This is a genomic window from Burkholderia sp. BCC1998, from assembly GCF_905339875.1.
GTDB lineage: Bacteria > Pseudomonadota > Gammaproteobacteria > Burkholderiales > Burkholderiaceae > Burkholderia.
Genome location: NZ_CAJPHE010000027.1, coordinates 1 through 56537, shown reverse-complemented (window position 1 = coordinate 56537; position 56537 = coordinate 1). Strand labels below are relative to the sequence as shown.

Annotated in this window: 52 protein-coding genes and 1 pseudogene (1 of these 53 running past the window's edge); 33 read left to right on the top strand and 20 right to left on the bottom strand. The window is 68.0% G+C overall.

What is annotated here, in order from left to right; genetic code table 11:
* The 5 genes from U5A56_RS32240 to U5A56_RS32220 form a co-directional block, all read right to left on the bottom strand.
* A protein-coding gene (locus U5A56_RS32240; RefSeq protein WP_044847506.1) for a YncE family protein crosses the window boundary here: on the bottom strand, positions 1-296 show its beginning. The gene continues 652 nt to the left of window position 1, outside the view; 296 of the gene's 948 nt are visible here — the first part of the coding sequence; it begins with the start codon at positions 294-296; its stop codon lies off the left edge, out of view.
* 57 nt (positions 297-353) lie between these two features.
* Complete coding sequence (locus U5A56_RS32235; protein WP_321926570.1) at positions 354-1646, bottom strand: MFS transporter; 1293 nt, start codon at positions 1644-1646, stop codon at positions 354-356.
* Between the two features lie 101 nt (positions 1647-1747).
* The gene (locus tag U5A56_RS32230) at positions 1748-2665 is read right to left on the bottom strand and encodes a dihydrodipicolinate synthase family protein (protein WP_321926568.1); all 918 of its coding nucleotides are present in this window, start codon (positions 2663-2665) and stop codon (positions 1748-1750) included.
* Positions 2666-2673: 8 nt separating this feature from the next.
* Positions 2674-3846: an L-rhamnonate dehydratase gene (locus U5A56_RS32225; RefSeq protein ID WP_124487123.1), complete on the bottom strand. Its 1173-nt coding sequence runs from the start codon at positions 3844-3846 to the stop codon at positions 2674-2676.
* A 61-nt stretch (positions 3847-3907) separates the two neighbouring features.
* Positions 3908-4984, bottom strand: a complete 1077-nt coding sequence (locus U5A56_RS32220) for a 4-hydroxythreonine-4-phosphate dehydrogenase PdxA (protein ID WP_321926566.1) — start codon at positions 4982-4984, stop codon at positions 3908-3910.
* Between the two features lie 155 nt (positions 4985-5139).
* On the opposite strand from U5A56_RS32220, the gene U5A56_RS32215 reads away from it, so the two are divergent.
* The gene (locus U5A56_RS32215) at positions 5140-6084 is read left to right on the top strand and encodes a LysR family transcriptional regulator (protein ID WP_321926564.1); all 945 of its coding nucleotides are present in this window, start codon (positions 5140-5142) and stop codon (positions 6082-6084) included.
* Between the two features lie 146 nt (positions 6085-6230).
* On the opposite strand, the gene U5A56_RS32210 is transcribed toward U5A56_RS32215, so the two are convergent.
* Positions 6231-7535: an MFS transporter gene (locus U5A56_RS32210; protein ID WP_321926562.1), complete on the bottom strand. Its 1305-nt coding sequence runs from the start codon at positions 7533-7535 to the stop codon at positions 6231-6233.
* A 306-nt stretch (positions 7536-7841) separates the two neighbouring features.
* Here U5A56_RS32210 and U5A56_RS32205 point away from each other — a divergent pair, with 306 nt between their 5' ends.
* Positions 7842-8522 carry a hypothetical protein gene (locus U5A56_RS32205; protein WP_321926560.1) on the top strand — a complete coding sequence of 227 codons (681 nt, stop codon included), beginning with the start codon at positions 7842-7844 and terminating at the stop codon, positions 8520-8522.
* A gap of 63 nt (positions 8523-8585) precedes the next feature.
* On the opposite strand, the gene U5A56_RS32200 is transcribed toward U5A56_RS32205, so the two are convergent.
* Together U5A56_RS32200 and U5A56_RS32195 are read right to left on the bottom strand one after the other, a co-directional pair.
* Positions 8586-9713, bottom strand: a complete 1128-nt coding sequence (locus U5A56_RS32200; protein ID WP_321926557.1) for an ATP-binding protein — start codon at positions 9711-9713, stop codon at positions 8586-8588.
* Positions 9710-10438, bottom strand: coding sequence for a response regulator (locus U5A56_RS32195; RefSeq protein ID WP_321926556.1), 729 nt, complete (start codon positions 10436-10438; stop codon positions 9710-9712). The genes U5A56_RS32200 and U5A56_RS32195 overlap by 4 nt, the downstream gene beginning before the upstream one ends.
* Positions 10439-10829: 391 nt before the next feature.
* Here U5A56_RS32195 and U5A56_RS32190 point away from each other — a divergent pair, with 391 nt between their 5' ends.
* The 19 genes from U5A56_RS32190 (at position 10830) to U5A56_RS32100 (ending at position 33355) form a co-directional block, all read left to right on the top strand.
* Complete coding sequence (locus U5A56_RS32190; RefSeq protein ID WP_321926554.1) at positions 10830-12314, top strand: flavin monoamine oxidase family protein; 1485 nt, start codon at positions 10830-10832, stop codon at positions 12312-12314.
* Positions 12315-12324: 10 nt separating this feature from the next.
* Positions 12325-12984 (top strand): c-type cytochrome, encoded by a 660-nt coding sequence (locus tag U5A56_RS32185; RefSeq protein ID WP_321926552.1) that lies wholly within the window; start codon positions 12325-12327, stop codon positions 12982-12984.
* Positions 12985-13025: 41 nt separating this feature from the next.
* The gene (locus U5A56_RS32180; protein WP_321926550.1) at positions 13026-13700 is read left to right on the top strand and encodes a hypothetical protein; all 675 of its coding nucleotides are present in this window, start codon (positions 13026-13028) and stop codon (positions 13698-13700) included.
* Positions 13701-13773: 73 nt separating this feature from the next.
* Entirely contained in the window at positions 13774-14397 is a 624-nt protein-coding gene (locus U5A56_RS32175; RefSeq protein ID WP_321926548.1) for a TetR/AcrR family transcriptional regulator, read from the top strand.
* A gap of 246 nt (positions 14398-14643) precedes the next feature.
* Positions 14644-15477 (top strand): phytanoyl-CoA dioxygenase family protein, encoded by an 834-nt coding sequence (locus U5A56_RS32170; RefSeq protein WP_044847492.1) that lies wholly within the window; start codon positions 14644-14646, stop codon positions 15475-15477.
* A gap of 17 nt (positions 15478-15494) precedes the next feature.
* Complete coding sequence (locus U5A56_RS32165) at positions 15495-15908, top strand: RidA family protein (RefSeq protein WP_321926546.1); 414 nt, start codon at positions 15495-15497, stop codon at positions 15906-15908.
* A gap of 214 nt (positions 15909-16122) precedes the next feature.
* Positions 16123-17490 (top strand): DUF1329 domain-containing protein, encoded by a 1368-nt coding sequence (locus tag U5A56_RS32160; RefSeq protein WP_321926544.1) that lies wholly within the window; start codon positions 16123-16125, stop codon positions 17488-17490.
* Between the two features lie 80 nt (positions 17491-17570).
* Positions 17571-19415, top strand: coding sequence for a DUF1302 domain-containing protein (locus tag U5A56_RS32155; protein ID WP_321926542.1), 1845 nt, complete (start codon positions 17571-17573; stop codon positions 19413-19415).
* 55 nt (positions 19416-19470) lie between these two features.
* On the top strand, positions 19471-21831 hold the full coding sequence (locus U5A56_RS32150; protein ID WP_321926539.1) for an efflux RND transporter permease subunit: 2361 nt from the start codon (positions 19471-19473) through the stop codon (positions 21829-21831).
* A gap of 31 nt (positions 21832-21862) precedes the next feature.
* Entirely contained in the window at positions 21863-22147 is a 285-nt protein-coding gene (locus tag U5A56_RS32145) for a hypothetical protein (RefSeq protein ID WP_321926537.1), read from the top strand.
* A 30-nt stretch (positions 22148-22177) separates the two neighbouring features.
* Positions 22178-23149 carry a WD40/YVTN/BNR-like repeat-containing protein gene (locus U5A56_RS32140; RefSeq protein ID WP_321926535.1) on the top strand — a complete coding sequence of 324 codons (972 nt, stop codon included), beginning with the start codon at positions 22178-22180 and terminating at the stop codon, positions 23147-23149.
* A gap of 45 nt (positions 23150-23194) precedes the next feature.
* Positions 23195-24691, top strand: coding sequence for a flavin monoamine oxidase family protein (locus U5A56_RS32135; protein ID WP_321926533.1), 1497 nt, complete (start codon positions 23195-23197; stop codon positions 24689-24691).
* Complete coding sequence (locus tag U5A56_RS32130) at positions 24692-25381, top strand: c-type cytochrome (protein ID WP_321926532.1); 690 nt, start codon at positions 24692-24694, stop codon at positions 25379-25381. It begins immediately after the preceding gene.
* Between the two features lie 171 nt (positions 25382-25552).
* A complete protein-coding gene (locus U5A56_RS32125) occupies positions 25553-26683 on the top strand; it encodes a saccharopine dehydrogenase family protein (protein ID WP_321926530.1) in 1131 nt (376 codons plus the stop codon).
* Positions 26684-26722: 39 nt separating this feature from the next.
* Positions 26723-28276: an AMP-binding protein gene (locus U5A56_RS32120; protein WP_321926528.1), complete on the top strand. Its 1554-nt coding sequence runs from the start codon at positions 26723-26725 to the stop codon at positions 28274-28276.
* 25 nt (positions 28277-28301) lie between these two features.
* The gene (locus tag U5A56_RS32115; protein WP_044848807.1) at positions 28302-29543 is read left to right on the top strand and encodes a thiolase family protein; all 1242 of its coding nucleotides are present in this window, start codon (positions 28302-28304) and stop codon (positions 29541-29543) included.
* An 11-nt stretch (positions 29544-29554) separates the two neighbouring features.
* Positions 29555-31051, top strand: a complete 1497-nt coding sequence (locus U5A56_RS32110) for an FAD-dependent oxidoreductase (RefSeq protein WP_321926526.1) — start codon at positions 29555-29557, stop codon at positions 31049-31051.
* Between the two features lie 167 nt (positions 31052-31218).
* Complete coding sequence (locus tag U5A56_RS32105; RefSeq protein WP_235879188.1) at positions 31219-31893, top strand: TetR/AcrR family transcriptional regulator; 675 nt, start codon at positions 31219-31221, stop codon at positions 31891-31893.
* A gap of 172 nt (positions 31894-32065) precedes the next feature.
* Entirely contained in the window at positions 32066-33355 is a 1290-nt protein-coding gene (locus U5A56_RS32100; RefSeq protein WP_321926523.1) for an acyl-CoA dehydrogenase family protein, read from the top strand.
* A 132-nt stretch (positions 33356-33487) separates the two neighbouring features.
* On the opposite strand, the gene U5A56_RS32095 is transcribed toward U5A56_RS32100, so the two are convergent.
* Positions 33488-33643, bottom strand: coding sequence for a DUF3309 family protein (locus U5A56_RS32095; protein WP_044848819.1), 156 nt, complete (start codon positions 33641-33643; stop codon positions 33488-33490).
* A gap of 211 nt (positions 33644-33854) precedes the next feature.
* Here U5A56_RS32095 and U5A56_RS32090 point away from each other — a divergent pair, with 211 nt between their 5' ends.
* The 6 genes from U5A56_RS32090 (at position 33855) to U5A56_RS32065 (ending at position 39438) form a co-directional block, all read left to right on the top strand.
* Positions 33855-34529, top strand: coding sequence for a histidine phosphatase family protein (locus U5A56_RS32090; protein WP_321926520.1), 675 nt, complete (start codon positions 33855-33857; stop codon positions 34527-34529).
* A 20-nt stretch (positions 34530-34549) separates the two neighbouring features.
* The gene (locus tag U5A56_RS32085; protein ID WP_321926518.1) at positions 34550-35581 is read left to right on the top strand and encodes a phosphotransferase; all 1032 of its coding nucleotides are present in this window, start codon (positions 34550-34552) and stop codon (positions 35579-35581) included.
* 58 nt (positions 35582-35639) lie between these two features.
* Positions 35640-36404, top strand: a complete 765-nt coding sequence (locus U5A56_RS32080; RefSeq protein ID WP_044848813.1) for an SDR family oxidoreductase — start codon at positions 35640-35642, stop codon at positions 36402-36404.
* A 7-nt stretch (positions 36405-36411) separates the two neighbouring features.
* Entirely contained in the window at positions 36412-37170 is a 759-nt protein-coding gene (locus U5A56_RS32075; protein ID WP_321926516.1) for a glucose 1-dehydrogenase, read from the top strand.
* Between the two features lie 38 nt (positions 37171-37208).
* Positions 37209-38453, top strand: coding sequence for an acyl-CoA dehydrogenase family protein (locus U5A56_RS32070; protein ID WP_044848815.1), 1245 nt, complete (start codon positions 37209-37211; stop codon positions 38451-38453).
* A 79-nt stretch (positions 38454-38532) separates the two neighbouring features.
* The gene (locus U5A56_RS32065; protein ID WP_321810580.1) at positions 38533-39438 is read left to right on the top strand and encodes a LysR family transcriptional regulator; all 906 of its coding nucleotides are present in this window, start codon (positions 38533-38535) and stop codon (positions 39436-39438) included.
* A gap of 45 nt (positions 39439-39483) precedes the next feature.
* On the opposite strand, the gene U5A56_RS32060 is transcribed toward U5A56_RS32065, so the two are convergent.
* The 5 genes from U5A56_RS32060 to U5A56_RS32040 form a co-directional block, all read right to left on the bottom strand.
* Positions 39484-40611: a molecular chaperone DnaJ gene (locus U5A56_RS32060; protein ID WP_321926513.1), complete on the bottom strand. Its 1128-nt coding sequence runs from the start codon at positions 40609-40611 to the stop codon at positions 39484-39486.
* 124 nt (positions 40612-40735) lie between these two features.
* On the bottom strand, positions 40736-43102 hold the full coding sequence (locus U5A56_RS32055) for a DNA polymerase II (RefSeq protein WP_124487115.1): 2367 nt from the start codon (positions 43100-43102) through the stop codon (positions 40736-40738).
* A 251-nt stretch (positions 43103-43353) separates the two neighbouring features.
* Complete coding sequence (locus U5A56_RS32050; protein WP_321926511.1) at positions 43354-44958, bottom strand: EAL domain-containing protein; 1605 nt, start codon at positions 44956-44958, stop codon at positions 43354-43356.
* A gap of 468 nt (positions 44959-45426) precedes the next feature.
* Entirely contained in the window at positions 45427-45726 is a 300-nt protein-coding gene (locus U5A56_RS32045) for a hypothetical protein (RefSeq protein ID WP_321926606.1), read from the bottom strand.
* A gap of 166 nt (positions 45727-45892) precedes the next feature.
* The gene (locus U5A56_RS32040) at positions 45893-46090 is read right to left on the bottom strand and encodes a hypothetical protein (protein WP_135800955.1); all 198 of its coding nucleotides are present in this window, start codon (positions 46088-46090) and stop codon (positions 45893-45895) included.
* A 30-nt stretch (positions 46091-46120) separates the two neighbouring features.
* On the opposite strand from U5A56_RS32040, the gene U5A56_RS32035 reads away from it, so the two are divergent.
* Positions 46121-46411, top strand: coding sequence for a transcriptional regulator (locus U5A56_RS32035; RefSeq protein ID WP_321926509.1), 291 nt, complete (start codon positions 46121-46123; stop codon positions 46409-46411).
* Positions 46412-46490: 79 nt separating this feature from the next.
* On the top strand, positions 46491-46742 hold the full coding sequence (locus U5A56_RS32030) for an energy transducer TonB (RefSeq protein ID WP_124487111.1): 252 nt from the start codon (positions 46491-46493) through the stop codon (positions 46740-46742).
* Positions 46743-46749: 7 nt separating this feature from the next.
* On the opposite strand, the pseudogene U5A56_RS32025 reads toward U5A56_RS32030, so the two are convergent.
* The 3 genes and pseudogenes from U5A56_RS32025 to U5A56_RS32015 form a co-directional block, all read right to left on the bottom strand.
* A pseudogene (locus U5A56_RS32025) lies at positions 46750-46936 on the bottom strand (hypothetical protein); the annotation flags it as partial.
* A gap of 149 nt (positions 46937-47085) precedes the next feature.
* On the bottom strand, positions 47086-47520 hold the full coding sequence (locus U5A56_RS32020) for a hypothetical protein (protein WP_044845476.1): 435 nt from the start codon (positions 47518-47520) through the stop codon (positions 47086-47088).
* Between the two features lie 323 nt (positions 47521-47843).
* On the bottom strand, positions 47844-49202 hold the full coding sequence (locus U5A56_RS32015) for an NAD(P)/FAD-dependent oxidoreductase (protein ID WP_321926507.1): 1359 nt from the start codon (positions 49200-49202) through the stop codon (positions 47844-47846).
* A 100-nt stretch (positions 49203-49302) separates the two neighbouring features.
* Between U5A56_RS32015 and U5A56_RS32010 the strand changes: the two genes are divergently transcribed.
* Complete coding sequence (locus U5A56_RS32010) at positions 49303-50256, top strand: LysR family transcriptional regulator (protein ID WP_044845474.1); 954 nt, start codon at positions 49303-49305, stop codon at positions 50254-50256.
* A gap of 38 nt (positions 50257-50294) precedes the next feature.
* Here the strand turns inward: U5A56_RS32010 and U5A56_RS32005 are convergent, their stop codons facing one another.
* On the bottom strand, positions 50295-50528 hold the full coding sequence (locus U5A56_RS32005; protein WP_321926505.1) for a hypothetical protein: 234 nt from the start codon (positions 50526-50528) through the stop codon (positions 50295-50297).
* A gap of 192 nt (positions 50529-50720) precedes the next feature.
* On the opposite strand from U5A56_RS32005, the gene U5A56_RS32000 reads away from it, so the two are divergent.
* Both U5A56_RS32000 and U5A56_RS31995 read left to right on the top strand, forming a co-directional pair.
* Entirely contained in the window at positions 50721-51626 is a 906-nt protein-coding gene (locus U5A56_RS32000) for an AraC family transcriptional regulator (RefSeq protein ID WP_124667405.1), read from the top strand.
* 295 nt (positions 51627-51921) lie between these two features.
* On the top strand, positions 51922-52809 hold the full coding sequence (locus tag U5A56_RS31995) for an NAD(P)H-binding protein (protein ID WP_321926605.1): 888 nt from the start codon (positions 51922-51924) through the stop codon (positions 52807-52809).
* Positions 52810-52836: 27 nt separating this feature from the next.
* On the opposite strand, the gene U5A56_RS31990 is transcribed toward U5A56_RS31995, so the two are convergent.
* Both U5A56_RS31990 and U5A56_RS31985 read right to left on the bottom strand, forming a co-directional pair.
* Positions 52837-54039, bottom strand: a complete 1203-nt coding sequence (locus U5A56_RS31990; protein WP_321926502.1) for a benzoate/H(+) symporter BenE family transporter — start codon at positions 54037-54039, stop codon at positions 52837-52839.
* 227 nt (positions 54040-54266) lie between these two features.
* Positions 54267-55292, bottom strand: coding sequence for a fatty acid desaturase (locus U5A56_RS31985; RefSeq protein WP_321926500.1), 1026 nt, complete (start codon positions 55290-55292; stop codon positions 54267-54269).
* Positions 55293-55638: 346 nt separating this feature from the next.
* Here U5A56_RS31985 and U5A56_RS31980 point away from each other — a divergent pair, with 346 nt between their 5' ends.
* Positions 55639-56463 (top strand): phosphate/phosphite/phosphonate ABC transporter substrate-binding protein, encoded by an 825-nt coding sequence (locus U5A56_RS31980; protein WP_321926498.1) that lies wholly within the window; start codon positions 55639-55641, stop codon positions 56461-56463.
* The last annotated feature ends 74 nt before the right edge of the window (positions 56464-56537 follow it).

Genomic DNA, 56537 nt, shown 5'->3' with positions numbered 1-56537 from the left:
CCGTCGCGATCGGCCGCCATCCCGTGCGGCCGGTAGTACGGCCACAGGTCGAGCATGCGCGTGTGCGTGCGCTCGACGAGGTCGATCTCGGCGATCCGGTGATCGCCTTCATGGCCGCGCGACCACGCGGTCTCGATCCCGAAGATGCCGACGTACGCGAAGCGGTCGTTCACGTCGACGGTGAACTCGTGCGGGAAGTTCGGCAGCACGATGTGCTTGAGCGCGGCTTTCGTTTCGAGGTCGTAGAAGCTGAAGGTGTGGGCGCATTTCTGCACCAGCAACAGGATGTCGTTCATGGTGTGTCTCCGTTGATTCGTTCGCGTGTGCGCGCGTCGGTGTCGGTGCGTGTCCGGTCAGTCTTCGCAGCGCCTGGGCAGCGTCAGCGCGAGCAGGCCGGCCACCGCGAGCGTGACGGCGAGGCTGTACACGCCGGCGGCCGCGCTCACGTGCTGGGTCAGCACGCCGACCGCATACGGTCCGCAGAAGCCGCCGAGGTTGCCGAGCGCGTTGATCAGGCCGCGCGCGCTGCCGGCCGTCTCGACGCTGCACAGCTTCGGCGGAATCGCCCAGAACACGCCGGCCGCCGCCTGCAGGAAGAAGCCGCAACCGATCAGGAACGCGAACGACACGATCATCGACGCATGCGTGAGCACCGACAGCGCGAGGCACGCGGCAAAGCCGACGAGCGGCAGCAGCACGAACAGGCGACGCTTGCCGGTCCGGTCCGACAAATACGACGTGGCGAACATCCCGATCACCATCGCGACATACGGCAGCATCGCGAGCAGGCCGACCTTGCCCATCCCGCCGTGCGTGAGGTTTTTCAGCAGCGTCGGCAACCACATCGTATAGCCGTAGATGCCGACCTGATAGCAGAAATTGATCGCGATCAGCAGCCAGATCGTCGGGTTGCGCAGTATCGCGCCGAACGACGCGGCGGCCGGCGTGCCGGCGGCCTGCTTGCGCGCCTGTTCGTCGCGCAGCGCGTCGAGGATGTACGCCTTCTCGCGCGGCGACACCCAGCGCGCGGTTTCCGGGCTGTCGTCGGCGAACATCAGCCACGCGAACAGGCACAGCAGCGACAGCGCGCCGGCGCTGTAGAACAGGTGATGCCAGTCGTAAGCAGCGAGGATGAAGCCGGACAGCGGTGCGGTGATCATGCCGGCGAGCGGCACGAACATGATGACCATCGCGTTCGCGCGGCCGCGTTCGCGGTCGGGAAACCAGTGGCTGACCATCGTCAGCACGACCGGCAGCATCCCCCCTTCCGCCACGCCGAGCAGGAAGCGCAGCGCCAAAAGTTGCCACGTATGGGCGACGAGCCCGGTCAGCACCGACAGCACGGCCCAGCTCACGAGCGACCACGCGATGAACTTCTTGCCGCTGCCGAGCGCGGCGCGCCGGCCGCCCGGAATCTGCAGGAACAGGTAGCCGAAGAAGAAGATGCCGCCGGCGAGGCCGGCCATCGTCGCGTCCATGCCGAGTTCGGCGTTCATCCCGCCCGGCATCGCGAACGCGATGTTCACGCGGTCCATGTACGAAACGATGCAGGCGAGCAGCAGCGGCGGAATTACGCGCAGCCAGCGGCGGCGCGGAATGGCATCGCCGGCTTCATAGGCCGGGGTGGCGGGGTTCAGCAAAGTCATGGTGTCTCCGATCCATGTGATGAGCGGCGGCGGCCTTCTGTCGGGCCGCCGTCACGCCGATGCGCAACGCAACGCGCGTTGCGGGTGGTACGAAACGATGGCTAGCGGCCCCAGCGCAGCACGAGCGGATCGAGCCGCCGTGCCGCGTCGAGCAGGCCTGCACGCACCTGCGGATGCAGTTCGGGCCAGGGGGCGCGCGGCCGGTCGCACGCGATCACGCCGCCTTCCTTCAGCAGCGCCTTCGCGGTCAGGAAACCCGACTGGCGGTTCTCGTAGTTGATCAGCGGCAGCCAGCGCGCGTATTGCTCGCACGCTTCGTCGCGGCGTCCGGCGAAATACGCGTCGGTGATGCGGCGGATGCCGTCCGGATAACCGCCGCCCGTCATCGCGCCGGTCGCGCCGGCATCGAGGTCGGCGAGCAGCGTGATGCCTTCCTCGCCGTCCCACGGCCCGTCGATCGCGTCGCCGCCGAGCGCGATCAGCTCGCGCAGCTTCGACGCGGCGCCGGGCGTCTCGATCTTGAAGTACGACACGGCGTCGATCTCGCGCGCGAGCGTCGCGAGCAGCGACGCCGGCAGCGCGACGCCGCTCGCGGGCGCGTCCTGGATCATCAGCGGAATGTCGAGGCCCTCGGCGACTTCGCGGAAGAACGCGCGGATCGATGCGTCGGGCACGCGGAACGTCGCGCCGTGGTACGGCGGCATCACCATCACCATCGCGGCGCCGAGTGCCTGCGCCTGACGGTTGCGTTCCGCGCAGATCCGCGCGCTGAAGTGCGACGTCGTGACGATCACCGGCACGCGGCCGGCGACGTGTTCGAGCGTCGTGCGCGTGATCAGTTCGCGTTCGTCGTCGCCGAGCGCGAACTGCTCCGAGTAGTTCGCGTGAATGCAGATGCCTTGCGAGCCGGCATCGATCATGAAGTCGAGGCAACGGCGCTGGCCGTCGAGGTCGAGCGCGCCGTGCGCGTCGAAGATCGTCGGCGCGACCGGAAAGACGCCCTGGTAGCGTGCGTGCATGGCCGGCCTCACTCGACGATGTCGAACTGGTCGAGGAACTCGGTCTTCAGCGTGAGACCGAGGCCCGGGACGTCGTCGCGCAGCTGCAGGAAGCCGTTCTCGGCCACCGGCTCGCCGTCGAAGATGTAATAGAACAGCTCGTTGCCGACTTCCACGTCGAACATCGGGAAGTACTCGCTCATCGGCGACGCGAGCGTGCTCATCGTCAGGTGATAGTTGTGCATCTGGCCCGCATGCGGAATCACCGGCACGCTGTACGCCTCGCACAGCGCGTTGATCTTGTGCGCCATCGTGATCCCGCCGACGCGGTTCGTGTCGTACTGCACGACCGACACGGCCTTGCGGTCGAGCAGCTGCTTGAAGCCGTACAGCGAGAACTCGTGCTCGCCGCCGGAGATTGGAATGCTCGTCAGCCGGTTCAGCTCCGCGTAGCCGTCGATGTCGTCGGCGATCACCGGCTCCTCGAGCCAGCGCGGCTGGTACTTCTCGAGCTTCGGCAGGATGCGCTTCGCATACTCGAGGTTCCAGCCCATGTAGCACTCGAGCATCAGGTCGTTGTCGTAGCCGATCACCTCGCGGATCGCCGCGACCGACTTCAGGTTCTCCACCACGCCCTGCTGGCCGTGCGCGGGCCCGTAGCCGAAGCGCATCTTGAACGCGCGGAAGCCTTCCTTCAGGTATTGCTGCGCTTCCTCCTGCATCGCCTTCAGGTCGGTGCGGTAGAGCTTCGAGTAGTAGCAGGGGATCTTTTCCTTGGTGCGGCCGCCGAGCAGCTTGAACACCGGCTTGCCGACGCTCTTGCCGAGGATGTCCCAGATCGCGATGTCGACCGCCGAGATCGCCGCCATGCCGATGCCCTTGCGGCCCCATGCGTGGGTCGCGCGGTACATCCGCTGGTTCAGGTACTCGTAGTCCCACGGGTCCTGGCCGATCACGAGCGGCGCGAGGTACTGGTCGATGATCGCCTTCGCGACGTGCGGCGCGAGCGCGACGTTGCCGAGGCCGACGATGCCGTCGTCGGTCTCGACTTCCACGACCGTCCACGCATGGAAGCGGAACGTGCTCATGGTTTCCTGCGGCGCGTACAGCAGGTCCATCGCGTTCGAGCAGAAGTTGCCCTGCGGCGGAACGGTCTTGCCTTTCCACTGGAATACGCGGGCGCGCACGGAGCGGATCTTCATGTTGGTGTCTCCTGGAATCGATGTTGTCGTGTGTGTGTCGTGTGCGGCGGGCGCGCGAGCGTCACGCCGAAACGGTGCGGGTGCGGCGCGCGGCGCCCATGCGGCACGCGATCTGCAGCGCCTGCCAGGTCGCGCCGACGTCGGCCGTGCCGCGGCCCGCGATGTCGTACGCGGTGCCGTGCGCGGGCGTCGTGATCGGCACGGGCAGCCCGCCCTGCACGGTCACGCCGCGCGAGAAGCCGAGCAGCTTGATCGCGATCTGCCCCTGGTCGTGGTACATCGTGACGATCGCCTGGTAGTCGCCGGCCTGCGCCTTCAGGAAGATCGTGTCGGCGGGGAACGGGCCGTGGAACGGCGCGTCGGTCGGCCAGTCGCGCGACTGCAGCTTGCGCACGGCCGGCTCGATGATGTCGACTTCCTCGCGGCCGCAGCTGCCGCCGTCGCCGCCGTGCGGGTTGAACGCGGCGATCGCGACCTTCGGCGCCGCGACGCCGTTCGCGAGCAGCGACCGGTAGATCAGTTCGGATGCCTGTTCGATTCGCTCGACACTCAGCTGGGCCGCCGCATCCTTCAGCGGAATATGCGACGAGATGCGCGCGGTCCACAGCTCGCCGAGCGTGTTGAATTCGCAGAAGTAGCCGGTCACGCCGAGCGCGGCGGCGAAGTGGTGCAGCTCGTCGTCGTGCCGGAGCCCGCCGAGCTTCATCGCGTACTTGTTCAGCGGCGCGAAGCAGATCGCGTCGATGTCGCCGGCGAGCGCGGCGTCGAGGCAGCGGTCGAGCACGGTCAGCGTCGAGCGGCCGCCGGCCGCGCCGGGCTGGCCGACGGTGACCTGCGCGCGATCGATCGTGTCGAGCGCGACGAACGCGGCGCGCGCGGTGGACGGCCGGCCGCGCACGGCGGCGAGCGATGCGACGGGTTCGACGTCGACCGTCACGCCGGCGACGCGCTGGCCGGCTTCCCACAGCCAGCGGTCGCCGATCAGCACGAGGTTCGCGCGGGCGGTCGCGTCGGGCCGCGCGAGCAGTTTCGCGATCAGTTCGGCGCCGATGCCGGCGGGGTCGCCGAGGGTCAGCGCGACGACGGGCAGTGAAGCGGCGGGCAGTGCAGCGGCGGGCACGGCGGCGGCGGTCGTCATGCGGCGTCTCCGTGGCGGGCGGCGGGCGGTTGCGTGTTCATGCGGTGTCTCCGGTGGCGGCGCGTGGCCGTTGGTGTATGGGGTTCATGCTAGGTAGACGGAATGAGTCGGTAAATTGAAAACTCTTGATGAATCGATAACCTGGAGTAATCGAAATGGGCTCGATCGATCGACGAGACTCGACTCCCCAATTGCTGAACCGGCTGCGGATGCGGCAGATCGCGCTGCTGCTCGCGGTGGATGAATGCTCGACGCTGCGCGCGGCCGCCGGGCAGCTCGGCCTCACACAGCCGGCCGCGACGAAGATGCTGGCCGAACTGGAAAGCGCGCTCGGCCAGCGCCTCTTCGATCGCGTCGGGCGCGGGCTCGTGCTGAACCCGGCCGGCGAGCGCGTGCTCGGCTATTTCCGCGGGATTCGCGGCAGCATGGAGGCGCTCAATCGCGAGCTCGGCGAGCTGCAGCTCGGCAGCGCGGGGCGGCTCGCGATCGGCAGCATCATGGCGGCGTCGCCGGGGCGGCTCACCGAGGCGCTGGTGCAGCTGAAGGCGCGCTATCCGCTGCTGGCGATCGACATCGCGGTCGATACCAGCGACCGGCTGATGCCGCAGTTGCGCGAAGGCGTGCTCGAGGTGGTGATCGGCCGCAACGTCGGCACCGATTGCGACTTCCGCGTGGTGGACGACGAGGCGCTCGCGATCATCGCGGGCCGCGACCATCCGCTCGCGGGCGCGGGGCCGGTCGACTTCGACGCGCTGCTCGATTACACGTGGATCCTGCAGCCGGCCGGCAGCCCGGCGCGCGAGGTGGTCGAGCGCGAGTTCCGCGCGCGTCACCAGCCGATGCCGCGCGGGCTCGTCGAAACGGGGTCGATCCTCACGACGATGAACCTCGTCGACCGTTCGCGGATGCTCGGCGTGATTCCGTTGACCGTTGCGCAGCGCAACGCGGCGCACGGGCTGGTTGCGATCCTCGATTACGAACTCGACCAGAAGCTGCCGTCGTATGGCAGCCTCGTGCGGCGTGATCGGCCGCTGAGCATTCCCGCGCAGCAGTTTCTCGCGCTGTTCCATCGGGAAAGCGGGCAGGGCGCGGGCGATTGATGGAAGGCGGGGTGGTTATGGTGCGGCGTCACGCGCCGGCGAGCTTCGCTCGCGGTGCGTGACGACGGCGATCAGGGCAGGTCGGGACAATCCACGCCGAGCCGGACCAAGCCAAATACCGCGCGGCGCACCGCCGCCACCCCGCTTCAGCGTGCCGACGGCGCGGCCGGCGCTTCGGCGAGCGACGGCGTCGATGCCGACAACGCGCGATCCGGCCGGATCCGCAGCGCGGCGACGATGCCGATCAGCAGCATCGCGACCGACCCGACGAACGGCACCGTCCAGCTTCCGGTGTGGTCGACGAGATAGCCGAACAGGATCGGCGACAGGATCCCCGCGATCGCGGAACCCGCATTCATCATCCCGCTCGCGATGCCCGCGTGCGTCGGCGCGATGTCGCTCGGCACGGCCCAGATCGGCCCGATCGTCAGTTCGAGGCACAGGAACGACCCGGACAGGCACAGCGCGATGCCGGCCGTCGAATGCACGAACGCGAGCGGCAGCATGCAGGCGAGCGCGCCGGTGAAGCTCGCGACGATCACGCTCTGGCGCGAAAGCGCGAGGTTGCCGGTCTTGCGGTAGATGCGGTCGCACAGCCAGCCGCCGAGCGTGTCGCCGACGACGCCCGCGAAGAACACGCCGGACGCGAACAGCGCGGTGGACTTCAGGTCGAGGCCCTTGCCGTTCAGGAAGAACGTCGGCAGCCACGTGAAGAACAGCCAGGCGGTCCAGCCGTAGCAGAAGTACACGAAGATCGTCGGCGCCATCCGGCGGAACAGCGGCCCCCACGGCGTCGGACCCGGTGCCGGTGCCGGCCGGGCGGCGATGGTGGCGGCGGCGGTGGCGCGTGCGCGGTGCGCGTCGTGGTCGCCGCTGCCGCCGACCGGATACTCGCGAAAGCCGACGATCCACCACACGAGCCACACCAGCGTCACCGCGCCGATCACGAAGAACGCCGCGCGCCACGACAGCCACGTCATCAGCGCGGCGACGATCGGCGGCGTGACCGCGTTGCCGAGCCGCGAGAACGAATGCGTGAAGCCCTGCACGACGCCGCGCCGTTCGCGCGTGAACCAGTGCGTGATCGCGCGGGCCTGCGCGGGCAGCGTCGCGCCTTCGCCGATCCCGAGCAGCAGGCGCGCGGCGAACAGCAGCGCGAGGCTGTGCACGAGCCCGGTCATGAAGGTCGACGCGACCCAGATCAGCCCGCAGCCGATCAGCGTGATGCGGGCGCCGAAGCGGTCGGCGATCCAGCCGCCGAAGATCTGGCAGATCGCGTACGAATACGCGAACGCGGAGAACGCGATGCCGAGTTCGGTGTTCGACAGCCCGAGTTCGGCCTTGATCGCACCGGCCGCGGTCGCGAGGTTCACGCGGTCGACGTAGAGGATGAACGAAAGCGCGCACAGCAGCCACAGCGTGTGGCGTCGTTGACGGTGATCGGTCGGCATGTGTCTCACTCCATTCTCGTGCGCGTCGTTGCAATGACGCCGCGTTCACTGGCCGGACCAGCATCGCGCGCCGGAGGAGGCATCGTCTACTGAATCTTTTCGATCAATCGATAACCTGCGGTGTTCGGTTTCGCCGCATTCGGGTGCCGGCTCGGGGCGCCGTGCGGGTTTTCCACGAACGGTTGCGGCATGATGCGGGATGGCCGCGCACGGACACGACGCACGGCATGGGTCGAACGCGTTTCGACGCCGGTGCCGTCATGATGCAGTGACGCGGCGCAATCGCACAGTCGGGAATGGACGGACATGGAACAACGACTTTCACGCCACCGGGACAACCGCTTCTGGCAACTCCAGCCGGTGAAATGGTGGATCCAGGGGCACGGCCGCGACGGCTATTCGTTCCGGCTGCTGCTGATTCCGCTGCTTGCCGTGTTCGTGCTCGAGTTCGTGTGCGTGATGCTCGACGCGCTGTTCAGCGCGCTCATCGTGAGCGGTGCGATGACGCTGTTCCTCGGGATCGCCGGGTATTACGGCGCGAAGCGCGAATGGCTGGTGCCGTCCGCGCCGGCGCGCGCGCTCGTGAAGGCGCGTACCAAGCAGGCGGCCGAGCGCTTCTCGTCGCTCGGCGCGGGCGCGACGGTGCTCGCGATCTTCGTCAGCGCGACCTCGCTGTCGCGCGTGCTGTCGGGCCAGCCGGTGCTGGACAGCGCGTCGAAGGACACGGTGTCGATCTTCATCGCGCTCGTGTTCCTGCCGGTGTACGTGTCCGGCGCGGTGCGCAAGCTCGCGATCGCGCGGGTCGAGGAGCTGGAAGCGCTGCGTCAGGTGAGCGCCGGCACGCGGCTGAAGTTCGACCGGGCCGGCGCGGTGCGTGCAGTCGTCGTGAAGGGGCCGGCCGGGCAATCGACGGTGTCGGTCGCGGAGTACACGCTGCTGGAATTCGAGCCGCCGCTCGAACGCGTGGGGCTTGACCCGAACGCGTGACGAACAAGGCTGCGCGTGCAGCCATTCGATGCAATGGCCCGGCGGGCGGGGCTCCGGGCCGGATCAGTCGCTTGCGCCCGGAAGCGGGTTCGACGGCGCGGCCGACTGCGCCGGAAAGCGCCGTTCATCGGGTGTCGGCTCGAGATGGTCGGGCCAATACACCTCGAACCGCGTGCCGCCGCCGGCCGCCGGCGTGCAGACGGCCTCGCCGCGATGCGCATGGGCGATCGCCGCGACGACCGCGAGCCCGAGGCCGCTGCCGCCGGGCTGCGCATCGTCGACGCGCCGGAACGCCTTGAACACGTGCGGCGCGAAGTCGGCCGGAATGCCGGGGCCGTCGTCCTCGACCCGCAGCCGGCACATCCCGCCCTCGATGCGCGTCTCGATCCGGATCGCACCGGGCACCGCATGGCGGCGCGCATTTTCCAGCAGCGCGAGCAGCGCCTGACGGATCCGCACCGGGTCGCAGCGCATCGGCCGCGCGTCGAGATCGAGCACCGGATGCTGGCCGGCGGCCTGCAGCGCGTGCGCGAACACGTCGACGACCGCGCGGATGTCCGCCGCTAGATCGGCTTCGCGGATCTCGATGCTCAGGTGGCCGCTGTCGGCGAGACTGACCACGCGCAGATCCTCGATCAGCCGCGTGAGCCCTTCCACTTGCGTGAGCAGGCTGCGGAACTGCGCTTCGCTCGGCGTGAACACGCCTTCGGCGAGCCCCTGCAGGCGGCCGCGCAGCACCGTGACCGGCGTGCGCAGTTCGTGCGCGATCGCGGCGTTCCAGAAGGTCTGTTCGTCGGTCACGCGCTGCAGCTCGCTCGCGAGCGCATTGAAATTGTCGGCGAGCAGCGCCGCTTCGTGCAGCGAACGATCGCCGGCGACGGCACGCGCGCCGAGATCGCCGCGCACGACGCGGCGGATGCTGTCGGTCACCGAGTTCAGCGGCACGAGGATGCGGCGCGCCAGGTGGATCGCGACGACGACCGACAGCACGAGCCCGACCGCCGTGGTGGCGATCAGCCACACCCATTCCGGGCCGGTCGGGATCCAGTTCGTCTGCTCGAACGACGCGGGCTGGTACAGGTACAGCAGGTAGTAGAACCCGTAGGCCGTCAGCACGACCAGCAGCGTCACCGCGAACGCCATCGCGCCCATCGTCAGCGCGATCTGCCGGCTCAATCCGTCGAGCTTCACTCGCCGCTCCACAGCTTGTAGCCGACGCCGCGCACGCTGACGGGCACGCCGTTGATGCCGAGATCGTCGAGTTTCTTGCGCAGCTTGCTGACGTGGCTGTCCACCGTGCGTTCGAGCGTGTCGCCTTCCGGCAGGCAGGTGGCCATCAGCTCGGCACGGCTGAACACGCGCCGCGGCGCGCGGGCGAGCTGCGCGAGCAGCTTGAATTCGGTGAGCGTCAGCACGAGCGTGTGCCGCGTGCCGTCGACCTCGACCGTCGCTTCGTGATGCTCGAGATCGATCTCGAACGGGGCCGCGCGCAGCACGCGCTGTTCTTCCTGGCGCGAGCCGGCCATCGAGCGGCGCAGCACGGCCTGCGCGCGCGCGACGACTTCGGCGGGGTTGAACGGCTTGACCACGTAGTCGTCTGCGCCGATGCGCAGGCCGGTCAGCTTGTCGATGTCCTGGTCGAGCGCGGTCAGCATGATGACCGGTGTATCGCCGCGATGGCGAATCTCGGCGAGGACTTTCCAGCCGTCGACGTGCGGCATCTGCACGTCGAGCAGCACGAGGTCGGGCTTCAGCGACAGGTGCAGTTCGAGCGCGCGGCGGCCGTCGGCCGCGTGCACGGTGCGCAGGCCGCTGCGCGCGAAATACGCGGTGAGGATCTCGGCGATCTCGGGTTCGTCCTCGGCGATCAGGACGAGCGCCTGGCCGGCGCCGGGAGAGGAGGAAATATCGGACATGGCCGCTTGTTCAGGTGCATCGGGGTTCCATCGAATCGCAATACTACCGTACCGCCCATGCCGTCGACCGGAGCCGGGAAACGGGCCGGCCCGGGCCGGCCATGCCGGCTGTCCGGCGCCTTTCAGGACGGCTGCCATCGATCGCGCGACAGGGGAATACCCTGTCTTTTTTTCTCGATCCTGTTTTATGTATCATGACCTATCTTTTGCAACATTTACTAATTAAGCGAGCCGACGAATCCTTATCGTGACGGGGACCTTCGGCACGCGGCGAGGCAGGCGTACGCACCGGCCTCGACGCATTCGGTCGTCGGATTTCGCGCGGACGAAAGTCGCGTGCCGCCGGGCACGCGGTCGTTCGCGCCCTTTTGCAGGCAGGAACCCAACCATCATGTCCAGCAAGTCATCCTCCCGCGGGTCGGCCGACCCGCAGCGCAGGCAGTGGCTGAAGATCGCCGGCGCGTCCGTCGCGGCCGGCGGCCTGGCGCTCGGCGCGGCGCGCGCCGGTGCCGATACCGCACCGGTCGCCGGCACCGACGGCGACGTGCTCGACGTCGCGATCGTCGGCGCCGGGCTCGCCGGGCTGACCGCCGCGCGCGACCTGCGCTACGCGGGCTGCGAATCCTTCGTCGTGCTCGAGGCGCGCGATCGGGTCGGCGGCCGCACGCTCAACTACGACATCGGCGGCGGCCATGTGTCGGAAGTCGGCGGCCAGTGGATCGGCCCGGGTCAGACGGCCGTCGCGGATCTCGCCCGCGAACTGGAAGTCGGCACGTTTCCGAGCTACTACGCGGGCAAGACGGTCATCCTCGGCGGCGACGGCCGCGCCGAGATCGACCTGGACGGCACGTTCGGCACCGACGAGGCCGTCGCCGCGAAGCTGAGCCGGCTGTCGCGCGACGTGCCGTCGGGCGCGCCGTGGACGTCGCCGAAGGCGGCCGAACTCGACCGGCTGTCGGTCGGCGACTGGCTCGCGCAGCAGGGCATCAAGCCCGAGGACCGGATGGGCTGGAACGCGTCGATCTCGCTGTCGGGCGGCACCGCGCCGGCGAAGATGGGGCTGCTGCATTTCCTGTCGATGATCAACTCCGCCGCTTGCGATTACGCGCAGCTCGACTCGATCCGGCAGAGCGCGCAGGAAACCCGCTTCGTCGGCGGCTCGCAGATTCTCAGCATCCGGATGGCGCAACAGCTCGGCGACAAGGTGCGGCTCTCGTCGCCGGTGCGCCGGATCGTCGGCTGGGATCGCGCCGTCGTCACGCTGCAGACGGATCGCGGCACGGTGCGCGCGCGCAAGGTCGTGATGGCGCTGCACCCGGCGCTGTGCCAGCAGGTGCAGTTCGATCCGCCGCTGCCCGACAAGCGCGGCGCGCTGCAGCGCGCATGGCCCGCGCATTCGCCGGCGCGCAAGACGGCGATGGTCTATCGCCGCCCGTTCTGGCGCGACAAGGGCCTGAACGGCCACATCTTCCAGACCGACGGGCCGATCTTCTGGGCCTACGACAACTCGCCGCCGGGCGGCGAGATCGGCGTGATCAACGCGTTCGTGCGCAATGCGCTGATGCCGTCGGACCCGCAGGCCGCGAAGCAGATGCACATGGACCTCTATGCGCAGGCGTGGGGCGACGACGCGCGTGCGCCGGTGTCGTACCACGATCGCGACTGGGGGCTCGCCGACCCGTGGACGATCACCTGCGTATCGGCGATTCCGCCCGGCTTCTGGACCGCGCACGGCGACGCGCTGCGCGCGCCGTGCGGCAACCTGATCTGGTCGGGCACCGAGACCGCGAACATCTGGGCCGGCTACATGGACGGCGCGGTGCGCTCGGGCCACCAGGCCGCGCTTCAGGCGCTCAATGCACTGCGTCGCGCGTAGGAGACCGAAGATGAAGAAACGCATGCTGCTGCTCGCCGCGCTCGTGATCGCCGGCGTGCTCCTGGCCGTCTACGGCCCCGCGCTGCTCGGCTTCTATCGCCTGCAGCGCCATGTCGATACGACGACGCAGGCCGACGACGCCGACGGCGGCCCGTGGCCACGCACGACCGACGTCTGCATGGGCTGTCACGGCGTGAAGGGCACGTCGCTGAGCGACGCGTATCCGAGCCTCGCCGGCCAGCCCGCACCCTACGTGGTCGCCCAGCTTCACGCATTCGCGAGCGGACGACGCGCGAACCCGACGATGGCACCGCTCGCGATGACGATGAGCGACGCCGAGATCGCGCGACTGGCCGACTACTACGCGAAGCAGGCGCCGCAGGACAACCGCTATTTCAAGCCGGACGCGCGGCTGCGCGCGAAGGGCGAGCAACTGGTGACGGGCGGCGCGTGCGTCGCTTGCCACGGCGCGCGGCTGACCGGCCAGGCGCAGTTTCCGCGGCTCGCGGGGCAGGGCGCCGACTACCTGCGCGCGCAACTCGACGCATTCGCGAACGGTGTCCGTATCGAGGCCACCGGCACGATGCAGCGCGTCGCGCAGGCGATGTCGGCGGACGATCGGGCGGCGGTCGCGACCTATCTCGCGAGCCTCGGTCCCGGCAAACGGTGAATCAACGTCAACGGCAGCAATCGACCTCGGGAGTTCGAACCATGGATCACAGATCACTTGTCCTTTGTCTTGCCAGCGCGACGCTTGCGGCGACGACCGGCGTGTACGGCTTCAAGTTCGTCCGCAAGCGCAACTTCCTGCTCGGCTTCGAGTGGTGGATCGTGACAATCTCGGCATCCAATGCCGTGATCTTCTTCGCGACCGAATCGCCGGTGTCGTACTTCGTTTCGCACTTCCTCGACGCGTTCTCGCGCGGGTTCGGGATGCCGGTGATCGCGGTCGCGGGCCTGATGGCCGTCACGCACGGCTACCGGCCATCGGTGCGGCAGGACGTGACGCTGTTCGTGCTCGCGACGCTCGGGACGATTGCGCTCGTGGCCGGCGCGTTGCAGCACGCGCTGCCGTACTTCTACGTGACGATGTGGACACTGATGTCGATCTATCTCGCGGGTTTCGTGTTGCGGCTCGTGCGTGCCGGCCACGCGTTCCATGCGCTGACGACGACGATCGCGCTCGTCGCTTCGCTGGCGATCGCGTGCATCTACGACTTCTACAAGATCCCGGGCGAGGAAACCAACGTCGTGTTCAATTTCTACGTGCTGGCATTGCTCACCTGGTCGTACCTGACCGCCGCGCTCTATTACGCGTATTGCGCACTTGAGCGCGACGCCGGACGCGGCACGGCGAGCGCAAACGTATTGTCGTATCCGAAATGAGTAGTTGTGCAAAGGAAGCGCTGACGGCTCGCGATGTGCGGCGGGCCGGCCGCGACGCTCATGGAGCGTACGGATGGCCCCGGCTCGCCTGACCCGCGCGCAGCGGCGCGATGCGACGCGCGAACGCCTGCTCGGCGCCGCGCGTGTGATTTTCGCGCAGAAGGGCCATGCGGCCGCGAGCGTCGAGGACATCGCGGCGGCGGCCGGGCATACGCGCGGTGCGTTCTATGCACACTTTGGCAGCAAGACGGAGATGCTGTTCGAATTGCTGCGGCGCGATCACGACGACACCGCGACCGCGCTGCAACGGCTCGCCGGATTGCCGGCGGGTTCGGCCGAGGACGCGCAACGCGCGATGCTCGCGTACTGGCGGCCGGGTGCCGCGCGGCACGCGTCGCGGCTGATGTGGCTGGAGGCGCAGTTGCAGGCGGCGCGCGATCCGGCATTCCGCGCGCAGTTCGGCGCGTTACTGCGCGAGCGGCAGGCGCTCGCGACCGCGTGCATCGACGCGTTCGCGGCGCGCGCCGGCGTGTCGCTGGCGCTGCCTTCGCCGGTGCTGGCGCTCGGCCTGACCGCGCTGGGCGACGGCATGCAGTCATGCTGTGCGGCCGACGGGCGGCGCAACGCCGACACGCTGGCCGATGCGGCGCTGGTCGGTTTCCTCACGCACGCGGTGTTCGGCCGCGGGTGCGAATGACGTAACGGCGAAGCGCCGGGCGCGCTTCGTCGCCGGGTTGTATGACGGCTGAAAGCGGTTTGTCATGGCGGAGCGGCCAGCCGTCGTGACGGACCCGCGAACATGCAGACGAAACAGGGAATACCCCGTCTTTTTCTTTTCTTTATTTTTGTCATGATGACCTAACATTGTCACCATGTTCTACTGAAGGCGTCGGCAGTGAGCGATCGCTGGCCGGCAGTGGTTGGACGAATCAGGAGATCTACGATGGATGCACTCATGCGCAAGGCCTTTTTCGAGGACGGCGCGGTTCTCGTCGAAGGCGCACTCGACGCGGCGCAGCTCGCGCAATGCCGCGCGGTGTTCGACTGGGGGATGGAGAACCCGGGGCCGATGGCAGCGGCGTTGCTCGACGGCACCGAATACCGGTCGCACAACGACAACGCGAACCCGTATGCGAAGGCGCGGCTCGACGAACTGGTCGCCACGCTGCCGTTCGGGAAACTGTTCGCCGACCTGTGGGGCTCGAAGCACGTGTGGTACTTCGCCGAGGAGCTGTTCATGAAGGCCGGCGGCAAGAGCGCACGCTCGCCGTGGCACCAGGACACGTCGTACCTGCCGTGGCAAGGCATGCACTTCGGCAATGCGTGGATCAGCTTCGAGCACGTGCCGAAGCGCAACGCGCTGGAGATCGTGCGCGGCTCGCATCACGGCGTGCGCCATGACGGCACCACGTTCCAGAACGCCGAGGACCCGACCGACCCGCTGCATGGCGGCGACGTGTGGCCGCGCCTGCCGAACATCGAGGCGGAGCGGCGCGTGGCGCCCGATGCGTACGACATCGTGTCGTGGGAAACCAAGCCGGGCGACGTGCTGCTGCTGCATCCGGGCGTGCTGCACGGCGGCGGCGCGGTCGATGCCGCGTTCCCCGATCGCCACACGCTCGTGCTGCGCTTCTTCGGCGACGACGCCGTGTTCAGCCCGCTGCCCGATGAAAGCCGCTCGGGCTTCACGCCGGCCGGCGTGCTGTTCGTCGAGGAACTCGCCGGGCTGAAGGCCGGCGACCCGTTCCGCGCACCGTGTTTCCGTCAACTCGTCTGAGCAAGGAGTTTTTCATCATGTCAGCCAACCCGAAGCGGCAATCGATCGTTCCGCCTCCGTTCCAGCCTTGGTACGACGCGTACCACTTCTCGCCGGCCACGCGCGTCGGCGACACGATCTGGGTGTCGGGCCAGGTCGGTCTCGACGCGCAGATGCAGCCGGCGGACGGCGTGGCGGCGCAGGCGCGGATCGCATTCGAGAGCCTGAAGATGATTCTCGAAGCGGCCGGCGCGAGCCTCGCCGACGTCGTCGAACTGACGACCTTCCACACCGATCTTCAGCAGGACACGCAGGGCTTCGCGGCAGTCAAGGACGTGTATTTCCCGACCCGCTATCCGTCCTGGACGGCAGTCGGCGTGTCGCAACTGGCGCTGCCGGGGCTGTGCGTCGAAGTGCGTGCGGTCGCGGTGGCCGGGTCGGGCAAGGACTGAACCCGGCGGCAGCACGTGATTCCTTCTCGACGAGCGTGCATCATGAATCGCAGTCCTGAGGAATGACGAAATCGTATCGAAACAGGCAGGCGGCCGGCCGTCATCGCGGCCGGCCGCCATCAGGGAGCGACGCGATCGTCGGGTGACGAGCGCGGGCGGAGTGAATGCGCGGGGCCCGTGACGGGCAAACGAACGCGCGGTGGGAAGGAGAACCATGATGATCAAGCATCGATTCTGGGCCGTGTCCGCACTCGCGGCCGCTGCATGTCTCGCGATCGGCACGGCCGTCGCGGCGGACGACCTGACGCCGGCGGGCGCCGATCGATCGGCGAGCAAGGACGGCACGGTGCCGGCCTACGCCGGCAAGCAGTCGCCCGACGCGGGCTGGGAGTGGGGCAAGGTACGCGCCGATTTCTGGAAGCACCGCAACGAGAAGCCGCTGTATTCGATCGACGCGGCGAACGTCGACAAGTACGCGGACAAGCTGTCGCCCGGGCAGGTCGCGCTGATCAAGCAGAAGAAGGGCTACCGGATGGACGTCTATCCGTCCCATCGCGAATGCCAGCTGCCGGACGCCGTCGAGCAGAATTCGAAGGCGAACCTCGCGGCCGCGAAGCTCGGCCCGGCCGGCGAGACGCTCGGATCGGCCGTGCTGCCGGGCGTGCCGTTCCCGCAACCGAAGAGCGGGATCGAGGCGATCCTCAACTACGAGATGCGCTATCGCGGCGAAGGCGTCGACTGGGCGCAGATGGCGACGACCGTGTCGCCGCGTCCGGGCAGCAGCGAATGGATCGACGCGGTCGGCCCGCAGACGTACTACTTCCCGTCGGGCAAGCTCGGCAAGCTGTCGCCGCAGGACGTCGACCAGTTGAGCGCGGCCGTGTACTTCCAGATGAATTCGCCGGCCGCGCTGGCCGGCCAGGCATTCGTGCAGCGCCAGTACTTCGACAAGGCATCTGAGACGTACTACTACTTCCCCGGCCAGCGCCGCGTGCGCCGCATGCCGGCCTATACGCACGATGCGCCGCTGATCGGCTTCGAGAACCAGTACCTGATCGACGAAGGCAACATGATCAACGGCGCGCTCGACCGCTTCAACTGGAAGCTGGTCGGCAAGAAGGAAATGATCGTCCCGTACAACGCGTTCGGCCTGTACAAGTTCAAGAGCAAGCTGCACGACGTCGCGACGCCGGACGGCATCGCGGCCGCGAGCCGGCGCTACGAGACGCACCGCGTGTGGGTGGTCGAGGCGACGCTCAAGCCGAGCGCGCGGCACGTCGCATCGAAGAAGACCTTCTATCTCGACGAGGACAGCTGGCTCGCGCTGGTCGGCGAGGACTACGACGCGCAGGGCAAGCTGTGGAAGGTGCGGGAGAGCTATCCGATCCCGGTCTGGGAGCTGGGCGGCACCTGCGACAACGAACCGCTCGCGCAGTACGACATGAACAACGGCCGCTACGTGCTCGATGCGACGTCGATCGGGCAGGGCAAGGACGTCCGCTGGCTCGAGCACGCCGACGATCCGCGCTTCAAGCAGGATTTCTACACGGCCGAATCGCTGCGCTCGGTCAGCGAACGGTGATCGCCGTCGACTGACGGACCACAAGGGACCGGCGCGCGCAACGACCGCGCGCCGGCGTCGGACAGGGGCGGAGAATGATCATGGAACCGGCACGATTGGTAAGGAATACTACAGTATCGATTGCGCTCGCGGGTGCCGCGGCGTCGAATGCATACGCTTACGACTTCACGACGGGTATCAACGGCCTGCAGGGCTCGTGGGTCACGAACCTGACGGCGGGCGCGGGGATCCGGACCAAGAGCCCGAGCTGCTCGCTCACCGGCGACCCGAACGCATACGGCTGCGGCGCGGCTGCGAACACCAATCAATGGGGCTACGCGGACAGCGGCGACCTGAACTACCGCAAGGGCCAGCCGTTCAGCACCTATCTCAGCGCGACCAGCGAACTGCTGCTGAAGATGCCGAGCGAAGGGCTGAAGTTCATGGTGCGCGGCACCGGCATGTACGACTTCCTCGCCGGGAACACGGCGAGAACGCCGCTGTCGAGCACCGCGTCCGCGCAGGTGGTCTACAACGCGCAACTGCTCGACCTGTGGGCGCAGAAGGATTTCACGATCGGCGGGCGCAACGCGCACGTGCGGCTCGGCAACCAGGTGATCAACTGGGGCGAGAGCATGTTCGCGCAGAGCGGCATCAACGCGACCAACTCGCTCGACGTGCAGAAACTGCTGATCCCCGGCTCGCAGCTCAAGCAGGCGCTGCTGCCCGCGCCGATGGTGAGTTTCGCCGCCGACCTGTCGCACGGGTTCAGCACCGAGGGCTATTACCAGTTCCAGTGGAACGGCAACCGCTACCCGCCGGTCGGCTCGTACTGGTCGGTGACGAACGGCTTCGGCCGCGGCGCCGAGCCGTTCACGCTGAACACCAACAACCTGAACGTGGCCGGCCCGAGCGCGGGCACGATCGCGAACGCGATCGGCGGCGGGGCGGCCGCCGGCAACCAGGGCACGCTGGATACGATCAGGAACGGGCTCGTGAACGGCGACTTCGCGGGGCCGCCGTTCAACAGCATCGGCCTGCCGTCGGTCACGAACCTGCCGGCGAAATACCGGCCGCAGTTCGGCGTGAAGTTCAACTACTCGCCGCGCTCGTTCGACGCGAACTTCGCGTTCTACTACCTGAACTACACGGACAAGTCACCGGTGCTCGCGTCGCTCGCGAACGGCACCGAGCAATGGTCGTATCTCGGCCGGCGCCAGCTGTTCGGCGTCAGCGCGAACTTCGGGCTCGGGCCCTGGGCGATCGGCACCGAACTGTCGTACCGGCCGCGCGACGCGGTCGCGCTGTCGAGCTGCTACGGCGCGGGCGGCCCGCTCGACCTGAACACGAACGGCGTGGCCGGCATCAATTGCTCGCAGTGGGTCGACAAGAAGAAATTCCAGTACGACGTCAACGGGCTGCTCGCGCTCACGCGCAGCGAGTATCCGTTCCTGAAATGGCTCGGTGCCGATTCGGCCGCGCTCACCTGGGAACTCACGTGGATCTACTACCCGGGGCTCAAATCGAGCGGCGTCACGCGCACGATCGACGGGCAGACCGTCACGCAGGTGCCGCAGGCCGGCTACCTGCCGTGGCTGAACAACGGCTCGGCGCTCGGCTATCCGATCGGGATGGGCCAGGGCACCGCGAGCTCGGTCGGCGCGACGATCGACTTCAACTGGACCTATGACGGCACGCTGATTCCGGGCTGGCAGGTCACGCCGGGCGTCACGTTCTCGGACGGCCTGTACGGCTATACGCCGACCTTCACGGCGAACTACATGCAGGGCGCGAAGTCGGTGAACGTCTACGTGCTGTTCAACCAGAACCCGCCGAACTGGCAGGCCGGCATCAACTTCACCGCGTTCTTCGGCGGCCACAACACGGTCGGCCAGCCGTACGCGGACCGCAATTTCGTCGGGTTGTTCGTCACGCGGAATTTCTGACGCCGATGTGCTTAAGGGCGGCGTGCGCCGCCGCCAATCATGAAGGGGTAATGTCGTGCTCAATCGTCTGGTCAGCCGCCTCGAACGGCTCTTCTTCGGTCATCGCGCGATCGTGCTCGCGGCGATCGCGTTGTTCACCGTCGCGATGGCCGTGTTCGCCGTGCAGCTGCGCATGGATGCCGGCTTCGAAAAGCAGATGCCGATCGGGCACGAGTACATCCGCACGTTCCAGCAATACCGCAACGACCTGCTCGGGGCGAACCGGATCACGGTGGTCGTGCGCGCGAAGCACGGATCGATCTGGTCGAAGGAAGGGCTCACGCGGCTGTACTACGTCACGCAGGCCGTCACGTATCTGCCGAACGTCGACCGCATCGGCGTGCGCTCGCTGTGGACGCCGAACGCGTTCGTCAACGAAGTGACCGACGAGGGCTTTCGCGCGGAACCGATCATTCCCGGCACGATCACGCCTGACCAGCTGACGCCGGACGTCGTCGCCCGCGTGCGCCGCGCGACGACGCTCGGCGGCTACGTCGGCACGCTGGTGTCGCACGGCGAGGACAGCGCGATGATCACCGCCGAGCTGAACGAGCGCGACAGCGCCGGCAAGGTGCTCGACTACGTCGCGTTCAACCATCTGCTCGAACAGAAGGTGCGCAAGCCGTTCGAGGACGCCGGCTACGAAATCCAGGTCATCGGCTTCGCGAAGCAGATCGGCGACATCGCCGACGGCGCGACGGCCGTGCTCGGCTTCTGCGCGGTCGCGCTGCTGCTGACCACGCTCGCGGTGTACTGGTATTGCCATTCGGTGCGCTTCACGGTGCTGCTGGTCGCATGCTCGCTGACGTCGCTCGTCTGGCAGTTCGGCACGCTGAAGCTGCTCGGCTTCGGCCTCGATCCGCTCGCGGTGCTGGTGCCGTTCCTCGTGTTCGCGATCGGCGTGTCGCACGGCGTGCAGCAGGTGAACTTCATCGTCCGCGAGATCGCGCACGGGCAGAGTTCGTTCGACGCGGCGCGCCACAGCTTCAACGGGCTGCTGATCCCCGGCGTGTTGGCGCTGATTACCGCGTTCGTGTCGTTCGTCACGCTGTTGCTGATTCCGATCCCGATGGTGCGCGAGCTGGCGATCACCGCGTCGCTCGGCGTGGCGTACAAGATCGTCACCAACCTGATCCTGCTGCCGGTCGCCGCGTCCTGCTTCAACTTCACGAAGACCTATGCGGACGATTCGCTCAGGCGCGCGCAGCAACGCGCCAGGCCGCTGCGCGTGCTCGCGCGGGTGGCCGAGCCGAAGTACGCGGGCCTCACCGTCGCGCTGACGGTCGGGATCTTCGCGCTCGCCGCGTGGCAAAGCCGCGATCGCGTGATCGGCACGCTGCAGCCGGGCGCGCCGGAACTGCGTGCCGACGCGCGCTTCAACCGCGACGCGACGTCGATCGCCGGCAACTACGACATGGGCCTCGACTGGCTGACGGTCGCGCTCGAATCCACCGGCAAGGCCTGCGACAACCCGGCGGCCGGCCTGTACGAGGACGACTTCTCGGCCGCGATGCGCACCGAACCGGGCGTGGTGTCGGTGCAGTCGTACTCGGCGATGCTGCGTACCTACAACCAGGGCTACAACGAGGATTTCCCGAAGATGAACGTCGTGCCGATCGATGCCGAGAACTACGGCGCGGTGTCGGTCGACGTGTCGCGCGTGAAGGGCTTCATGAGCCGCGACTGCGGGATGACGGCCGTGCACCTGTTCCTGACCGATCACAAGGCGACGACGATCAACCGGATCCTCGACGACGTGAAGCAGTACCGCGCGGCCAATCCGTTCCCGGGCATCACGGTCCGGCTCGCGGCCGGCAATGCGGGCGTGCTCGCCGCGACCAACGACGAAGTCGCGAAGAGCGAGCTGCCGATGATGCTCTACGTGTACGCGGCGATCCTGATCCTCGTATTCCTCGCGTACCGCGACTGGCGCGCGATGCTCGCATGCTGCGTGCCGCTGTCGGTCGCGACCTTCATCGGCTACTGGTTCATGAAGGAACTGCAGATCGGGCTGACCGTCGCAACGCTGCCGGTGATGGTGCTGGCGGTCGGGATCGGCGTCGACTACGCGTTCTACATCTACAACCGGCTGCAGGTGCATCTGGCGGGCGGGCAGGACATCGTGAAGGCCGTGCAGCATGCAATGCTCGAAGTGGGCGTCGCGACGATCTTCACGGCGATCACGCTGGCGATCGGCGTCGCGACGTGGAGCTTCTCCGCGCTCAAGTTCCAGGCCGACATGGGCAAGCTGCTCGCGTTCATGTTCATCGTGAACCTCGTGATGGCGATGACTGCGTTGCCGGCGCTCGCGTCGCTGCTCGAACGCTGGTTCCCGCGCCGCAAGCCGGCGCGCGCGCCGGGCTTGTTCAGTCACTGAAGCTCACGAACATCCTGACGGAGATTCGATCATGGTCAAGACGCTGGCGGCGTGCGCCGCATTTTGCATCGCGGCGGTTGCCTTCCCGCGATTTCACGAAGCGGCCGCGGACCGGAACGCGTCGGCTCATGCGTTTGCTGCCGACGCGAGACGCATCGGCGTGCGCAACACTGCGGCCGACGAAGCGCGCGTCGCGCCGTCGTCGACCGACGGCAACGCCGGGCGACAGGCAGCGGCCGCGCGGGGTGCCGACCAGCCACCGGCCGTTGCGCTCGGCGTAGCGAATGCCGGCTGGTCGAATCTGTTCAACCACTGATGCCCGCGTACACCACTTCAGAGACTCACGATGATCAAGACGCTTATTGCCTGCACCGCGCTCTGCGCGGCCGTGACGGCCTTTGCGCAGTCGCAGGACGGAGGCACGGTCGCGGCCTGGGCCGCGAAGCCCGCCCATTCATGGGCCGCGCCGACGCACATGATGCTGACGGATGCGACACGCGCCGGCTCGCGCATCGTCGCGGTCGGCGAGCACGGGATCGTGCTGCTGTCGGACGACGACGGCAAGACCTGGCGCCAGGCGCGCCGGGTGCCTGTAGCGGCGACGCTGTCGGCCGTATCGTTCGCGGATGCGAAGCACGGCTGGGCCGTCGGCCAGTGGGGCGCGATTCTCGCGACCGACGACGGCGGCGACACATGGGTCACGCAACGGCTCGATACGTCGGTCGACCAACCGCTGTTCTCCGTGCTCTTCACGAGCGCGCAGGACGGCATCGCCGTAGGCCTGTGGTCGCTGATGCTGCAGACGCACGACGGCGGCAGGACCTGGACGCGCACGACGCTGCCGAAGCCGCCGGGCGGCGGCAAGGCCGACCGCAACCTGTACCGCGTGTTCGCCGACGCCGCGCATGCGCTCTACATCGTGTCGGAGCAGGGGATGGTGCTCAAGTCGACCGACGCCGGCGCGAACTGGACTTATCTGCCGACCGGCGGCAAAGGCACATTGTGGTCCGGCGTCGCGATGCCGGACGGCCGGCTCGTGGTTGGCGGGCTGCTCGGCAGCCTGTTCGAGAGCCGCGACGGCGGCGCGACGTGGACGGCCTTGAAGACGGGCACGCGCAGCTCGATCACCGGTCTCGTCGCGACCGGCGGCGGGCTGGTCGGCGTGGGGCTCGACGGGCTCACGCTCGCGCAGCGCGTCGCGGATGGCCCGTTCGACGTCGCGCAGCGCGCGGATCGCGCGGCGCTCACCGCCGCGCTGATCGATGCGCGCGGCAGGCCGATCCTGTTTTCGCAAGACGGCGTGCTGGCTGCGCCATGAATCGAATCCGCTGACAGAAAAGCAAGGAAGGATGGAGTACTTATCATGAATCGCAAGCACAAGCCGGACGCGCACACCCGGCGACAGATTTTGCGTCTCGCGGCGGCGGGCGCCGCGTCGCTCGCGGCCGGGGAGATGTCGTTCGCCGACGGTGCAATGCCCGCCGCGGCTGCGAACGGCGTCCTCGATGTCGTGATCATCGGCGCCGGCCTCGCGGGGCTCACCGCCGCGCGCGACCTGAAGCGCGCCGGCTGCGACGCGTTCGTCGTCGTCGAGGCGCGCGACCGCGTCGGCGGGCGGACCTACAACCACGATCTCGGGCACGGCGTCGTGTCCGAAGCCGGCGGCCAGTGGATCGGCCCCGGCCAGACGGCGATCGCCGACCTGGCGCGCGAACTCGGCGTCGACACGTTCCCGACCTTCTACGCGGGCAAGACGGTCGTGCTCGCCGGCGACACGCGCGTCGCGCAGGATCTGCACGGCGGCACGGGCGGCACGGGCGGCACGGGCGGCGACGACGCGATCGGCGCGAAGCTCGGCGCGCTCGCGCGCGGCGTGCCGTCGCGCGAGCCGTGGACCGCACAGCACGCGGCGGAACTCGACAAGCTGACCTACGGCGACTGGCTGCGCCGACAGGGCGTGACCTACGAGGACGGCTACTTCCTCGCCGTCGCGGCGAAGCTGTCGCTCGGCGGCGCGCCGGCGCAGCTCGGGCTGCTGCACTACCTGTCGATCATCAACAGTGCCGACTGCGACTACGCGAAGCTCGAGTCGACCAAGGGCGGCGCACAGGAAACGCGCTTCGTCGGCGGCTCGCAGGTGCTGAGCCTGCGGATGGCGAGCGAGCTCGGCACGAAGGTGCAGCTGTCCTGCCCGGTGCGCAGGATTTCCGGCTGGGATCGCGACGTCGTCGACGTGCAGACCGATCGCGGCGTGCTCCGCGCGCGGCGCGTGATCGTCGCGCTGAATCCGGCGCTCTGCGAGCAGATCGTGTTCGATCCGCCGCTGCCGGCCGGCCGCGCGCAACTGCAGCGCAACTGGCCCGCGAATGCGCCGATGCGCAAGACGGTCCACGTGTACGACCGACCGTTCTGGCGCGACGACGGCTACAACGGACAGATCTTCGAGGTCGGCGGCCCGGTCTTCATGGCGTACGACAACTCGCCGCCGGACGGCTCGGTCGGCGTGCTCGCCGCGTTCGTCGCGCCGGGCGCGCTGCCGGCCGAACCGAAGGCCGCCGAACGGACGCTGTCGGCCATCTTCGCGCGTGCGCTCGGCGACAAGGCGCTGCATCCGACGCAGTTTCACGACTACGACTGGGGGCGCGTCGATCCGTGGACGCTGCAGTGCATCCATCCGCTGCCGCCCGGCTTCTGGACGAAATGGGGCAAGTACCTGCGCCCGGAGGCCGGCCGGCTGATCTGGTCGGGTACCGAGACGGCCGACCTGTGGCCCGGCGCGATGGACGGCGCGGTGCGATCCGGGCACCGCGCGGCATTGCAGGCGCTCGGCAAGCTGGCCGGCCGCGGCAGGGAGGCGTAAATGAAACGAACCTGGATGATCGGCGTCGCGCTCGCGATCGCGGGCGTGGCGGCCGCCGGCACGCTGTACGGCCCCGACCTGATCGACGGCATGCGTTACGAGAAGTCGATGACCGCGATCGGCAGCGAGGACCAGGCGAACGGCGGCGCGTGGCCGCAGCAGCAGGAGACCTGCTTCTTCTGCCACGGCACGCGCGGGCAGTCGCGCAACGCGTGGTATCCGTCGCTGTCGGGCCAGCCGGCGAGCTACATCGCCGCGCAGCTGCGCGCATTCGCGAGCGACCAGCGCCGCAACGCGTACATGGGGCCGCTGTCGCGCGAACTCGACGACGCGAAGATCGACGCGCTGGCGACCTATTTCGCGCGGCAGGCGCCCGCGCGCAACGAGATGGTGGCGGCCGACACGGCGCTCGCGCAGCGCGGGATGGCGCTCGTCACGGCCCGCAGCTGCCAGGCCTGCCACGGCGCGGCGCTGACGGGCAAGGACCACGTGCCGCGCCTCGCGGGCCAGGGCCAGCTTTACCTGGAAGCGCAGCTCGCGGCATTCCGGTCGGGCCAGCGCCACGATCCGACCGGTGTGATGAACGGCGTGGCCGCGACGCTGTCCGGCGACGACACGCGGGCCGTTGCGCACTACCTGGCCGGCCTGTCGCCGGACGGTGCGGGTGGCGCAGGCGTTGCGGCCCGATGATGCGGACGACGCGCCGCGCTCGGGAATACCCTGCCTTTTTCTTCGTCGTTTACTTTGTCATAGTGACCTAAGATTGGTAATGTGTTCTATAAAAAGCACCCGAGTGTGAAGCAGCAGTAGCGAACGTCCGACCGACCCGATTTTCAACAACTCACGTTTCAGGAGACAACCATGGCCAAGCACCCCGTCGTCGTTTACGGCGCAAGCGGTTACACCGGCATGTTGATCATGGACTGGCTGATCGACCAGAACATCCCGTTCACCGCGATCGCGCGCAACGCGGGCCGCGCGAAGGAAATGATGGCGCAACGCGTCGTGCGCCTCGAATCGGCGCAATACGAAATCATCGAGGCGGAGCACAACGTCGATTCGCTCGTGAACGCGTTTCGCGGCGCGAAGGTGGTCTGCAATACCGTCGGGCCGTTCTCGAGCTTCGGGCTCGTCGGCGTCGAGGCCGCGCTGAAGGCCGGCTGTCACCACCTCGATACGACCGGCGAGCAGTCGTACATCCGCGCGGTGCGCGACCAGTTCGGCGAGCTGTACCGCCAGGCCGGGCTGCTGGTGTCGTCGTCGAACGCGTACATGTACACGTTCGCCGAGATCGCCGCCGAACTCGCGCTCGAAACGCCGGGCATCGACGCGCTGGAGACGGCCACGCTGACCCGCGGCCCGCGCGGCGCGGCCGGCGTGAGCATCGGCTCGACCGCGACGATCTTCGACGGCGCGCGCCACGAGTCCTGCTACCTGTGGGAGAAGGCGCTGGTGCCGCACGCGGCCGATGCGTCGTTCACCGTCGCGACGCCGGAACTCATGCAGCCGGTGTTCTGCCTGCCGTGGGGCGGCACGTCGCTGCCGGTCTATTTCGAGCGCGACCCGCGCGTGCGCAGCTGCATCTCGTGCGTCGGCTTCTACGACAACAACGTGATGAAGCTCGTGCACCAGTTCGGGCAGAAATGGGAAGCCGAATACAAGCATCTGCCGCGCGAGCAGCAGGACGCGGTCCTCAAGCAGGTCGTCGATTCGACCACGCCGACGATGCCGCCGCGCGAGCGCACGACGATCCAGCGCAGCGTCGACTTCGCGATCGGCCGCGGCCAGCTCGCGTCGGTGCGCGCGACCGTGCACGGCATCACGCCGTACATCTCGACCGGCGCGATCCACGCGGCGGGCGTGCTCAAGCTGCTCGACGGCGACGTCGCGCGCACGGGCTTCGCGTCGGGCTCGAAGGCGTTCGGCCACCGCTACCTGCTCGGCTTCCTCGAACAGCGCGGGCTCGCGCGCGCGACGGTCACGCAGCTGTGACGGCCGCCGCGCCGATCTTCATTCAACGGAACACGTGACATGGCCATTATCGATTTCTACGACCGCGGGTGGCGCATCAATCCCGACGGCATCGCGTATATCCAGGACGAGCGCAGCTACACGTTCCAGGAGATCGGCGAGCTGTCGTGCCGCATCGCGAACGGGCTGCTCGCCGCCGGCTTCGCGAAGGAGGCGAAGGCGGCGGTATGGGCGGACAACGACGTGACCGGCTGGAGCTGCGCGCTCGGGATGTGGCGCGCGGGGCTCGCGTATATCCCGGTCAACGGCCGCAACGCGCCGGCCGAGAACCAGTACGTGCTCGACGCGTTCGACTGCGAGGTGCTGTTCTTCCACCACGCGTTCGCGGCTGCGATCGACGCGCTGCGGCCGAGCCTGCCGAAGGTGCGGCTGTGGGTGTGCATCGACGCCGACCTGCCGTGGGCGCCGTCGCTCGCGACGTGGAGCGAAGGACGGCCGGCGACGCCGCCGGTGGTCGACTACGGGATGGACGACGTCGTCACGCTGTCGGCGACCGGCGGCACGACCGGCTTGCCGAAGGGCGTGATGAACACGCACCGCTCGTTCCAGACGTACTTCGCGAACTTCATGATAGCGATGTCGTATGGCGCCGAGCGGCCGGTCAATCTCGCTGCCGCGCCGATGACGCACACGGCCGGGATGATGTCGCTGCCGTGCACCGCGCGCGGCGGCACGGTGGTCGTGCTGCCGAAGCCCGACCCCGCGCTGCTGCTCGGCGCGATCGTGAAGCACCGCGTGACCGAGTTCTTCCTGCCGCCGACCGTGATCTACCGGCTGCTCGACATTCCCGGCATCGACAAGGTCGACTTCTCGTCGCTGCGCTATTTCCTGTACGGCGCCGCGCCGATGTCGGTCGAGAAGCTCAAGCGCGCGATCGACGTGTTCGGCCCGGTGATGACGGGCGGTTACGGGCAGACCGAAGCGCCCGCGTCGATCTCGTACCTGACGCCGGCCGAGCATTTCGTCGACGGCGCGCTGGCGCCGGACGAACGGCTGGCGTCGGTCGGCCGCCCGAGTCCGCTGGTGCGCGTCGAGATCGTCGGCGAGCGCGGCGACGTGCTGAAGCAGGGCGAAACCGGCGAGATTTGCGTGCGCGGCGACCTCGTGATGAAGGGCTATTACCGCGCGCCGGACAAGACGGCCGAGACGATCGTCGACGGCTGGCTGCATACCGGCGACATCGGCCATCTCGATCGGGACGGCTACCTGCACATCACCGACCGCAAGAAGGACATGATCATCAGCGGCGGCTTCAACGTCTATCCGAGCGAAGTCGAGCAGGTGATCTGGGCGCATCCGGCCGTGCAGGACTGCGCGGTGATCGGCGTGCCCGACGACAAGTGGGGCGAGGCCGTGAAGGCCGTCGTCGAGCTCAACGCGGGCCAGCAGGTGAGCGCCGAGGAACTGATCGCGCTGTGCAAGGCGCAGCTGGGCTCGGTGAAGGCGCCGAAGAGCGTGGACTTCATCGCGGCGCTGCCGCGCAGCACGGCAGGCAAGGTGCTGAAGAAGGACCTGCGTGAACAGTACTGGCAAGGCCGGCAACGCCGGATCTGACCGGAATAGATATGGACTCCAGACGATGAGCAAAATCTACATCGCCGGCATCGCAATGACCGTGTTCGGCCGGCACCCCGACCGCAGCGTCGACGACCTCGCGCGCGAGGCGCTGCAGCGCGCGTTGCGCGATGCCGGTTGCCATGCCGACGCGATCCGCGCGGCGTTCTACTCCGGCATCACCAACGGCGCGTTGCAGGGGCAGCTATCGATCCCTGGCCAGGTCGTGTTCGGCAAGATCGGGCTCGACGGCATTCCGATGTTCAACGTCGAGAACGCGTGCGCGTCCGGCAGCACGGCCGTGCACCTCGCGGTGCGCGAGCTGCAGTCGGGCGCGTGCGATGTCGCGCTCGCGCTCGGCGCGGAGAAGATGAACGTCTCGGACAAGGCGAAATCGTTCGCGCTGTTCGAGGCCGGCTGGGACGTCGCGCGCGTCGACGAGAACTTCGCGACGCTCGCGCGGCTCGGCGAGGGGATTGAGCCGCCGCCCGGCTCGGAATCCGGGCGGCCGTACAGCCGCTTCATGAAGATCTACGCGGCGCTGTGCCGGCATCACATGCGCACGTACGGCACGACGCAGCGGCAGATCGCGGCCGTGTCCGCGAAGAACCACGCGCATTCGGTGCACAACCCGTACTCGCAGTTCCGCCAGCCGTTCACGATCGACGAGGTGCTGGCGGCGCCGCCGATCACGTACCCGATCACGCTGCCGATGTGCGCGCCGCTGTCGGACGGCGCGGCCGCGGCAATCCTCTGCACCGAGGGAGGGCTCGCGCGCATCGGTGCCGATCGCAGCCGTTGCATCCGCGTCGCCGCGAGCGTGATCCGCAGCTTCTCGCGGCGCCGGATCGACGAGCCGCACAAGCACATCGGCCGGCTCGCCGCATTGCAGGCGTACGAGCAGGCCGGCGTCGGGCCGGAGGACATGGACGTCGCCGAAGTGCACGACGCGTCGGCGATGGGCGAGATCATCCAGGCCGAGAACCTCGGCTTCGTGCCGCTCGGCGAAGGTGGCCCGGCCGCGGAGCGCGGCGAGTTCACGCTCGGCGGGCGAATCCCGATCAACACGTCGGGCGGCCTCGAATCAAAGGGTCATCCGCTCGGCGCGACCGGCATCGGGCAGCTTTACGAACTGGTCACGCAATTGCGCGGCGAGGCCGGTGCGCGCCAGGTGCAGGGCGCGCGCCACGCCATTCAGGAAAACGGCGGCGGCCTGCAGGGCATCGAGGAAGCGGCGCTGGCGATTCACATACTCAGCAGGGATTGACGGAGGCGGACATGAGCGACGCATACGGTGCGACGACGGCCGGACAGACGGACCCGACAGCGCGGCAGCCCGGCGCGCGCGCGGCGGGCCGCGTGAGCGGCGTGGGTGCGGCGGCGGCGATGCAGGCAGCCGGCGCGGATGCGGCGAGCCCGCTCGCGCGGTGGGGCGAGGAAGTCCGCGCGGATGCCGCGTTGCAGAAATACCGGCCGGTCGGCGGCTGGATCGACGCGCCGGCCGATCTGCAGCCGCCGCTCGAGGGCGACGTGCGCGCGGACGTGATCGTGGTCGGCGCCGGTTTCGCCGGCCTGTCGACGGCGCTCGAGCTGGCCGCGCGCGGCGCGAGCGTCGTCGTGCTCGAGCGCGAGTTCGCGGGGTTCGGCGCGAGCGGGCGCAACGCCGGCTATCTCGCGGGCGGCCAGGGGCTCGAGTACGAATTGTTTGTCAAGCGCGTCGGGCACGACCAGGCGAAGCGAATCGTCGGTTTCTACGACGAAGGCGTCGCGTACGTCGAACGCAAGCTCGCCGATTACGCGATCGATTGCGACTACCGTGCGTCGGGCATCATCCGCGCGGGCGTGCATCCGTCGCAGGAGAAGCGCTTGCGCGAGAGCATGGAAACCGGCATCGCGCTCGGTTCGCCCGCGCAGTTCCTCGACGGCGCCGCGATGCGTGCGCGCGGCATTCCGCCGGCCTTCCTGTTCGGCGCGTACGTGCCGGGCGGCGGCACGCTCGATCCCGGCAAGTACGTGATGGGGCTGCGGCGCGCGGCGCTCGCGGCCGGCGTGAAGCTGTACGAGAACACCGCGCTGCTCGGCTTCGACGAAGGCGAGCACGTGCGCGTGCGCACCGCGCGCGGCAGCGCGAGCGCGCCGGTGCTGGTGCTCGCGACCAACGCGTACACGCCGCAACTCGGCCTGCTCGGCGACAAGGTGATGCCGTTGCGCGTGTCGGCGCTCGAAACCGAGCCGCTGTCCGACGCGCAACTCGACGCGCTCGGCTGGCCGAATCGCGAGGGCATCGTGACGCCGCACCTGACGATGGAAAGCCACCGCCTCACCGCGCGCAACACGCTGCTGCTGACGACCAAGCGGCTGCACTACGTGTATGGTTCGCAAACGCCGAACGTGCCGGACGACGACGCGTATCGCGCGCTCGCGAAAACGCTGCATGCGCGTTTTCCGCAACTGGGCAACGTGCCGGTGCGCGCCTGCTGGAGCGGCTACATTTCGTTCGCCGGCGACGCGTTGCCGGTGGTCGGTGCGGCCGGCACGCACCGCAACGTGTTCTACACGGCCGGCTGCTCGGGGCATGGCGTCGGCACGCAGTCGCTGATCGGGCGCGTGCTGGCCGAGCGGATTCACGACGGACGATCGCCGCTGCTCGACACGCTGACGCACAAGACGCCGTCGGTGCCGCGGGAGCCGCTGCGCTGGTGCGCGATGACCGCGATGCTCGGCGTCGCGAACCTGCTCGACGAACGCGTGAACCGCAAGGTGCGCGCGACCTAGCGGCGCGCACGCTCGTCGCGGCGCGCCGGCGCGGATCCGGCCGGACCGCCCGGCAGTGGGGCGGCTCGATGGAAAATGAGGCTCGCATCGGGTATAGTCGTTTGCGCTCCGTAAGGTACGGAGCGTCCATTCGACGAAGCCGAAACGCCATCTTCACGACGAACACGATGACAGTGTCCAACGAGCAGCGCAGCCCCCGAAAACGGCGCACTTCGACTGCCACCGCAGCAGCGGGCAACCCCGACGGTTTGCGGGCGCAAGGCCTGCGCACGCGCAACACGATCATTCGCGTCGCGCGCAAGCTGCTGCTGGACGGCGGCCCGCTGGAATTCTCGCAGCGTGCGGTCGCCGCCGCCGCCGGCATCAGCGTCAGCAATCTGCAGTACTACTTCCCGACTCGGATCGCCGTGTTGCGGGCCGTCATCGAGCCGGTCATCGATACCTATCTCGACGACATGAAGCGCGCGCTCGGCAGCGACGCGTCGCCGCGTGACGTGTTCGACGAGATCATCCAGCGCTCGATCTCCGATGCGAAGGATGCGAAGTACAACGCACTGTTCCGGCATTTCCTGTCGTTCGCGGCCACCGATCCCGAATGCTTCAAGCTTTACGACGAGTGGTATGCGACGCTGACGCACGATCTCGCGCAACTGCTGCGTGCCGTCAATCCGGAATTCGGCGCGGCCGACAGCCGGCATGCGGCGACGATGCTGATCGCGCTCGCCGACGGCTTCGCGATGCAGTACGGCACCGGGCGCCATACGCAGGCGCTCGACACGTATTTCATCGCGACGTCGCGCGCGATCGCGTACGGCACGCTGACGGCGCCCGCGGGAAAATAACGACGCGCAGCGCACAGTCGATGCGGTGAACGAGACAGGGGAATACCCTGTCTTTTTTTTGCTTCCTGTGTTTGTCATGATGACCTATGTTTGGTATGTGTTACTAGATGTGGGATGGCCGGGTGCGTCTGATGCCCGGTCGACATGAATGGAGTCCAGGAGGAGAACGGAGATGATTCGTCTGAACAAGTCCGCGGCGCTGCCGCTGGTCGGCCTGACCGGCTTCGAGACGCCGCTGAGCGAAGAGGAAAACGCGATCCAGCACACGGTTCACCGCTTCGCGCGCGACGTGCTGCGGCCGATCGGGCGCGAGCTCGACCGGATGACGCCGGAGGAGGTGATCGCACCCGGCTCGCCGTACTGGGCCGCGATCGTCGAGAGCGCGAAGCTCGGGCTCGATCCGCAACTGATCGCGCAGTTTCCGCCCGAGACCGCGGTGCGTATCGAGTCGCTGATCGGCGAGGAACTCGGCTGGGGCGATTCGGGTCTGGCCGTGTCGATCGGCGCCGCGACGATGCCGCTGATGATGGCGCATTCGGTCGGCAGCCAGGAGCTGGTCGAGATGTGCGCGGGCAAGGTCGGCTGCTGGATGAACACGCAGCCCGATCGCGGCTCCGACGCGGCGATCCTGTATCGGCAGGAACTCGCCGGGAACGGCAGGCAGCCGGTCGGCAACGTGACCGCGAAGGTCGGCGCCGACGAGATCGTGATCAACGGACAGAGCTCAGCGTGGATCTCGAACGGCTCGGTCGCGCAGGTCGCGCTCGCGTACATGGCCGCAGACTACGGCGACGGGTTTTACGGCGAAGGCGAGCGCAGCATGTTCACCAACGGCATCGCGATGATCCTGCCGCTCGATCTGCCGGGCGTGTCGCGCGGCAAGCCGCTCGACAAGATCGGCCAGCGCTCGCTGCCGCAGGGCGAGATCTATTTCGACAACGTGAAGGTGCCGAAGCGCTTCGCGATCGCGCTGAAGGACGACTATCTCGGCAATCTCGCGTCGACGTGGTCGTATGCGGGCACGCACATGTGCCAGGTGTTCGTCGGCGTCGCGCGCGCGGCGTTCGAACTCGCGCTCGCGTATTGCCACGAGCGCAAGCAGGGCGGCGCGCTGCTGATGGATCACCAGATGACGCACCTGCGCATCGGCGAGATGCTGCGCCGGCTGGAGATGGCGCGCGCGATCGCGCGGCGCAGCCTCGCGTTCTCGCGCATGTCGCCGCAGAGCCATCCGTACGCGACCGCGCAGGCCAAGGTGAGCGTGACCGAGGAAGCGATGAAGGTCACGCACGAGGCGTTCCAGCTGTTCGGCGGCAACGGCACCACGCGCGAGTTTCCGATCGAGAAGCTGTTCCGCGACGTGCGTTCGGCGCTGATCGAGGATGGCGAGAACTATATCCTCGCGTCGCGTCTCGGCGTGCTGGCCGGGGAGCTTTATCAGAACGGGTGGACGCGGGAATAAGTGCGCGCGGCGGCGGCGCGGGCCGCGATCGCGCGCCGTTGCCGGGCTTCCCCGCTTGCTTGCGTTTGTAAAGAAGCCACGGCGCCGGGACCGAACGACGCGTGCCCGCCCGGCAGGCACGCGTCGTCACACTCAGATGTGGCCCAGCAGCACGAGTATCACGACGATGACGACGATCAGCCCGAGGGAGCCCGATGGCCAGTAGCCCCAGCTTCGGCTATGCGGCCACGCCGGAAACGCCCCGATCAGCAGCAGAACCAGAACGATGATAAGGATTGTACCGAGCATCGCACCCCTCCTGAACTTGTTCGACTTGACGGTGCCTGCTTGCGCAATTCCTGTGCCTCGATGCACGGCCGTCGGCGCAACCCGGCGAAAGCGCACTGTTTGGATACCGGGAATTCATGAGATGAATAGCGTCCGATTCAGAAAATAAATTTCAAAAATGCGGACCCGGTCGCTATGCTGATCCTTCGGTTTCATTCAGGCGGAACAGGCAATGGCTGAACTCTTTCTGGTACGGCACGGGCAGGCGTCGTTCGGCACGGACGACTACGACCGGCTATCCGCCGCGGGCGAGCAGCAGGGCGTCTGGCTCGGCGAATACTTCGCGCGGCAGGGCCTGACGTTCGATCGCGTGATCTGCGGCACGATGAACCGGCATGCGCAGACGGTCGCCGCGATCCTGCGCGGAATGGGCCGCGACGGCGTGGTGGTCGACCGCCATCCCGGCCTGAACGAATACGACTTCCACGGGCTGTTCGCGGCGGCGGCGAACGACTATCCGGAGATCGCGCGGCTCGCAGCCGGCTCGATGAAGGAGCACTTTCGCGCGCTGCGGCAGGTGCTGCACCTGTGGGCCGACGACAGGCTCGGCGACACCGCGCCCGAAACCTGGGCGCATTTCCAGCAGCGCGTCGCCGACGCGCGCGCCGCGATCCGCGGCGGCGGCAGCCAGCGCGTGCTCGCGGTGAGCTCCGGCGGCCCGATCGCGGTGACCGTGCAGCAGGTGCTCGCCGCACCGCCGTCGAGCGCGATCGCGCTGAACCTGCAGATCCGCAACAGCAGTCTTTCGCAGTTTTTCTTCAACGCCGAAGCGTTCCACCTTGCGTCGTTCAACGGCATCCCGCATCTCGAGGATCCCGAACGGCACACGTGGCGCACCTACGGCTGACCCCACGAACGATCGCGACGATGACGAATCCTTCCCAGCCCCTCGACGTAGCCCGCCTCACGCGCTATCTGGAAGCGCACGTGCGGGGTTTCGAAGGCCCGCTCGACATGGAGAAGTTTGCCGGCGGCCAGTCGAACCCGACCTTCCTGCTGCACGCGAAGAGCGGCCGCTACGTGCTGCGCCGCCAGCCGCCCGGCGAGCTGCTGAAATCCGCGCATGCGGTCGACCGCGAATTCCGCGTGCTGAGTGCGCTGTCGGGCACCGCGGTGCCGGTCGCGCATCCGTATCACCTCTGCGAAGACCGCGACGTGATCGGCAGCCTGTTCTACGTGATGAGCTTCGAGGACGGCCGGATCTTCTGGGATCCGGCGCTGCCGGAGCTGCCGAAGGCCGAGCGCGCGACCTGCTACGACGCGCTGCTGCGCACGATGGCCGCGCTGCACGACGTGGACGTCGACGCGGTGGGCCTTGCCGACTACGGCCGCCCCGGCAACTACTTCGAGCGCCAGATCGGCGTCTGGACGAAGCAGTATCGCGCGGCGGAAACCGAGCGCCTCGACGCGATGGAGACGCTGATCGACTGGCTGCCGAAGGCGTGCCCGGCGGACACCGGCCGGCCCGCGCTGGTGCACGGCGATTTCCGGATCGACAACCTGATGTTCGCGCGCGACGGCTATCGCGTGCAGGCCGTGCTCGACTGGGAACTGTCGACGCTCGGCAACCCGCTCGCCGATCTCGCGTATTTCTGCATGTGCCTGCGGCTGCCGTCGGGCGGCCAGGTGCGCGGGCTCGCGGGCCAGGATCGTGCGGAACTCGGCATTCCTGACGAAGCGGCGATCGTCGCGCGCTATTGCGAGCTGCGCGGCATCGAGCCGATCCGCGACTGGCATTTCTATCTCGCGTTCAGTTTCTTCCGGCTCGCGGCGATCGCGCAGGGCGTGAAGGCGCGCGCGCTGCAGGGCAACGCGTCGAGCGAGCAGGCGCTGCGCGTCGGCGCGATGGCCGGCCGGCTGGCCGAGATGGCCGTCGACGTGATCGACGCGCAGCGCTGAAATCGCGGGCTTCGCCGCGCGGCGACACGACAACACATCAATGGAGGAGCACAGCAACATGGCAACGAATCTGTTCGACCTGACGGGCAAGATCGCGCTGGTGACGGGCGCGAGCCGCGGCATCGGCGAGGAAATCGCGAAGCTGCTCGCGCAGCAGGGCGCGCACGTAATCGTGTCGAGCCGCAAGCTCGACGACTGCCAGGCGGTGGCGGACGAAATCGTCGCGGCGGGCGGCCGCGCGGAAGCGCTGGCGTGCCACGTCGGGCGGCTGGAGGACATCGCCGCGACGTTCGAGACGATCCGCGGCAAGCACGGCCGGCTCGACATCCTCGTGAACAACGCGGCTGCGAATCCGTATTTCGGGCACATCCTCGACACCGATCTCGCCGCGTACGAAAAGACGGTCGACGTGAACATCCGCGGCTACTTCTTCATGTCGGTCGAGGCCGGCAAGCTGATGAAGGCGCAGGGCGGCGGCGCGATCGTCAACACCGCGTCGGTGAATGCGCTGCAGCCGGGCGACCGGCAAGGCATCTACTCGATCACGAAGGCCGCGGTCGTCAACATGACGAAGGCGTTCGCGAAGGAGTGCGGGCCGTTCGGCATCCGCGTGAACGCGCTGCTGCCGGGCCTGACGAAGACGAAGTTCGCGGGCGCGCTGTTCGCCGACAAGGACATCTACGAAACCTGGATGACGAAGATCCCGCTGCGCCGCCACGCGGAGCCGCGCGAGATGGCCGGCACGGTGCTGTATCTCGTGTCCGATGCGGCGAGCTACACGAACGGCGAATGCATCGTCGTCGACGGCGGCCTGACGATCTGAGCGCGCGATGAAAATCGACAGCTATGCCGGGCAGAGCGTGATGATCACCGGCGCCGCGAGCGGCTTCGGTGCGCTGCTCGCGAGCGAGCTGGCCGCGATGGGCGCGCGGCTCGCGCTCGGCGACCTGAACGAAGCGGCGCTCGAACGTGTGGCCGCGGGGCTGCGCGCAGCCGGCGCCGACGTGATCGCGCAGCGCTGCGACGTGCGCGTCGAAGCCGACGTCGCGTTGCTGGTCCAGGCGGCGGTCGCGGGCTTCGAACGGCTCGACGTCGGCATCAACAATGCCGGCATCGCCCCGCCGATGAAGGCGCTGATCGATACCGACGAAGCCGATCTCGACCTGAGCTTCGCGGTGAACGCGAAGGGCGTGTTCTTCGCGATGAAGCACCAGATTCGCCAGATGCTCGCGCAACGCGAAGGCGTGATCCTGAACGTCGCGTCGATGGCCGGGCTCGGCGGCGCGCCGAAGCTGGCCGCCTATGCGGCGTCGAAACACGCGGTGGTCGGGCTCACCAAGACGGCCGCGCTTGAATACGCGCGCCACGGCATTCGCGTGAACGCGGTGTGCCCGTTCTACAGCGCGACGCCGATGGTCACCGACAGCGACCTCGGCGAGCGCCAGGACTTTCTCGCGCAGGGCTCGCCGATGAAGCGGCTCGGCCGCCCCGAGGAAATCGTCGCGACGATGCTCACGCTGTGCGCGAAGGAAAACACCTATCTGACCGGGCAGGCCGTCGCCGTCGACGGCGGTGTCTCGGCCTTCTGAACCGAACGAACGGAAACCGGAATCTCGAGGAGTCGATCATGGACTTTGGCTACACCCCGAAAGTGGAAGAACTGCGCGAACGCGTGCGCGCGTTCATGGACGCGCACATCGTGCCGCGCATTCGTCAGTGGAACGAAGAAGTGCATGCGGGGCAGTATCCCGTGTCGTTCATGGAGGCGCTGAAGGAGCGCGCGAAGGCCGAAGGCCTGTGGAACCTGTTCCTGCCGCACCTGAAGGCCGACGAGCCGGGCACGGCCCTGACGAACCTCGAATACGCGCCGCTCGCCGAGATCATGGGGCGCGTGAGCTGGGCGTCGGAGGTGTTCAACTGCAACGCGCCGGACACCGGCAACATGGAACTGCTGCACATGTTCGCGACGCCCGAGCAGCGCGAACAGTGGCTGCTGCCGCTCTTGCGCGGCGAGATCCGTTCGGCGTTCGCGATGACGGAGCCCGACGTCGCATCGTCGGACGCGACCAACATCACGACGCGCATCGAGCGCGTGGGCGACGAATACGTAATCAACGGCCGCAAGTGGTTCATCACGAACGCCGCGCACCCGAACTGCAAGATCTTCATCGTGATGGGCAAGACCGATCCCGAAGCGGAATCGCACCAGCAGCAGAGCATGATCCTCGTGCCGCGCGACACGCCGGGCGTGACGATCGTGCGCAACATCACGGTGGTCAATCACTACGCGCCCGAAGGGCACTGCGAGATCACGTTCGACAACGTGCGCGTGCCGGCGCGCAACCTGCTCGGCGAGGAAGGCAGCGGCTTCGCGCTCGCGCAGGCGCGCCTCGGGCCGGGCCGCATCCACCACTGCATGCGTTCGATCGGCGCGGCCGAGCTCGCGCTGGAACTGATGATCGACCGCGCGCAGTCGCGCGAGGCCTTCGGCAAGCCGCTGAACCGGCACGGCACGATCGGCGAATGGATCGCGCGTTCGCGCATCGAGATCGACCAGGCGCGCCTCCTGGTTCTGAAGGCCGCGTGGATGATCGACAAGGTCGGCGCGAAGGCGGCGCGCAAGGAAATCTCGATGATCAAGGCGCTCGTGCCGACCGTCTACACGAACGTGTGCGACCGCGCGATGCAGGTGTTCGGCGCGGCGGGCCTGAGCCCCGACACGCCGCTCGCCGACCTGTGGACCTGGGGCCGCGCGCTGCGCTTCGCCGACGGTCCGGACGAGGTGCACCTGCAGGCGATCGCGCGCATGGAGATCAAGGACGCCGTGCGCGGCTCGACCGAACCGTACCTGACGCGGCCGCCGCGCGGTTGAGCGGCGCACCGCGCGAGCCAGCGACGTGGGCGAACGGGAGACGCACGCCGTATTAAGATGCCGGCAAGGAGATCCGGCGATGCGCCTTTCGAAGATTGATCTGAACCTGTTCGTCGTATTCGAGGCGATCTACAACAAGCGCAACCTGACGCGCGCGGCCGAGGTGCTGAACCTCACGCAGCCGGCCGTCAGCAACGCGCTGGCGCGGCTGCGCAAGACGCTGAACGATCCGCTGTTCGTCAGCACGCCGGCCGGGATGATGCCGACGCCGCTGGCCGAGAACATCGTCGGCCGCGTACGCGAGGCGCTGCAGCTGCTCGATTCGAGCGCGCACGAAGGCGACGTGTTCGATCCCGCTTCGTCCGAGCGCGTGTTCCGGTTGAGCATGAGCGACCTGACCGAAGCGCTGCTGCTGCCGGCCCTCGGCGAACTGCTGCAGACGCATGCGCCCGGCATGCACGTGCGCAGCTACACGATGGACCGCCGCGAAGTGGCGACCGCGCTCGCGAACGGCTCCGTCGACATCGCGATCGACGCGCCGCTGATCGGCGATCCGCACCTGCACCAGGCGCTGCTCGTGCGCGACCGCTACGCGTGCATGATCCGCGACGACCACCCGTTCAAGGGCGACACGCTGACCCTGGACGACTACCTGTCGATGGGGCACATCCACGTGTCGAGCCGCCGCAAGGGCAGCGGGCACGTCGATGCCGAACTGACGCGGCTCGGGCTGCGCCGCAACATCCAGATGCGCGTGCAGCACTACATGGTCGCGCCGCTGATCGCGATGCGCGGCGACCTCGCGCTGACGGCGCCGCTGAGGCTGCTGCAGCGCTATCCGGCGCGGATTCTCGAACTGCCGTTCGAGATGCCGGGGCTCGAATATTTCTGCTACTGGCATCGCAGCGCCGATCAGGATCAGGGCAGCCAGTGGCTGCGCGAGCAGCTGATGATGCTGATGGGCGGGATCGGCGAGTCGCCGTGACGTGACGACGCGTGCGCGCCGCGCGCCGGCCCACGCCGGCTTCGCTCAAAACGAATCGTCGTCGAAGCGCGACGATACCGGCCGGCGTTTCATGTCCTTCAACCAGTCCCTGACGTAGTCCGGATCCTCGAACTCGCGCAGCGCGATGGTCAGGTCCTGGTTGCCGCGCTGCATGCCGGCGATGTCGCGCGCGAGCATGCGGATCACCGTATCGGGCGCGATCTTGACGGACGACGCGATGCCGTATGTGCGCCGAAAATCGTTCTCGACGTGCCGGATCTCCTGATCGAGCTCGCGCAGCTGTTCCTCCAGGATGCCGTTGTAGCGCGTGAGCCGTGCTTCGCTCAGGCCGTCGATCGCGCGTCGGTCGATCTGTTCGATCTCCAGCTGCAGTTCCAGCAGTTGCAGCAGATTGCCTTTCGCATACGCGTGGTTGACCCGCTGCATCAGCACGGTCTTGCGCTGCTGTTCCTGCGGATCGGTTTCGCGATCGGGATGCAGCGCGCTGGCCAGCTTGCGAAAGATCTCTCGGATCGACTTGCTCGATTCGGCCTGCTCGGCCTCGCGCTTCGCCTGCGCGGCCGACTGCTTCGGCGCTTTCTTGCGCTTCGCGCGCTGGGCCTCGCGTGCCGCGTGAGCGGCCATGTCTCGCTCGAACTGGGCGTCGAGTTCGGCCTGCATGCGCTCGGCGAGCTCGTCGGGTGACAGCGTGTCGAGATCGTCGGCCGGCTCCGTGGCGGGCATCGGCTGCGGCTCCCGCTTCATCGGCTCGGGATCGGCCACGGCGCTGCCGGCGTCGTCGGATGCGCGATGGCGGTTGTAAATGACCTTCAGCGCCGCGTCGTCGCTGACGTTCAGCAAGTCGCGCGCCATGTCGGCGATCAGGTCGGACAGCATGCGCTGCTCGGCCTTGCTCAGGCCTTTCTGCAGGAACGCATCGTCGAGCAGATGGATCAGCCTGATCCGCAGCGCGGTCGCTTCCTGTTCGAGCGGCAACAGCCCGTCGACGAATTTCTTCTGGAAGGCCGACGTGACGGCTTCCCATGCGCCCAGACGCTCGCGCCGCTTTTCGATGTGCTTGACGAGCGTATTGAAGGTTTGCTGGGCTTTGGACAGGCTGGCTGTCTCGTGACCGGGCGCGATGGCGACCGCGGCACCGCGACGTGCGGTCATGATGAAGGTCCTCCGGCCGCGGCGGAAGGCGCGGCAGGCCGGTATTTTAGCCGGCATCGCCGGGTCCGGTGGCGAGACGCTCGGCTCGGGCAGCCGTGCTCGCCGCGCATCGCTAGACGGTTACTCAGAACAATTGCCCCTGCCCCGAAATCACGCGTTCGAAATCGTCGCGCAGGAACGGCAGGATCGCATCGGCGACCGGCTGCAGCTGGCGGCTCACGTAGAACGCGTAGTCGATCGGCGAGCGCATCGTTTCGAGCGGTTCGGGGCCGGCCGTCGTCATCACGTAGCTGATCCAGCCGCCGCGCTGATACTGCAGCGGCCTGCCGCGCGCCTGGTTGAATTCGTCGGCGATCCGCGCGGCGCGCACGTGCGGCGGCACGTTGCGCTGATATTCGCTCAACGGCCGGCGCACGCGCTTGCGATAGATCAGTTGCGCATCGTATTCGCCGGCGAGCGTGCGCCGCACGTAGTCGCGAATGAAATCCTGGTACGGCTCGCGCTTGAACACCCGCCGGTAGAGTTCGCGCTGGAATGCCTGCGCGAGCGGCGTCCAGTCGGTGCGCACCGTTTCGAGCCCCTTGAACACGAGGTCCTCGCCGCCGTCCGCCGCGCGCGCGAGGCCCGCATAGCGCTTCTTGCTGCCTTCTTCCGCGCCGCGCACGGTCGGCATCAGGAAGCGCCGGTAATGCCGCTCGTACTGCAGTTCGAGCGCGCTTTCGAGCCCGAAGCGATCGCGCAGGTGCGCCTGCCACCAGCGGTTCACGTGCTCGACGAGCGCGCGGCCCTTCGCGCCGGCCGCGTCGTCGTCGTGTTCGCGCCCGAGCCACACGAACGTCGAATCGGTATCGCCGTAGATGACTTCGTAACCCTGCGCCTCGATCAGTTCGCGCGTGCGGTGCATGATCTCGTGGCCGCGCATCGTGATCGACGACGCGAGGCGCGGATCGAAGAACCGGCAGCCCGTCGAGCCGAGCACGCCGTAGAACGAATTCATGATGATCTTCAGCGCCTGCGACAACGGCGCGTTGCGCTGGCGTTTCGCTTCGTCGCGGCCTTCCGACACGCGCCGCACGATGTCGGGCAGGCAATGCGCGGTGCGCGAGAAGCGCGCGCCGAGAAAGCCGGGCACCGACGTGTCGTCGCCCGGATGCGCGAGCCCTTCGATCAGCCCGGCCGGATCGATCAGGAACGTGCGGATGATCGACGGATAAAGGCTCTTGTAGTCGAACACGAGCACCGAGTCGTACAGGCCGGGTCGCGAATCCATCACGAAGCCGCCGGGACTGTTCTGGCCGGTCACGTCGCCGAGGTTCGGCGCGACGTAGCCGAGCCGGTGCATGCGCGGCAGGTACAGGTGCGTGAACGCGGCGACCGAGCCGCCGGTGCGATCGGCCGCGAGGCCCGTGACGGTCGCGCGTTCGAGCGCGAAGGACAGCAGGTCGGCCTTGTCGAAGATGCGCGTGACGAGTTCGCAGTCCTTCAGGTTGTAGTGCGCGAGCGCGGGCTTGTCGTGATCGAAGCGGCGCTGGATCTCGTCCATCCGCTGATACGGATTGTCGATCGACTTGCCTTCGCCGAGCAGCGACTGCGATACGTATTCGAGGCTGAACGACGGGAACGTCCACGTCGCCGATTTCAGCATGTCGATGCCGTCGAGGATCAGGCGGCCGGCCGCGCCCGCGAAGAAATGGTCGGGCTGCTGCCCGTGCGCGCGCCATTCGAGCACGCTGCCGCCGCGCCCGAGCTTCAGCGGCACGCCGTATTGCTCCGCGTGCGCATGCAGGATGCGCAGGTCGAACTGCACGAGGTTCCAGCCGATCACCGCATCGGGATCGTGTTCGTCGAACCAGTCGTTGAGCCGCGCGAGCATGTCGGGCCGGCTGTCGCAGTAGTCGAGCTTGAAGTCCGCGGCGCGCGCGTCGCCGTTCGGCGGGCCGAGCATGTAGACCTGCCGCTGCCCGCAGCCTTCGAGCGCGATCGAATACAGCTCGCCGTGGACGCTCGTCTCGATGTCGAGCGATACGCAGCGCAGCGCGGGACGATAGCCGGTCGCGGGCTTCAGTTCGCCGTCGGTCAGCGTGCCGTCGCGGCCGGCCGTGCCGCGAAACTGCACGGGCGCCGTGATGAAGCGCTCCATCGTATAGCGGTCGGGCGGCTGCACGTCGGCTTCGTAGACGTCGACGCCGGCCGCGGCGAGGCGTTTCTGGAGTCCGGACAAATGGCGGTAGCGGCGGCAGTAGAGGCCGGCCACCGCGCGCTGGCGGAAGTCGCGCAGCGCGAGCGGGCGCAGTTCGGCATCGCGCTCGCCGGCCAGCGTGCGTTCGGCGAGCGCCCGCTGCTCGGCCGGCACGAACGCGACGGCTTCCTGCGGGCGCAGCCGCACGCGGCGCGGACCGTGTTCGGTTGCCAGCCAGAACTCGATCTCGATGCCGGACGCGGTGTCCCGCCAGTGGCGGGTGAGGATGAAACCCTGCTCGAACGCAGTCAAAACACTTGCTCGTCGTGGATGCCCAGGCGGCGGATTTTAGCGCTTCTCGCGCGGTTCCCGCCGAAGCGGCGCCGCTGGCATCGGGTGGCAGGACGCGGCGCCGGATCCGCCACGTGGTGCGCGTGGCATCGACCGCGTGAAGCAATCGGCGTCGCGCGCAGGCCGGATGACGTTCGGGCGGTACGCATTCGTCGGTCGAGCGCGCGAGCGCGTCGGCCGGCAGCTGCGGCAGCGGTGCCGCAGCGCAGGCCCTAGGCCGGCATCGGCGCGAATTCCCGTTTCAGGTCTTCCGGTCGCTGCGGTCGCTGGTACAGATAGCCCTGCGCATACTGAATCCCGACCGCTTGCAGCGCGCGATGCTGCTCTTCCGTCTCCACGCCCTCCGCAATGATCTTCAGGCCGTAGTGGTGCGCGACGGCGGCGATCCCTTCGATCAGTTTCGCGTTGCCCGTCGTCAGCCGGGAGATGAACTGTCGATCGATCTTCACGTAGTCGAACGGAAAGCGCGACAGCATGTCGAGGTTGCTGTGGTGCGTGCCGAAGTCGTCGATCGCGAACTTCGCGCCTTTCGCGCGCAGCGTGGCGAACATCTCGGTGGTGCGCGGATTCTTCTCGAGCAGGATGCGCTCGGTGACTTCGAGCACCAGCGTGCAGCCCGGCGGAAGCCGGCGGATCGCGTCTTCGACGACGGACACGAAGCGCGCGCGTTCGAGATCCTTCGGCGCGACGTTGATCGCGACATGCAGCGGCATCGACGGCGCGAGCGCGGACAGTTCCGAGATGGCCGTGCGCAGCACGAATTCGGTCACCTTCGGCAGGATCGTGCTCGATTCCACCTGCGGGACGAACACCGCCGGACTGATGGGCCCCCATTTCGGATGCTGCCAGCGCAGCAGCGCCTCGACGCCGACGGTCCTGCGCGTTTCGACATCGACGATAGTCTGATAGACGACATGAAACTCGTTGCGCTTCAGCGCATTGCGAACGGCCTTCAGCAACAGCCGGCGCGGCGCCATCGCGAGCAGGTACGCGGCCGCGACGAGGCCGTTGACCAGCAGCGCGATCGTCACGCAGATCAGTCCGTAGCGCCGCTGCACCTGCGAAACGTAGGGTTCCGACGAGGTGACGGAGACCGTGAACGGCCAGGCGCTCGACGCGATCGTGCTGCCGGTGGGCGGCGCCGCGCCGAACGGCGGCACGAACGCGCCATGCTGATCGATGCTTCCGGCGCCTTCGATCGACAGCGTGGCCGTTTCCGCCCCGAAGCGGGTGCCGTGCGCGAGCATGTCCGCCAGATAGTCGCCTTCGACCACATAGAGGACGCCGGATTCGGGCGCGGTCGCACGAAACGCCGTCAGCACCGGAACGCGATGCTGAAACGGCGTTTGCCGAAGCAGCGTGATGGCCGTCATCCCCGGCTCGGGCGCGCGAATGTATGCGGCGAGCGGGACGTCGATCGCGCCCAGTGCCGACGAGCATGTGACGCGACCGTCGTTCGCCAGCCCGACGGCCCGAAGATAGCGCAGGTGAGTGCCTACTTCGGCGAGCGTCCGGAAGATCGTCATGCAGGGTCGCCCGACCAGCGCGTCCAGCTCGGCCGGGTGACGCGAGCGAATCCCGTCGAGAATGCGGTCGACCGATATCACGATGTCGTTCGCGACGACGCGTTCGTGCTGCGCGATCGCGTCGCGTGCCAGGCGCCCGGCAACGACGAGCGCGACCACGAACACGAGGATGCAGACGATCAGGGCAAACGGGAAAACGACGTGCGGCCACGCGCCGCTGCGCTGGAATGCGGGCTTCGTGGGCAGTGCGGGCGCGGCAGGTCCTCGGGTCGTACTTGTTGTTGTACGCATGAGAATGCAGATCGAACCGGTCGATGGTTAGACGCGATGCGTTCGCCGTGCCTGGCCGGGGCACCGCGGCTCGCGCCGATATCGGGACGCAAAGCGATTCTACGCTCGCGAAACGCACGAAGCGGCATCGCGGCGGGGCGCTGGATTCGAGGCGCTTCTCCGTAACATACCCCGACCACGCATGTATATCGGTATCGCACACGAAAAAAAACCGGCCGCATCGGTGAGCGGCCGGGACAGAAGACACCTTCTCTTGGCACGAGGATGGTGCGCGGCAAGTATAAGGCGTGCAGCCCTCGATTACGAAATATTGATATTCAAAAATCGCGTAATTTCTTAATTGATGCTTGCGGGGAAATATTTGCATCGCGCGTCATCTCCGGCGATCCAGGCATCGGCGCGCCTTGAACGAGGTCCAGCCCGCGTGCTGCGGGCTGTTCCAGCGCGTGCATCGGCGACAGCAGCGCTTCAGAAATCGTCGCGCATCTTGTGGAGCAGGTCGCGGGGAGATTGATGCGTGTCCACGGCGGTGAGGACGTCGGTCAGGAACCACGGCAGGTTCAGCTGCGTGTCGGAATCGCCGACGCACACGCGAATCGGCGGCGCTTTTGATGCAGCGCGGGAGCCGGGCGCCGTGCCGGCGGACGTGGAGGACGGTACGCAGTTTTTCGCTTGCTGCGGGACCGGCGACGCGGCGCTGCCGGCGAGTGCCGGCAAGCTGGCGGCGGCAAGCAGGATCACGAGGGCGAACGGGGCGGCGCGTTTCATGTGAATCTCCGGCGATGCACGTTCGACACCGTCGGCGAATCCTAGTTCGGCGTCGTCGGGGGGATTGGCTTTCAGCGTTCCGGCCCCGTGCGCGACGACATGTGCATGCCGAAGCGACCGCGCGGCTGCCGCGCCGGTTCGAGCTCGCCCGCACCGGATCGATCGTTCAAACGTCAAGAATCGTTTGGATCTCCGGCAGACGCTTGCGGTGCGGAATGCGCTCCTTTATCGTGCCGCCACGACGGCGCCGATACAGGGCGTCGAGCCAGTTCGCAAAGGAGCATTCGTCATTACCGCATTCAATCGTCGCACGCATGTTCGTGCCTTTCTCGTCGCATCGGTCGCGTATCTCAACCTGGCTCATCCCGCGTCGGCGGCCTACACGGAATCGTGGATGAGCGATCACGACGTCAACGCGTACGCGCAGCAGGTCAAGCATCCGCCCGTGGCGGCGAGCAGCGCGGCGGCCGTGAAGCCGGGGCGGCAAACCGTTCGTTCGCAATCACAGTCGCAGTCGAAGGCGCCGGTCGCGGCGCATGCCGGCGCGAAACCTGCGCCGAACGCACACGCGGCTCCCGCGAAGACCGGCAAGGTGCAACATGCGGCCGGCGCCGAGCCGAAGGCGCATGTCGCCGCGAAGCCGAAGGCCGCGCCGGCACACATGAGCACAGCCGCCCGGCATTGACGTGGCGCGCACAGCAGCGTGCGTCGTCCATCGATGCACGCGGCGATAACCGTAGCATTCGACGATCGGGGAGAACTCCATGTCGCTGATGGATCGCCTGTTGTCACGCGGCGTGCAGACTCCCGCGTCGAGAAGGCGCGTGATCGTGCGGGTCTGGCTCGACGAGCAGGGGCGCGTCCGCGATCTCAAGGTCAGGCGCAGCTGCGGCGACCCCGCGCTCGACACGAAAGCGCTGCACGCGATCGCCGTGATGCGCTTCCCCGGCGGTCACCTCGGCTCCGGCGGGAAATCGGCCAAGCGCTGGCACGATCTCGATTACCCGGTGGACTGACGGCGCGTCACGGACCCCGTAACGGCGCTTCAATTCCGCGTACCGCGTAGTCGTAGAAGCGACTGCCCGCGGCGATCTTCGCGCCGTCGCACGCCGCCTGGAATTCCATCTCGCGCTCGTTGTACAAGCATCATCTTCACGATGAGCCGCGAGCCATTGCGATACGCGTCCCATCGCATGTTCGCGGCCATCGCCGACATCCGGTCGCCGGGCAGGATCGGTCGAGCCTGGAAGTGTTGCAGGCCGCCTTGACGGCGGAATGTCGGAATTCGGTCGGGCAATCGTCGGCATCGCGCCGGATCGCGACCGGCCTGCGCGAGCCGGCCCGTATGCGGTGCTCGGCTCAGTGCACGCCTGCCGATGCGATCGAGCGCATCGTGTCGGTGATGCGCACGCAACGCGACAGGCCGAACGTCTCGGCTTCGCGGCGTTCCGGTTCGCTGCTCGCGACGGCCACCGCGCGCTCGGGCGGCACGCCCAGCGCTTGCAGCGCGACGTCGAACGGATGCTGATTTGCTACGGAGTCCTGCTGATTTGCGTCGGTCACGACGACCGAGAAGCGGTCGAGGTTCGCGCGGCCGAACTGGCCTTCGAACATGTCGCTGAGCCGGGCGGCCGGCAGCGTCGTGACGAGACCGAGTCGATATCCTTGCTCCGACGCGCTGTCGAGCCACTGGATGATCGCATCGCGCTGGTTGCGCGATTCGTGCGAATCCGGTGTCGCTTCGATCTGCGCGAATGCGGCGTCGAGACGGGTGACGATGGCTTCGATGACCACGGTGATTCCTCTCCTGAGACGTGACGGTCCGTTCGCGGACGGGAATGCCCGACACCTTAGCGTCGATCCGGAAATTGCTACCAATTAATATTTATAGCCGACTCATAGGGTTTGACTGATGAATCGAGCGGCGAGCCAGTACCGGCGCGGGATGCACGCGATCCATGTGTTCGGGACGAATGGCATCGTATCGATGGCGTTCGATGTGACGCCCCCGACGCATGCGCGATATGAATGCACCGGGTGTGTGCACACGAAAAAACGGCGTATCGGGCGAGGTGCGCCCGATACGCCGTCTTGCGATGCCGCGTGGCCGTCGACGCTCAGTGCAGCTTGATCGACGGCTGGTTGCGGCTTTGCAGCCAGTGGCTCAGCGACTGGAACAGCGCGCGCTTCAGTCCGTACACGCTGAACAGGTGCTTGCGGTACAGGAACTTGTACAGCCCGATCGCGGCGAGCCCGTCGACGATCAGCGAGCGCGAACGCACGCCGAGGTCGGCCTGATAGACGGCACCTGCCTGGCCGAGCGACACGACGGTGCCCGCGTCGCGGAACGTGAAGCCCGCCACCGGCTTGCCGGCGAGGCGCCGCGCGAGCGCTTCGCCCAGGTACACGGCCTGCTGGTGCGCGACCTGCGCGCGCGGCGGCAGGAAGCCGCCCGCGTCGGCCGACGGGCACGCGGCGCAGTCGCCGAACGCGTACACGTGCGGATCGTCGGGCGTCTGCAGCGTCTCGGTCACGATCACCTGGTTCGACCGGTTGAGCGCGATGTCGCCGAGTTCCCGCAGCATCGCGGGGCCCGCGACGCCGGCCGCCCAGATCGTGATGTCGCTCGCGAGCCGCTCGCCGGCCGCGGTCGTGACCGCGTCCGCGCCGACCTCCGCGACGCGCGTGTCCGTCAGCACGTCGACATTCAGCGTGCGCAGTTGCGCGTGCATCTTGGCCGACAGCCTTGCGTCGAGCGCCGGCAGGATGCGCGGGCCGCCTTCGATCAGCCGGATGTGCACGTCGCGTGCGGACACCAGCGCCTTGAAGCGATACGTCGTCAGCTGCTGGATCGCATGGCGCAGCGCGGCGGCCAGTTCGACGCCCGTCGCGCCCGCGCCGATCACGTTGATGCAGATCGGCGCGGCGCTGCGCGCCGGCTGCTGCTCGGCCAGGTGGTTCGCCTTCGTGCACGCGGCGAGGAACTTGCGGCGGAAGTCCTCGGCCTGGTCGAGGTTTTCGAGCGGCAACGCGTGGCGCGCGGCGCCCGGCACGTTGAAGAAATTCGTCACGCTGCCGACGGCCAGCACCAGATCGTCGTAGCCGAGCTCGCGCTGCGGCAGGATCTCCGTGCCGTCCGCGTCCTGCACCGCGGCGATCGTCGCCGTGCGTGCCGCGCGGTCGACCCGCTGCAGCGCGCCCTGCACGAAGCGGAAGCCGTGGCGCTTCGCCTGCGCCGCGTATTCGATCGTGTGCGAGGCCGGATCGCGATGGCCGGACGCGGCTTCGTGCAGCAGCGGCTTCCAGAAGTGCGTCGGGTAGCGGTCGACGAGCACGACGTCGGCTTGCCCGCGGCGGCCGACCGTGTCGCCGAGGCGCGTGGCGAGCTGCAGGCCGCCGGCGCCGCCGCCGACGATCACGATGCGCGGCACGCGCGGTGCGCGATCCGTTGCAAGGGTAGGCGTGATGGTGTCCATGTTGTGGCTCCCGCTGATGACGATTCGGATGACATTGCTCAAGAACCGACGATATAGTTTTGAACCTACGCGAACAATTTAATGTTTATAAGCGACTCATATGTATTCACTTATAGGAAAGACCGCGACGTTCCGGCAGCTGAAGGCGCTGGACATGATTGCGCGGCTCGGCAGCGTGTCGCGCGCGGCCGAGGAGCTGAACCTGACGCAGCCGGCCGTGTCGCTGCAGGTGCGCCTGCTCGAGGAGGCGGTGGGCGCCGCGCTGCTGCAGCGGGTGGGGCGCGGCGTGCAGCTGACCGCCGCCGGTGAAATCGTGTCGCGCTATGCGCGCGAGATCCTGCATCTGTGGAGCGAGGCCGGCGACGAAGTGGCCGCGCTGACGGGCGATCTCGGCGGCACGCTGCGGATCGGCGCGATCACGACGGCCGAGTACCTGATCCCGCCGCTGCTGGTGAAATTCACCGCGACGCGTCCGCACGTGAAGACCTATTTCAAGGTCGGCAATCGCGACGACATCATCCGCATGCTCGCGACGCATGAAATCGATCTCGCGGTGATGGGCAGCGCGCCGAAGGAGCTGCGTACGCACGCGGTCGAATTCGCGAAGCATCCGATGGTGTTCGTCGCGGCGCCCGGCCATCCGCTGATGCAGCGCAAGCGCGTCGCGCTGAAGGATCTCGAATCCGCGCACCTGCTCGTGCGCGAACGCGGCGCGGGCACGCGTTCCACGGTCGAGAGCCTGTTCAAGACGGCCGGCCATCGCTTTCACGTGGGCTCCGAACTGTCGAGCAACGAGGCGATCAAGCAGATGGCCGAAGCGGGGCTCGGCGTCGCGTTCCTTTCGTTGCACGCGTGTGCACTCGAGTTGCGCACCGGGCTGCTCGGGCAGTTGCCGTTTCCGGGTAACCCGATCGAGCGCGAATGGTATGTGGTCACGCTCGCCGACCGGCGGATCTCGCAGGTGACGGGGCTGTTTCGCGATTTCCTGATCAAGCAGGGCGCGCCGGTGATCGACGGCGCGACCGTCGCGCCGCACGAGCGGCGGCGCAAGTAGGCCGACGCGGGCGGCGCGTGTGTCCTGTGTCGCGGCGGTTAAACGATCCCGAAGTCGTCGTTGCTGTCGGGAATCGACGCGAGCAGCCGCTCGAGCCGGTACCAGCCGATCATGCGCAGGCAACGTGCGGCGAGTGTCGCGCGGATACTGCCGGAACGAGGACGGGAAACAGGGCGGGAAGCGGGGCGAGAAGCGCGGCGGGAAGCAACGCAGGTGGCCCCGGACGGCGGCGGCGCGGCGAGCGTCGCGCGAAACGGGCGGCAATCGGGCATGACGGGCTCCGTAGGTGTCGGATGAGGCGATCGTAGGCGTGTCGGCGCTTGCCGGCGCGCAGGCGCGGATCGGCTTGAGCAGAAACGGATGATCTTTTTCCGCGCGCTGCGGGAACGGGCGTTCAGGCCCGGCAAGCACCGCGGAAAAGCGTCACAATGCGCGTTCGACACCCGATCTGGTGGAGGGGAACCATGAGCGATCCGATTCTCGCCGCGCCGACCGACAACGGCGTGCCGGTCAGCCTGCGCTCCAGCCGCGGGCTCGGCTGGCGCGGCTTCGGCGCGTCGCTGCTGGAGATTCGCGCGGGCACGTACCGGATTCCGGCCGCCGAGCATCACCGCATCGGCGTGCATATCGGTTCGCCCGTGCGCGCGGATTGTGTGTGCGACGGCGAACGCGTGTCGCGCATCCAGGCGCACGGCGACGTCGACGTGATTCCCGCCGGCTTGCCGGGCCGGTGGACCGACAGCGCCGACTGCCGGATCCTGCACATCGCGCTCAGCGACACGTTCGTGCGGCGCACGTTCGAGCAACTCGAACTGAAGCCGTCGCAGGCGCAGATCCGCCGGCGGCTGCAGGTGCGCGATCCGCGCCTGCAGCACATCGCGTGGGCGATGGCCGCCGAACTCGAGGCGGAAGACGCGTCGGACCCGCTCTATGCGGAGAGCCTGTGCACGGCGCTCGTCGCGCGGCTGGTCGACAGCCAGCCGGCGTTCCGCGAGCGCCGGCGTACGCTTGCGCCGAAGGCGGCGGCCCGCGTGATCGACTATGTCGAGGCGAACCTCGAGCGACGCATGACGCTCGCCGAACTCGCGGCGCTCGTGTCGATCAGCGTGCCGCATTTCAAGGTGCTGTTTCGCGAGACGCTCGGGATGCCGGTGCATCAGTACGTGGTGCGGCGGCGGGTCGAGCGTGCGAAGGCGTTGCTGCTCGAAGGCCGGCTCAGCATCAGCCAGATCGCGCTCGAAGCCGGGTTTGCGCATCAGAGCCACATGGCGAACTGGATGAATCGCGTGCTGGGCGCGACGCCGACGGAGATCGCGCGGTCAGGGGCGCGGGGTGGGCTGAGGCTCGCTTATGACGGCGACGACCGTTGATCGAGCGCGGTGGCTCAATGTCCGCGCGTGCGCGACGACGATCGGTGAGTGCTCGATTCGTCACGCGCAGACAATGCTTCGTTTCGACTGCATGAGCGTGGCTGGCAGCACCATGCGAGCCTCGACCGCAAGCGTTCGACACCGTGTCGTACAACGTCCGGTTCCTGCCATGCAGCGGACAAATCCGGCACGCACCTGATCCGTCATCCTTTCCTGTTCGCGTCATCCGTCCGTGCGCGTCACGTTGGCGATGCGCACCGACAATCACATCACCTTCATCCCCCAGGAGCGGATCGTGTTCGTGATTTTCGGCGCATCAGGCAACGTCGGACTGTCGACTGCAACGACCCTGCGTCAGGCAGGCCATCCCGTGCGCGCGGTGCTGCGCGACGCACGCCGGCGCGATCGTTTCGCGCAACTCGGCTGCGACGTCGCGATTGCCGACCTGACCGACGCACGCGCGGTTGCGGCGGCGCTCGATGGCGCGCAAGCCGTGCAGATGCTGTGTCCGGTGCCGGTCGCGGACAGCGACCCCGCGGCAACGATGGAGCGGACGATCGACATCGTGACCGGCGCGCTTGCCGCGAATCCGCCGCCGGCGCTGCTCGCGCTGTCGGACTACGGCGCGGAGCGTGAAGGCAACACGGGCATCACGCGGCTCTTTCATCGTCTGGAAGAAGCGGTGAAGACGGTTCCGACGCGGCTCACGCTGCTGCGCTCGGCCGAGCACCTGCAGAACTGGACGCGCGTGTTGCCTGTCGCGCTCGCAACCGGTGTGCTGCCGAGCTTTCACCATCCGGTCGACAAGGCGTTTCCGACGGTCTGGGCGCCCGATGTGGGTGTCGCGGCGGCGCGGTTGCTGCTCGATTCCGCCGAAACCGGCAACGGGCCGCGTATCGTCAGCATCGAAGGGCCGCAGCGCGCGAGCGTGCGGGACATCGCGGATACGCTCGGCGCGGCGGCCGACCGCGAGATCGTCGCGCGCGAACTGCCGCGCGACGCATGGACCGCGACGCTGTTGCGCGCGGGGCTCAGCGAACGGCATGCGCAATTGATCGTCGATCTGTACGACGTGCACAACGCAGGACAGATCGATGTCGAGGCAGGCGTGTCGGAGCGGGTGTACGGCACGACGACACTGGCGGAGGCGCTCGCGACGCTGGTGCGCGCGCACGCGCGATGAGCGGGGCGGCGGCTGGAAGGATGCGCGTTACGCCTGCCGCCGTGCCCTGCCGGACACCGCATACGCGACCGACCCGATCACGATCCCCCAGAACGCCGATCCGAGCCCGAGCCACGTCATCCCCGAAGCGGTCGCGAGGAACGTGATCACCGACGCTTCGCGATGGGCCTCGTCCTCGAAGATCCCGTGCACGTTCGCGCCGATCGCACCGATCAGCGCGAGCCCCGCGAGGATCGCGACGAACGCCTTCGGCAGCGCGAAGAACAGCGTGACGATGGTGCCGGCAAAGAGCCCGCCGATCAGGTAGATCACGCCGTTCGCGATGCCCGCGATATAACGCCGGTCCGGATCCTCGTGCGCGTCCTTGCCGGTGCACAGCGCCGCGGTGATCGCCGCGACCACGATCGTGATCCCGCCGAAGCACGCGACCGCGAGCGACATCACGCTGGTTGCCGTGATGATCGGCCGCGCGCTCGTGTGGTAGCCCGACACGCGCAGGATCGTCATCCCCGGCAGGAACTGGCCGGTGAGACTGACGACGACGAGCGGCAGCGCGAGGCTGAGCGTCGTGCCGAGCGTCCATTCGGGGGCGATGAAGACCGGCCGCGCGATGCTCGGCGACACGTTGCCGAGATGCGCCATCCCGAGCAGCGTGGCGAGCGCGGCGCCCGTCAGCAGCACGAGCACGATGCTGTAGCGCGGCAGCAGGCGCTTGAAGATCACGTACGCGGCGATCATCCCGAACCCGAGCACCGGCTGCGCGGTCGCGGCGGAGAACGCGCGCATGCCGAACGGCAGCAGGATGCCGGCTATCATCCCGCACGCGATGCCGCGCGGAATATGGCGCACGAGCCGGTCGAAATAGCCGGTGATGCCGATCACGAGAATGATCAGCGCGGCCGTGATGTACGCGCCGACGGCCTGGTTCAGCGTCAGTTGTGGGAAGAGGCCGACGAGCAGCGCGGTGCCGGGCGCCGACCATGCGGTCACGACCGGCACCTTCAGTTTCCAGCTCGCGAACAGCCCCGACACGCCCGCGCCGATCGAGATCGCCCAGACCCACGAAGCCACCATCTCGTTGGACGCATGCGCGGCCTGCGACGCCTGGAAGAAGATCGCGAGCGGGCCCGCGTAGGAAATCAGCACCGCGAGAAAGCCCGCCGTGACCGCGGAGACGGACCAGTCGTTGCCGATCGAGCGGATCGCGCCCGGCGAGGTGTTCGGTTGCATCGTCGTAGGGGAGTGCGGCGCGCGGCCGGGAGGCTGAGCCGGGGCGAATGATTGTTGGAACCCCGGACGAGTCGTCATTCTGGACATTGCCGGCGGAATTGGCAATTCGCCGATGACGCTCGGTGTTGTCGGCTTTTTGTAATGAACGCGCGCCGGGGCGGCTTGGCGCGCGTCGTCGCATCGTCGGATCGGGCGGCTTCACGGCGGAGCGCGGCCCCGCTCGCGCGTCACGTACTGATCTGAAGATACCCGTCGACCGCGGCGACCTTCGCACCGCCGCCCGTCGACAGCGATGCCGTGCCCTGGTCGAACGGGTGCACGGGCGTGTCGGTCGGCGTCCACGCATGGCGCGCCAGCAGTTCGCGATACCCGCCGCGGATCACGAAGCCGCCGCATTTCTCCGCATAGGCGTCGCGCCGCATCCGGTACGCGCGCGGCAGGTCGTACCACGGCAGCCTCGGCAGGTCGTGATGCACGAGGTGGTAGTTGTTGTTCAGGTACAGCAGCCGCATCGCAAAACCGGCCTCGTTGATCGCGATGCGCGCCTTCGGATGCCGCGCGGCGCGGTGCTCGAACAGCGAACGGATCATCGCGAGCGACAGCGCGGGCCACGTCACCGCCAGCAGGTAGTACCACCACGGCACGCCGATCGCCCACTGCAGCCACGCGAGCAGCGCGACCACGCAGGCGGCGTGCGTCGCCCACATCGGCAGATAGCGGAAGTCGCCGCGCCGGAACGCGGCGAACGCGTCGGCGAACATCGCGGCGATGCTCGTCGGCGGCCCGAACACGAGACGTCCGAGGAAGGTGGTGCGCGCAACCGTCAGCGCGCGACGCCAGCGCGGCAGCCGCGCCCACTGCTCGCGCGACACGTAGTTCGTTTCCGGGTCGACGCCCGGCACGGTCAGGTCCTCGTCGCGGTGATGGTCGAGATGCGTGTCGCGATAGAGCGTGTACGGGTACCAGATCGTCAGCGGCGGATAGCCGAGCAGCCGGTTCACGAACGCGGAGCGCGTCGGATGGCCGTGCAGCAGCTCGTGCTGCAGCGACATGTGCCACGCGCCGAGCAGGACCAGCGGCGGCGTCGCGGCCGCGAGCGACAGGCGCTCGGCACGCACGAGCAGCAGCACGGCGAGCCAGCCGCCGTAGATTGCGACGACCAGCAGCCAGGTCGGCCACTCGGTACGGGCAGTGAAGCGGGCGTCGAGCGCGGCGATCGCGCGCGCGTGGTCGACGTCGAAGTATTCGGCCATGGTGCTGGGGCGGATGAAGCGGGTGAAGCCGGTGAAGCGGGCGATATACGGATAACCGGTAGCGGACGATCGCGCCGGTGCGGGCTGCGATGCGGTTGGCCGACAGGTGTCGCGGCTCGCGGTCAGCCGCTGAAGCGGCATGCGACGGCGTCGCGACACTGGAACGCTAACCGGGCCGCGTAGTCAGGCCAACCAAGCAATTCGGATTTGCTTATCGCTGCGCGGCCGATAAGCATTGGCCGCCCCGGCCCCGGCCCCGGCCCCGGCCCCGGCCGCGTGCCGCACCCCGGTGACGCCCGGGCGAACGGGCTTTCTCCAGGGCGCCGCCAATGCGTAGAATGCCCGCATGAGCCAATGGATCGCCGGACTGCCGATGTACAACGTGACGCCGCGCCACGCCGCGCTGTGGCGCGCGCTGCTGCATGACGCGCTCGATGCGTTCGCGCGCGCCGGCGGGCCGGCCGGCGTCGCGTTGCTCGACGAGCCGTTCGGGGATCTGCACGCGCTGTGGCGCCGCAACGACCTGCTGTTGTCGCAGACGTGCGGTTATCCGTACCGGATGCTCGGATTGCGCGATACCGCGCACCTGATCGCGACACCGGCCTTCGATGCCCCCGGCTGCGACGGCGCGCGCTACAGCAGCGTGCTGGTCGCGTCGGCGCGCGTGCATGCGGGCGGCGCGACGACGCTGGCCGCGTGTCGCGGATTGCGAGCCGCCTTCAACGGCGCGGATTCGCACAGCGGGATGAACGCGTTCCGGCACGCGGTCGCGCCGCATGCGCACGACGGACGGTTCTTCGGTTCGGTCGTGTCGTTCGGCTCGCACCTGAACGTGCTGCGCGCGCTGGCGGCAGGCGTTGCCGATTGCGCGGCGATCGATTGCGTGACCTTCGCGTACGTGCGTGACGCGCTGCCCGAGTTGCTGAAAGAGATCCGGATCATCGGCATGACGGCGTCGGCGCCGGGGTTGCCGTTGATCGCGTCGAAAGCGCTGGAAGGGCGGCTCGTGGAGGCGTTGCAGGATGCGCTCGATCACGCGGTCGCGCTCGATCCGGCGCGGGCGAGCGCACTGCGGCTGAAGGGATTCGAGCGCCTGCCGCCGGGCGCGTACGACACGATTGCCGGGTTCGCGCGGGACGCGGCCGCGCACGGGTATCCCGAGCTGGCGTGATGCGGTGGCGGGGGGGGCGGGGGCCCCCCCCCCCCCCCCCGCCCGCCAAAGGACACCACCCGCCCGATTACCCC

Bases quoted from the DNA above. Each gene is read 5' to 3' on its own strand.
- U5A56_RS32235 (WP_321926570.1), bottom strand. From the start codon at position 1,646: ATGACTTTGCTGAACCCCGCCACCCCGGCCTATGAAGCCGGCGATGCC.
- U5A56_RS32230 (WP_321926568.1), bottom strand. From the start codon at position 2,665: ATGCACGCACGCTACCAGGGCGTCTTTCCGGTCGCGCCGACGATCTTC.
- U5A56_RS32225 (WP_124487123.1), bottom strand. From the start codon at position 3,846: ATGAAGATCCGCTCCGTGCGCGCCCGCGTATTCCAGTGGAAAGGCAAG.
- U5A56_RS32220 (WP_321926566.1), bottom strand. From the start codon at position 4,984: ATGACGACCGCCGCCGCCGTGCCCGCCGCTGCACTGCCCGCCGCTTCA.
- U5A56_RS32215 (WP_321926564.1), top strand. From the start codon at position 5,140: ATGGGCTCGATCGATCGACGAGACTCGACTCCCCAATTGCTGAACCGG.
- U5A56_RS32210 (WP_321926562.1), bottom strand. From the start codon at position 7,535: ATGCCGACCGATCACCGTCAACGACGCCACACGCTGTGGCTGCTGTGC.
- U5A56_RS32205 (WP_321926560.1), top strand. From the start codon at position 7,842: ATGGAACAACGACTTTCACGCCACCGGGACAACCGCTTCTGGCAACTC.
- U5A56_RS32195 (WP_321926556.1), bottom strand. From the start codon at position 10,438: ATGTCCGATATTTCCTCCTCTCCCGGCGCCGGCCAGGCGCTCGTCCTG.
- U5A56_RS32190 (WP_321926554.1), top strand. From the start codon at position 10,830: ATGTCCAGCAAGTCATCCTCCCGCGGGTCGGCCGACCCGCAGCGCAGG.
- U5A56_RS32185 (WP_321926552.1), top strand. From the start codon at position 12,325: ATGAAGAAACGCATGCTGCTGCTCGCCGCGCTCGTGATCGCCGGCGTG.
- U5A56_RS32180 (WP_321926550.1), top strand. From the start codon at position 13,026: ATGGATCACAGATCACTTGTCCTTTGTCTTGCCAGCGCGACGCTTGCG.
- U5A56_RS32175 (WP_321926548.1), top strand. From the start codon at position 13,774: ATGGCCCCGGCTCGCCTGACCCGCGCGCAGCGGCGCGATGCGACGCGC.
- U5A56_RS32170 (WP_044847492.1), top strand. From the start codon at position 14,644: ATGGATGCACTCATGCGCAAGGCCTTTTTCGAGGACGGCGCGGTTCTC.
- U5A56_RS32165 (WP_321926546.1), top strand. From the start codon at position 15,495: ATGTCAGCCAACCCGAAGCGGCAATCGATCGTTCCGCCTCCGTTCCAG.
- U5A56_RS32160 (WP_321926544.1), top strand. From the start codon at position 16,123: ATGATGATCAAGCATCGATTCTGGGCCGTGTCCGCACTCGCGGCCGCT.
- U5A56_RS32155 (WP_321926542.1), top strand. From the start codon at position 17,571: ATGGAACCGGCACGATTGGTAAGGAATACTACAGTATCGATTGCGCTC.
- U5A56_RS32145 (WP_321926537.1), top strand. From the start codon at position 21,863: ATGGTCAAGACGCTGGCGGCGTGCGCCGCATTTTGCATCGCGGCGGTT.
- U5A56_RS32140 (WP_321926535.1), top strand. From the start codon at position 22,178: ATGATCAAGACGCTTATTGCCTGCACCGCGCTCTGCGCGGCCGTGACG.
- U5A56_RS32135 (WP_321926533.1), top strand. From the start codon at position 23,195: ATGAATCGCAAGCACAAGCCGGACGCGCACACCCGGCGACAGATTTTG.
- U5A56_RS32130 (WP_321926532.1), top strand. From the start codon at position 24,692: ATGAAACGAACCTGGATGATCGGCGTCGCGCTCGCGATCGCGGGCGTG.
- U5A56_RS32125 (WP_321926530.1), top strand. From the start codon at position 25,553: ATGGCCAAGCACCCCGTCGTCGTTTACGGCGCAAGCGGTTACACCGGC.
- U5A56_RS32120 (WP_321926528.1), top strand. From the start codon at position 26,723: ATGGCCATTATCGATTTCTACGACCGCGGGTGGCGCATCAATCCCGAC.
- U5A56_RS32115 (WP_044848807.1), top strand. From the start codon at position 28,302: ATGAGCAAAATCTACATCGCCGGCATCGCAATGACCGTGTTCGGCCGG.
- U5A56_RS32110 (WP_321926526.1), top strand. From the start codon at position 29,555: ATGAGCGACGCATACGGTGCGACGACGGCCGGACAGACGGACCCGACA.
- U5A56_RS32105 (WP_235879188.1), top strand. From the start codon at position 31,219: ATGACAGTGTCCAACGAGCAGCGCAGCCCCCGAAAACGGCGCACTTCG.
- U5A56_RS32100 (WP_321926523.1), top strand. From the start codon at position 32,066: ATGATTCGTCTGAACAAGTCCGCGGCGCTGCCGCTGGTCGGCCTGACC.
- U5A56_RS32095 (WP_044848819.1), bottom strand. From the start codon at position 33,643: ATGCTCGGTACAATCCTTATCATCGTTCTGGTTCTGCTGCTGATCGGG.
- U5A56_RS32090 (WP_321926520.1), top strand. From the start codon at position 33,855: ATGGCTGAACTCTTTCTGGTACGGCACGGGCAGGCGTCGTTCGGCACG.
- U5A56_RS32085 (WP_321926518.1), top strand. From the start codon at position 34,550: ATGACGAATCCTTCCCAGCCCCTCGACGTAGCCCGCCTCACGCGCTAT.
- U5A56_RS32080 (WP_044848813.1), top strand. From the start codon at position 35,640: ATGGCAACGAATCTGTTCGACCTGACGGGCAAGATCGCGCTGGTGACG.
- U5A56_RS32075 (WP_321926516.1), top strand. From the start codon at position 36,412: ATGAAAATCGACAGCTATGCCGGGCAGAGCGTGATGATCACCGGCGCC.
- U5A56_RS32070 (WP_044848815.1), top strand. From the start codon at position 37,209: ATGGACTTTGGCTACACCCCGAAAGTGGAAGAACTGCGCGAACGCGTG.
- U5A56_RS32065 (WP_321810580.1), top strand. From the start codon at position 38,533: ATGCGCCTTTCGAAGATTGATCTGAACCTGTTCGTCGTATTCGAGGCG.
- U5A56_RS32060 (WP_321926513.1), bottom strand. From the start codon at position 40,611: ATGACCGCACGTCGCGGTGCCGCGGTCGCCATCGCGCCCGGTCACGAG.
- U5A56_RS32050 (WP_321926511.1), bottom strand. From the start codon at position 44,958: ATGCGTACAACAACAAGTACGACCCGAGGACCTGCCGCGCCCGCACTG.
- U5A56_RS32045 (WP_321926606.1), bottom strand. From the start codon at position 45,726: ATGAAACGCGCCGCCCCGTTCGCCCTCGTGATCCTGCTTGCCGCCGCC.
- U5A56_RS32040 (WP_135800955.1), bottom strand. From the start codon at position 46,090: ATGAGCCAGGTTGAGATACGCGACCGATGCGACGAGAAAGGCACGAAC.
- U5A56_RS32035 (WP_321926509.1), top strand. From the start codon at position 46,121: ATGAGCGATCACGACGTCAACGCGTACGCGCAGCAGGTCAAGCATCCG.
- U5A56_RS32030 (WP_124487111.1), top strand. From the start codon at position 46,491: ATGTCGCTGATGGATCGCCTGTTGTCACGCGGCGTGCAGACTCCCGCG.
- U5A56_RS32015 (WP_321926507.1), bottom strand. From the start codon at position 49,202: ATGGACACCATCACGCCTACCCTTGCAACGGATCGCGCACCGCGCGTG.
- U5A56_RS32010 (WP_044845474.1), top strand. From the start codon at position 49,303: ATGTATTCACTTATAGGAAAGACCGCGACGTTCCGGCAGCTGAAGGCG.
- U5A56_RS32005 (WP_321926505.1), bottom strand. From the start codon at position 50,528: ATGCCCGATTGCCGCCCGTTTCGCGCGACGCTCGCCGCGCCGCCGCCG.
- U5A56_RS32000 (WP_124667405.1), top strand. From the start codon at position 50,721: ATGAGCGATCCGATTCTCGCCGCGCCGACCGACAACGGCGTGCCGGTC.
- U5A56_RS31990 (WP_321926502.1), bottom strand. From the start codon at position 54,039: ATGCAACCGAACACCTCGCCGGGCGCGATCCGCTCGATCGGCAACGAC.
- U5A56_RS31985 (WP_321926500.1), bottom strand. From the start codon at position 55,292: ATGGCCGAATACTTCGACGTCGACCACGCGCGCGCGATCGCCGCGCTC.
- U5A56_RS31980 (WP_321926498.1), top strand. From the start codon at position 55,639: ATGAGCCAATGGATCGCCGGACTGCCGATGTACAACGTGACGCCGCGC.